Origin of the sequence: Actinocorallia aurantiaca (assembly GCF_039533685.1) — a bacterium.
GTDB lineage: Bacteria > Actinomycetota > Actinomycetes > Streptosporangiales > Streptosporangiaceae > Actinocorallia > Actinocorallia aurantiaca.
Map to the genome: position 1 here is coordinate 455,887 of NZ_BAAATZ010000029.1, position 54,279 is coordinate 510,165.

Annotated in this window: 59 protein-coding genes (1 of these 59 only partly in view); 22 read left to right on the top strand and 37 right to left on the bottom strand. The window is 71.3% G+C overall.

From position 1 onward, the window contains the following. Positions 1-79: 79 nt before the first annotated feature. From ABD327_RS30145 to ABD327_RS30180, 8 genes are all read right to left on the bottom strand, one after another. Entirely contained in the window at positions 80-604 is a 525-nt protein-coding gene (locus ABD327_RS30145) for a hypothetical protein (protein ID WP_344455406.1), read from the bottom strand. A gap of 496 nt (positions 605-1,100) precedes the next feature. Further along, positions 1,101-1,832 (bottom strand): ATP-binding cassette domain-containing protein, encoded by a 732-nt coding sequence (locus ABD327_RS30150; RefSeq protein ID WP_344455408.1) that lies wholly within the window; start codon positions 1,830-1,832, stop codon positions 1,101-1,103. After that, complete coding sequence (locus ABD327_RS30155) at positions 1,825-2,739, bottom strand: ABC transporter ATP-binding protein (protein WP_344455410.1); 915 nt, start codon at positions 2,737-2,739, stop codon at positions 1,825-1,827. The genes ABD327_RS30150 and ABD327_RS30155 overlap by 8 nt, the downstream gene beginning before the upstream one ends. Next, entirely contained in the window at positions 2,732-3,559 is an 828-nt protein-coding gene (locus ABD327_RS30160; RefSeq protein ID WP_344455412.1) for an ABC transporter permease, read from the bottom strand. The genes ABD327_RS30155 and ABD327_RS30160 overlap by 8 nt, the downstream gene beginning before the upstream one ends. Beyond that, a complete protein-coding gene (locus tag ABD327_RS30165; RefSeq protein ID WP_344455414.1) occupies positions 3,556-4,542 on the bottom strand; it encodes an ABC transporter permease in 987 nt (328 codons plus the stop codon). The genes ABD327_RS30160 and ABD327_RS30165 overlap by 4 nt, the downstream gene beginning before the upstream one ends. A gap of 2 nt (positions 4,543-4,544) precedes the next feature. Further along, on the bottom strand, positions 4,545-6,032 hold the full coding sequence (locus ABD327_RS30170) for an ABC transporter substrate-binding protein (RefSeq protein ID WP_344455416.1): 1,488 nt from the start codon (positions 6,030-6,032) through the stop codon (positions 4,545-4,547). Positions 6,033-6,534: 502 nt separating this feature from the next. Beyond that, positions 6,535-6,690: a hypothetical protein gene (locus ABD327_RS30175; RefSeq protein ID WP_344455418.1), complete on the bottom strand. Its 156-nt coding sequence runs from the start codon at positions 6,688-6,690 to the stop codon at positions 6,535-6,537. A gap of 137 nt (positions 6,691-6,827) precedes the next feature. Then, positions 6,828-7,352: a P-loop NTPase family protein gene (locus ABD327_RS30180; RefSeq protein ID WP_344455420.1), complete on the bottom strand. Its 525-nt coding sequence runs from the start codon at positions 7,350-7,352 to the stop codon at positions 6,828-6,830. Between the two features lie 72 nt (positions 7,353-7,424). Here ABD327_RS30180 and ABD327_RS30185 point away from each other — a divergent pair, with 72 nt between their 5' ends. Further along, complete coding sequence (locus ABD327_RS30185) at positions 7,425-7,643, top strand: hypothetical protein (protein WP_344455423.1); 219 nt, start codon at positions 7,425-7,427, stop codon at positions 7,641-7,643. A gap of 81 nt (positions 7,644-7,724) precedes the next feature. On the opposite strand, the gene ABD327_RS30190 is transcribed toward ABD327_RS30185, so the two are convergent. Together ABD327_RS30190 and ABD327_RS30195 are read right to left on the bottom strand one after the other, a co-directional pair. After that, positions 7,725-8,933 (bottom strand): hypothetical protein, encoded by a 1,209-nt coding sequence (locus tag ABD327_RS30190; RefSeq protein ID WP_344455425.1) that lies wholly within the window; start codon positions 8,931-8,933, stop codon positions 7,725-7,727. Between the two features lie 641 nt (positions 8,934-9,574). Beyond that, positions 9,575-10,333 carry a TetR/AcrR family transcriptional regulator gene (locus ABD327_RS30195; protein ID WP_344455427.1) on the bottom strand — a complete coding sequence of 253 codons (759 nt, stop codon included), beginning with the start codon at positions 10,331-10,333 and terminating at the stop codon, positions 9,575-9,577. 109 nt (positions 10,334-10,442) lie between these two features. On the opposite strand from ABD327_RS30195, the gene ABD327_RS30200 reads away from it, so the two are divergent. From ABD327_RS30200 to ABD327_RS30210, 3 genes are all read left to right on the top strand, one after another. Then, positions 10,443-11,381 (top strand): ATP-binding cassette domain-containing protein, encoded by a 939-nt coding sequence (locus ABD327_RS30200; protein WP_344455429.1) that lies wholly within the window; start codon positions 10,443-10,445, stop codon positions 11,379-11,381. Then, positions 11,378-12,169, top strand: coding sequence for an ABC transporter permease (locus ABD327_RS30205; RefSeq protein ID WP_344455431.1), 792 nt, complete (start codon positions 11,378-11,380; stop codon positions 12,167-12,169). The genes ABD327_RS30200 and ABD327_RS30205 overlap by 4 nt, the downstream gene beginning before the upstream one ends. 72 nt (positions 12,170-12,241) lie before the next feature. Beyond that, a complete protein-coding gene (locus tag ABD327_RS30210; RefSeq protein ID WP_344455434.1) occupies positions 12,242-12,931 on the top strand; it encodes a DUF5701 family protein in 690 nt (229 codons plus the stop codon). Between the two features lie 31 nt (positions 12,932-12,962). On the opposite strand, the gene ABD327_RS30215 is transcribed toward ABD327_RS30210, so the two are convergent. Beyond that, positions 12,963-13,766 carry a DUF3152 domain-containing protein gene (locus ABD327_RS30215; RefSeq protein WP_344455436.1) on the bottom strand — a complete coding sequence of 268 codons (804 nt, stop codon included), beginning with the start codon at positions 13,764-13,766 and terminating at the stop codon, positions 12,963-12,965. Between the two features lie 172 nt (positions 13,767-13,938). Between ABD327_RS30215 and ABD327_RS30220 the strand changes: the two genes are divergently transcribed. From ABD327_RS30220 to ABD327_RS30235, 4 genes are all read left to right on the top strand, one after another. Beyond that, complete coding sequence (locus ABD327_RS30220; protein WP_344455438.1) at positions 13,939-15,039, top strand: winged helix DNA-binding domain-containing protein; 1,101 nt, start codon at positions 13,939-13,941, stop codon at positions 15,037-15,039. Between the two features lie 118 nt (positions 15,040-15,157). Further along, positions 15,158-16,009 carry an aldo/keto reductase gene (locus tag ABD327_RS30225; protein ID WP_344455440.1) on the top strand — a complete coding sequence of 284 codons (852 nt, stop codon included), beginning with the start codon at positions 15,158-15,160 and terminating at the stop codon, positions 16,007-16,009. A 202-nt stretch (positions 16,010-16,211) separates the two neighbouring features. Beyond that, positions 16,212-17,504 carry a DNA polymerase III subunit beta family protein gene (locus ABD327_RS30230; RefSeq protein WP_344455442.1) on the top strand — a complete coding sequence of 431 codons (1,293 nt, stop codon included), beginning with the start codon at positions 16,212-16,214 and terminating at the stop codon, positions 17,502-17,504. Between the two features lie 51 nt (positions 17,505-17,555). Further along, positions 17,556-18,200, top strand: coding sequence for a hypothetical protein (locus tag ABD327_RS30235; RefSeq protein ID WP_344455444.1), 645 nt, complete (start codon positions 17,556-17,558; stop codon positions 18,198-18,200). Positions 18,201-18,254: 54 nt separating this feature from the next. Here ABD327_RS30235 and ABD327_RS30240 read toward each other — a convergent pair whose 3' ends face one another. Further along, the gene (locus ABD327_RS30240; protein WP_344455446.1) at positions 18,255-18,830 is read right to left on the bottom strand and encodes a TetR/AcrR family transcriptional regulator; all 576 of its coding nucleotides are present in this window, start codon (positions 18,828-18,830) and stop codon (positions 18,255-18,257) included. A gap of 142 nt (positions 18,831-18,972) precedes the next feature. On the opposite strand from ABD327_RS30240, the gene ABD327_RS30245 reads away from it, so the two are divergent. Both ABD327_RS30245 and ABD327_RS30250 read left to right on the top strand, forming a co-directional pair. Continuing rightward, on the top strand, positions 18,973-19,791 hold the full coding sequence (locus ABD327_RS30245) for an SDR family NAD(P)-dependent oxidoreductase (RefSeq protein WP_344455448.1): 819 nt from the start codon (positions 18,973-18,975) through the stop codon (positions 19,789-19,791). A gap of 112 nt (positions 19,792-19,903) precedes the next feature. Beyond that, positions 19,904-20,449: a DMT family transporter gene (locus tag ABD327_RS30250; protein ID WP_344455553.1), complete on the top strand. Its 546-nt coding sequence runs from the start codon at positions 19,904-19,906 to the stop codon at positions 20,447-20,449. Here the strand turns inward: ABD327_RS30250 and ABD327_RS30255 are convergent. Beyond that, on the bottom strand, positions 20,400-20,720 hold the full coding sequence (locus tag ABD327_RS30255) for an AzlD domain-containing protein (RefSeq protein WP_344455450.1): 321 nt from the start codon (positions 20,718-20,720) through the stop codon (positions 20,400-20,402). The two genes, ABD327_RS30250 and ABD327_RS30255, sit on opposite strands and share 50 nt — an antisense overlap. Further along, positions 20,717-21,535: an AzlC family ABC transporter permease gene (locus ABD327_RS30260; protein WP_344455452.1), complete on the bottom strand. Its 819-nt coding sequence runs from the start codon at positions 21,533-21,535 to the stop codon at positions 20,717-20,719. Before ABD327_RS30260 ends, ABD327_RS30255 begins: the two co-directional genes overlap by 4 nt. Before the next feature lie 78 nt (positions 21,536-21,613). On the opposite strand from ABD327_RS30260, the gene ABD327_RS30265 reads away from it, so the two are divergent. After that, positions 21,614-22,195 (top strand): helix-turn-helix domain-containing protein, encoded by a 582-nt coding sequence (locus ABD327_RS30265; protein WP_344455454.1) that lies wholly within the window; start codon positions 21,614-21,616, stop codon positions 22,193-22,195. A gap of 151 nt (positions 22,196-22,346) precedes the next feature. On the opposite strand, the gene ABD327_RS30270 is transcribed toward ABD327_RS30265, so the two are convergent. After that, on the bottom strand, positions 22,347-22,757 hold the full coding sequence (locus ABD327_RS30270) for a PaaI family thioesterase (protein ID WP_344455456.1): 411 nt from the start codon (positions 22,755-22,757) through the stop codon (positions 22,347-22,349). A gap of 67 nt (positions 22,758-22,824) precedes the next feature. Between ABD327_RS30270 and ABD327_RS30275 the strand changes: the two genes are divergently transcribed. The 3 genes from ABD327_RS30275 to ABD327_RS30285 all read left to right on the top strand — a co-directional run bounded on the left by ABD327_RS30275 (position 22,825) and on the right by ABD327_RS30285 (position 24,957). Beyond that, positions 22,825-23,250, top strand: coding sequence for a MarR family winged helix-turn-helix transcriptional regulator (locus ABD327_RS30275; RefSeq protein WP_344455458.1), 426 nt, complete (start codon positions 22,825-22,827; stop codon positions 23,248-23,250). Positions 23,251-23,332: 82 nt separating this feature from the next. Further along, positions 23,333-23,902, top strand: a complete 570-nt coding sequence (locus ABD327_RS30280) for a PASTA domain-containing protein (RefSeq protein ID WP_344455460.1) — start codon at positions 23,333-23,335, stop codon at positions 23,900-23,902. Positions 23,903-23,934: 32 nt separating this feature from the next. Further along, positions 23,935-24,957 carry a tyrosine-type recombinase/integrase gene (locus tag ABD327_RS30285; RefSeq protein ID WP_344455462.1) on the top strand — a complete coding sequence of 341 codons (1,023 nt, stop codon included), beginning with the start codon at positions 23,935-23,937 and terminating at the stop codon, positions 24,955-24,957. A gap of 41 nt (positions 24,958-24,998) precedes the next feature. Here ABD327_RS30285 and ABD327_RS30290 read toward each other — a convergent pair whose 3' ends face one another. Together ABD327_RS30290 and ABD327_RS30295 are read right to left on the bottom strand one after the other, a co-directional pair. Beyond that, entirely contained in the window at positions 24,999-25,664 is a 666-nt protein-coding gene (locus tag ABD327_RS30290) for a TMEM165/GDT1 family protein (protein ID WP_344455464.1), read from the bottom strand. Positions 25,665-25,877: 213 nt separating this feature from the next. Beyond that, positions 25,878-26,840, bottom strand: coding sequence for a DUF523 and DUF1722 domain-containing protein (locus ABD327_RS30295; protein WP_344455466.1), 963 nt, complete (start codon positions 26,838-26,840; stop codon positions 25,878-25,880). A 147-nt stretch (positions 26,841-26,987) separates the two neighbouring features. Between ABD327_RS30295 and ABD327_RS30300 the strand changes: the two genes are divergently transcribed. Next, positions 26,988-28,289, top strand: coding sequence for a cryptochrome/photolyase family protein (locus tag ABD327_RS30300; RefSeq protein WP_344455469.1), 1,302 nt, complete (start codon positions 26,988-26,990; stop codon positions 28,287-28,289). Between the two features lie 7 nt (positions 28,290-28,296). On the opposite strand, the gene ABD327_RS30305 is transcribed toward ABD327_RS30300, so the two are convergent. Further along, positions 28,297-29,277 (bottom strand): DsbA family protein, encoded by a 981-nt coding sequence (locus ABD327_RS30305; RefSeq protein WP_344455471.1) that lies wholly within the window; start codon positions 29,275-29,277, stop codon positions 28,297-28,299. 74 nt (positions 29,278-29,351) lie between these two features. On the opposite strand from ABD327_RS30305, the gene ABD327_RS30310 reads away from it, so the two are divergent. Continuing rightward, entirely contained in the window at positions 29,352-29,909 is a 558-nt protein-coding gene (locus ABD327_RS30310) for a TetR/AcrR family transcriptional regulator (RefSeq protein ID WP_344455473.1), read from the top strand. A gap of 32 nt (positions 29,910-29,941) precedes the next feature. Here the strand turns inward: ABD327_RS30310 and ABD327_RS30315 are convergent, their stop codons facing one another. Next, positions 29,942-31,144, bottom strand: a complete 1,203-nt coding sequence (locus ABD327_RS30315; protein WP_344455475.1) for an MFS transporter — start codon at positions 31,142-31,144, stop codon at positions 29,942-29,944. Positions 31,145-31,278: 134 nt separating this feature from the next. Here ABD327_RS30315 and ABD327_RS30320 point away from each other — a divergent pair, with 134 nt between their 5' ends. Then, entirely contained in the window at positions 31,279-31,749 is a 471-nt protein-coding gene (locus tag ABD327_RS30320; protein WP_344455477.1) for a MarR family winged helix-turn-helix transcriptional regulator, read from the top strand. 12 nt (positions 31,750-31,761) lie between these two features. On the opposite strand, the gene ABD327_RS30325 is transcribed toward ABD327_RS30320, so the two are convergent. From ABD327_RS30325 to ABD327_RS30340, 4 genes are all read right to left on the bottom strand, one after another. Further along, positions 31,762-32,793, bottom strand: coding sequence for a dipeptidase (locus tag ABD327_RS30325; protein ID WP_344455479.1), 1,032 nt, complete (start codon positions 32,791-32,793; stop codon positions 31,762-31,764). 119 nt (positions 32,794-32,912) lie between these two features. Beyond that, on the bottom strand, positions 32,913-34,757 hold the full coding sequence (locus tag ABD327_RS30330; protein ID WP_344455481.1) for an FtsX-like permease family protein: 1,845 nt from the start codon (positions 34,755-34,757) through the stop codon (positions 32,913-32,915). Between the two features lie 5 nt (positions 34,758-34,762). Continuing rightward, on the bottom strand, positions 34,763-35,455 hold the full coding sequence (locus ABD327_RS30335) for an ABC transporter ATP-binding protein (protein ID WP_344455554.1): 693 nt from the start codon (positions 35,453-35,455) through the stop codon (positions 34,763-34,765). A gap of 219 nt (positions 35,456-35,674) precedes the next feature. Further along, entirely contained in the window at positions 35,675-35,929 is a 255-nt protein-coding gene (locus ABD327_RS30340; RefSeq protein ID WP_344455483.1) for a hypothetical protein, read from the bottom strand. A 1,115-nt stretch (positions 35,930-37,044) separates the two neighbouring features. Between ABD327_RS30340 and ABD327_RS30345 the strand changes: the two genes are divergently transcribed. The 3 genes from ABD327_RS30345 (at position 37,045) to ABD327_RS30355 (ending at position 40,084) form a co-directional block, all read left to right on the top strand. Next, positions 37,045-37,569: an ATP-binding protein gene (locus ABD327_RS30345; RefSeq protein ID WP_344455486.1), complete on the top strand. Its 525-nt coding sequence runs from the start codon at positions 37,045-37,047 to the stop codon at positions 37,567-37,569. 584 nt (positions 37,570-38,153) lie between these two features. After that, positions 38,154-39,653, top strand: a complete 1,500-nt coding sequence (locus ABD327_RS30350) for a replication initiator (RefSeq protein WP_344455488.1) — start codon at positions 38,154-38,156, stop codon at positions 39,651-39,653. Positions 39,654-39,916: 263 nt separating this feature from the next. Further along, positions 39,917-40,084: a hypothetical protein gene (locus ABD327_RS30355; RefSeq protein WP_344455491.1), complete on the top strand. Its 168-nt coding sequence runs from the start codon at positions 39,917-39,919 to the stop codon at positions 40,082-40,084. 47 nt (positions 40,085-40,131) lie between these two features. Here the strand turns inward: ABD327_RS30355 and ABD327_RS30360 are convergent, their stop codons facing one another. The 5 genes from ABD327_RS30360 to ABD327_RS30380 all read right to left on the bottom strand — a co-directional run bounded on the left by ABD327_RS30360 (position 40,132) and on the right by ABD327_RS30380 (position 44,312). Further along, positions 40,132-41,565, bottom strand: coding sequence for a recombinase family protein (locus ABD327_RS30360; RefSeq protein ID WP_344455493.1), 1,434 nt, complete (start codon positions 41,563-41,565; stop codon positions 40,132-40,134). 53 nt (positions 41,566-41,618) lie between these two features. Further along, positions 41,619-41,792: a hypothetical protein gene (locus tag ABD327_RS30365; protein WP_344455495.1), complete on the bottom strand. Its 174-nt coding sequence runs from the start codon at positions 41,790-41,792 to the stop codon at positions 41,619-41,621. Continuing rightward, positions 41,789-42,316, bottom strand: a complete 528-nt coding sequence (locus ABD327_RS30370; RefSeq protein ID WP_344455498.1) for a PadR family transcriptional regulator — start codon at positions 42,314-42,316, stop codon at positions 41,789-41,791. The genes ABD327_RS30365 and ABD327_RS30370 overlap by 4 nt, the downstream gene beginning before the upstream one ends. Before the next feature lie 186 nt (positions 42,317-42,502). Continuing rightward, entirely contained in the window at positions 42,503-43,678 is a 1,176-nt protein-coding gene (locus ABD327_RS30375; protein WP_344455500.1) for a macrolide family glycosyltransferase, read from the bottom strand. A 271-nt stretch (positions 43,679-43,949) separates the two neighbouring features. Further along, positions 43,950-44,312: a nuclear transport factor 2-like protein gene (locus ABD327_RS30380; RefSeq protein ID WP_344455502.1), complete on the bottom strand. Its 363-nt coding sequence runs from the start codon at positions 44,310-44,312 to the stop codon at positions 43,950-43,952. A 165-nt stretch (positions 44,313-44,477) separates the two neighbouring features. Between ABD327_RS30380 and ABD327_RS30385 the strand changes: the two genes are divergently transcribed. Next, positions 44,478-44,987 (top strand): winged helix-turn-helix transcriptional regulator, encoded by a 510-nt coding sequence (locus ABD327_RS30385; RefSeq protein WP_344455504.1) that lies wholly within the window; start codon positions 44,478-44,480, stop codon positions 44,985-44,987. 28 nt (positions 44,988-45,015) lie between these two features. Here ABD327_RS30385 and ABD327_RS30390 read toward each other — a convergent pair whose 3' ends face one another. From ABD327_RS30390 to ABD327_RS30400, 3 genes are all read right to left on the bottom strand, one after another. Continuing rightward, complete coding sequence (locus ABD327_RS30390) at positions 45,016-45,921, bottom strand: aminoglycoside phosphotransferase family protein (protein ID WP_344455506.1); 906 nt, start codon at positions 45,919-45,921, stop codon at positions 45,016-45,018. A gap of 181 nt (positions 45,922-46,102) precedes the next feature. Continuing rightward, complete coding sequence (locus ABD327_RS30395; protein ID WP_344455508.1) at positions 46,103-46,942, bottom strand: MBL fold metallo-hydrolase; 840 nt, start codon at positions 46,940-46,942, stop codon at positions 46,103-46,105. Further along, the gene (locus ABD327_RS30400) at positions 46,936-47,532 is read right to left on the bottom strand and encodes a dihydrofolate reductase family protein (RefSeq protein WP_344455510.1); all 597 of its coding nucleotides are present in this window, start codon (positions 47,530-47,532) and stop codon (positions 46,936-46,938) included. Before ABD327_RS30400 ends, ABD327_RS30395 begins: the two co-directional genes overlap by 7 nt. Positions 47,533-47,605: 73 nt before the next feature. On the opposite strand from ABD327_RS30400, the gene ABD327_RS30405 reads away from it, so the two are divergent. Next, positions 47,606-48,091 carry a winged helix-turn-helix transcriptional regulator gene (locus ABD327_RS30405; protein WP_344455512.1) on the top strand — a complete coding sequence of 162 codons (486 nt, stop codon included), beginning with the start codon at positions 47,606-47,608 and terminating at the stop codon, positions 48,089-48,091. Positions 48,092-48,282: 191 nt separating this feature from the next. Here ABD327_RS30405 and ABD327_RS30410 read toward each other — a convergent pair whose 3' ends face one another. The 6 genes from ABD327_RS30410 to menD all read right to left on the bottom strand — a co-directional run. After that, positions 48,283-49,455 (bottom strand): RNA polymerase sigma factor, encoded by a 1,173-nt coding sequence (locus tag ABD327_RS30410; protein WP_344455556.1) that lies wholly within the window; start codon positions 49,453-49,455, stop codon positions 48,283-48,285. A 5-nt stretch (positions 49,456-49,460) separates the two neighbouring features. Continuing rightward, a complete protein-coding gene (locus ABD327_RS30415; protein WP_344455514.1) occupies positions 49,461-49,868 on the bottom strand; it encodes a YciI family protein in 408 nt (135 codons plus the stop codon). 349 nt (positions 49,869-50,217) lie between these two features. Beyond that, complete coding sequence (locus tag ABD327_RS30420) at positions 50,218-51,633, bottom strand: amidase (protein WP_344455516.1); 1,416 nt, start codon at positions 51,631-51,633, stop codon at positions 50,218-50,220. Then, complete coding sequence (locus ABD327_RS30425; RefSeq protein ID WP_344455518.1) at positions 51,630-52,421, bottom strand: SDR family NAD(P)-dependent oxidoreductase; 792 nt, start codon at positions 52,419-52,421, stop codon at positions 51,630-51,632. The genes ABD327_RS30420 and ABD327_RS30425 overlap by 4 nt, the downstream gene beginning before the upstream one ends. Further along, positions 52,418-53,764, bottom strand: a complete 1,347-nt coding sequence (locus ABD327_RS30430; RefSeq protein ID WP_344455520.1) for a flavin-containing monooxygenase — start codon at positions 53,762-53,764, stop codon at positions 52,418-52,420. Before ABD327_RS30430 ends, ABD327_RS30425 begins: the two co-directional genes overlap by 4 nt. Positions 53,765-53,972: 208 nt before the next feature. Next, positions 53,973-54,279: the end of a 2-succinyl-5-enolpyruvyl-6-hydroxy-3-cyclohexene-1-carboxylic-acid synthase gene (menD, locus tag ABD327_RS30435; RefSeq protein ID WP_344455522.1), read on the bottom strand. The gene runs 1,364 nt beyond the window's last position; the window shows 307 of its 1,671 coding nt (coding positions 1,365-1,671); its start codon lies off the right edge, out of view; its stop codon occupies positions 53,973-53,975.

Sequence of the window (54,279 nt, forward strand, 5' to 3'; positions counted from 1 at the left end):
CCCGCGCCGCGGCCTGGGCCGCGGCGCGGGTCACTGCTGCCAGGAGATCAGCCGGTGTCGGGCCGGCCGGATCCGCGTGTCACAGGCCGGGGCCGGTGATGGTGTAGGCGCCGCCGATGGTGGCGGTGCCCGGGCAGAACCAGTGGCTGCCCGAGGAGATCTTGTTGACGGTCACGTTGGAGAAGGTCGCCTTCAGCGAGGGGGCGCTGCCGCTGACCGCACCGCTGAGGCTGCCGCCGTAGATGCAGGTGATGCCGCCCAGGACGCCCACGTTGGCGCTCACCCTGAAGCCGGTGATGGTCGCCGAGCTGGTTCCCAGGGTGCCTCCCCACGGCAGGTTGGTCGGCGTCACCGAGATGGAGAAGGTGCCGGTGCAGCCGCCGATCGAGGCCGAGCTGACGGTCAGCGCGCCCGCGGCGGTGACCGACCCGTTCAGGGTCGAGGAGGTGCAGGTGGCGGTGCCGATGCTGGAGTTGACCGTCAGCGGGGTGGACAGGTTGGCCGTGATGGAGCCGCCGGTCCAGGCGGAGGCGGGCGTGGCGATGGTCAGGGCGGCAGTGGCGGCGGCGGCAGTGGCCAGCGCCATCGTCTTGGTACGGGACATGGGTCTCCTCCAGGAGGGGTGGGCGCGCGGGGGCCGCGCGCCGGGCGGGATGGCCGCGTGCGGCCATGGGTGGACGGCCCGGCCGTTTAGGCTGGGACCTGCGGTCCTGTCTCCGCCCATGTCGGGTGGGCGGAGACAGGACCCGTCTCGCGGGAGCCGGCCCCGGGGGGCGGGGCGGCCCTGTCACGGGACCGCGGTTCCGTCCGCGCTCTCCGTGTGCGGTACGCGGCGAGGGAACTCGGCGACTGTCGTGTTCGCGGTTGCCTGCGGGCGCGGCGGAGAGGGTCGGTGGTCTCGCGGTCGTGGCACCTTTCGAAGCCCTTCTTCGAGGGGTGGGTCAGAAGGAAAATTAGGCAGTGGTTACTGGCCAGTCAACGTTTGTAAGGAAGATGAGCATGGCCGGATCGTGACAGCTGTAACCAGTGTGAAACACCAGCCGTCACCACAGTCCCACCCGTCACACGCACCACGCGACGACCGCCTTCTGTGACGGACTTCAGGGAACCGCGTCCACCAGCCTCCGCGTGCAGGGATGCTCGGGACGCGACAGGACCCGCCCGGCCGGACCGGACTCCACCACGCGGCCCTCGCTCATCACCACGACCCGGTGCGCCAGGGCGCCCACCACCGACAGGTCATGGGAGATGAACAGATACCCCAGGCCCCGCTCCTCCTGCAGCCGCAGCAGCAGGTTGACGATCTGCGCCTGCACCGACACGTCCAGGGCCGTCACCGGCTCGTCCAGCACCAGCAGCTCGGGGGACAGCGCCAGAGCGCGGGCGATCCCCACCCGCTGGCGCTGCCCGCCCGACAACTGGTGGGGCAGCCGCCCGGCCAGGGCGGCGTCCAGCCCGACCTCGGCCATCAGACCCGCCACGTCCCCCTCGCGCCCCTGCACCCGAAGCGGCTCGCCGATGAGCCGCCGCACGCTCCACCGCGGATTCAGCGAACTCGACGGATCCTGGAAGACCAGCTGGAACCGCGACCGCAGCGGGCGCAACCGCCGCGCCGACAATCCCGCCAGCTCCACCCCGTCGAAACGCACACTGCCGGAGGTCGGCCGGGACAACCGCACCACGCAGCGCCCCAGAGTCGACTTCCCGCTGCCCGACTCGCCCACGACCGCCACGGTCTCCCCGCGCCCCACCTCCAGGCTCACCCCGGCGACGGCCTGACGCCGCCCGTAGTCCTTGCGCAGATCCCGCACCGACAGCAACGGCTCACTCATCACCGGCCACCCAACAAGCCACTCCGCCCTCCAGCGCGGGGGAGTCCACCGCGCACCGCTCCACCGCCACAGCACACCTCGGATGGAACGCGCACCCCGCGGGCCGCTCGGCGGGCTGAGGCGCGATCCCCTCGATCACGGGAAGCTGCCCCCTGCCCGCCCCCACCCTGGGCCGCGACGCCAGCAGCGCCCGCGTATAGGGGTGGCGGGGCCGCTCCACGACCTCCCGGGCGGCCCCGACCTCCACCAGCCGCCCCGAGTACATCACCCCGATCCGGTCGGCATACCGGGCCAGCAGATCCAGGTCGTGGCTGACCAGCACCGCCGCCGCCCCGCTCTCCTTCCGAGCCCGGGACAAAAGCTCCATCACCTGCGCCTGCACCGTGACGTCCAGCGCCGTCGTCGGCTCATCGGCGATCAGCAGCCGCGGATCCAGCGCCACCGCCATCGCGATCCCCACCCGCTGGCGCTGCCCGCCCGACAACTCGTGCGGGTAGGCCCGCGCCCTGTGCGCGCCCACACCCACCCGCTCCAGCAACTCCGCCGCCCGCCGGCGCGCCTCTCTCCGGCCGCCGCCGTGGATGCGCCACACCTCGGCGACCTGCGCGCCCACCCGCATCAGCGGATCCAGCGAACCCGACGAATCCTGGAAGACGAAACCGATCCGGCTGCCCCGCACCCGCTCCAACCGCTCCGCGGTCAGCTCCTCATCAGCCAGCACGACGGTACCCGCGGCGCGCTCCACGCCCGCCGGCAGCAGCCCCGCCAGGGCCAGCACCGCGGTCGTCTTGCCCGACCCCGACTCGCCCACCAGACCGAACAGCTCCCCGGCCCCGACCTCGAAGGACACGCCGTCCACCAGCCGCACACCGCCCGCGGTGACGACCAGCCCCTCCACCTCAAGCACGCCCGTCCTCCCGCACGTCGAAGACCCTCCGCAGACCCTCACCCAGCAGGTTCACCAGCAGCACCGTGACGGTCAGCGCCAGTCCCGGCCACAACGGGATCCACCACGCGCTCTCCATCAACTCCCGACCGTCGCTGAGGATGTTGCCCCACGACGGCGTCGGCGGCCGCACCCCCAGCCCCAGGAACGACAGGCCGCCCTCGATCAGGACCAGCGACCCCACCATGAACGTCCAGATCACCAGGTTCGCGCCCGCCACCGCCGGCAGCAGGTGCCGTCCCAGCACATGAGCCCGCCCACCGCCGAAACCCACCGAAGCCGCGACATAGTCCTCGCCCTTGATCTGCCGCACGATCGCCCGCGTCACCCGCGCCGACATCACCCAGCCCGCCAGCGTCAGCAGCACGATCAGCACCGCGGGGGAGGACCCCACCACCGAGATCGCCGCGATCGCCAGCACCAGGAACGGAAACGCGATCCACAGGTCACCCGCCCCCATCACCAGCCGGTCCACGATCCCGCCCGCATACCCCGCCAACAGGCCCGCGCCGATCCCGATCACGCACGCCGCGCTGCTGGCCACAAAACCCACCAGCAGCGACGCCCGCCCGCCCACCAGCACCCGGGCCAGCAGATCCCGCCCCAACTGATCGGTGCCCAGCGGATGGCCCGCCAGCGCCCCCTCCATCCAGAACGGCGGAGCCAGCCGCGCCGACAGGTCCTGCTCGAGCGGATCGGCCCCCACCAGCAGCGGCCCCACCGCCACCGCCAGCACCAGGACCACCAGCCCCGCCAGCGCCACCCGCGCCGAGGCCCTCATCCGGCCACCTCCCGCCCCACCCGCGGGTCCAGCAACCGGCCCAGCACGTCACCCAGCGCACTGACCAGCACCACGACCACCGCGACCACGAACACCGTCGCCTGGATCACCGGATAGTCCTGCTCGTTGATGGCGTTCACCAACTGCCTGCCGACCCCGTCATAGGAGTACAACTGCTCCACGATCACCGTCCCCGACAGCAGATAACCGGTATCGGTGATCACGAACGCCAGCACCGGCGGAAACGCGTTCGGCAGCGCGTGCCGCCACAACACCCGCGAGAAACTCCCGCCCTTGGCCCGCACCGTCCGGCACAGGTCCCGCTCGAGCGCCTCCAGCACACCCGCACGCGTCAGCAGCACGATCCGGGCCAGGGTGAACAGGCTGAGCGTCAGCACCGGCATCACCACGTGCAGGGGAGTGCCCGACCCGTAGGCGGGCAGCCACCCCAGCCACAACGCGAACACCAGCATCAACACCAGCCCCAGCACGAAGTTCGGGACCGCCTGCCCCAGAGCGGCGGCGGCCGAGATGACCCGCCCCACCACCCCGCCCCGCCGGGCCGCCGCCCACACCCCCAGCGGCACCCCCACCACCAGCGAAGAAACCAAGGTGAGCAGCACCAACTGCAGCGTCAAAGGCAGATGCGCCAGAACGATGCCCAAAGCCGGCTCCCCGGTATTGGACGACGACCCGAACTCCAGCCGCGCGACGTCACCGAGAAACCCCAGATACTGCTCGCGGAACGGCCGATCCAGCCCCAGCTGCTCACGCACCCGCTCCAGATCCTCGGCCGTCCCGCTCGGACCGACCATCGTGGCCGCCGGATCCCCCGACAGATGCAGCAACGCGAACAGCAACGTCAAGACACCCAGCACGGTCGCGGCCAGCCGCGCCGCCCACACCAGCAGCGTCCGCGCCACCGCCCGCCCCCAACGCCCCGCGATCGGGCGCCGGGGGAGCTTCACACCCGCCTCACCCATGCTCAGGCGGACTTCTTCGACTCGGCCATCGAAACGTTCCCCGACGGAGTCAGCTTCAGGTCCGTCTTCTTGGAATGCACGTACACCGTCTTGGGCCAGGCCAGGAACACCACCCCGACCTCCTCGTTCATCCGCCGCGCCATCTCGCGGATGGTCTCCTCCCGCTTGCCGGGATCCATCTCCTCCTGCGCGGCGGCGAACAGCTCCACGTAGGCCTTGTCCTCGAAGTGGCTCTGCACCCCCGCGGGCTGCGGACCGAACCTCGCGACGCTGGCGATGTCACGCAGGTCGAAGTAGTCGGTCTGCCAGTACAGCAGCGGCACCTTGCTCGTCTTCAGCAGCGACGTCACGAACGTCGACAGGTCCTGGATGACCACCTCGCTCTTGACCCCGACCTTCGCCAGGTACCCGGCGGTGATCTCCGCCTGCTGCTTGAACAGCGCCGTCGTCGCGATGTCCAGCCTCAGGTCGGTGCCGGCCAGCAGCGACTTGGCCTTGTCGGGGTCGTAGGCGAACCCCTGCAGGGAAGGGTCGTAGCCGGTGTAGCCCGGCTGCAGGAGCTGGCCCGCGGGAACCTCCCCGAAGCCCGACAGCCCCTCCTTGACGAACTCCTCGTTGTCGACGGCCAGGTTCAGCGCCAGCCGGATGTTCTTGTCCCGCAGCTTCGGCTCGACGTCCTGGATCATGCTGAGGATCGCGCAGGACCCGGCCGAGGTCGCCTGCACCGTGAAGGACGACAGCTGCGCCGACACCGCCGGCGGCAGCCCGAACACCCCGTCCACGTCGCCCGACCGCAGGGCGGTCGTCAGCGTCCCGGTGTCGGGGATCGCCAGGATCTGCGCCTTGGTCAGGGAGGAGGACCTGCGCCAGGACCCGGGGAAGGCCTCCAGGTCGATGCTCTCCCCGGCCTTGTAGCCCACGACCTTGAACGGCCCCGTGCCCGAGGCGGTCGACGCGGGGTTCCCGGCGAAGATCGAGGGATCGACGATGTACAGCCGGGTGAGCCGGTTGAGCAGGATCGGGTCGGGGGATTCGGTGGTCACCCGGACCGTCCCGGCGTCGACGGCCTCGACGCCCTTCAACGACCCCATCTCACTCCGGATGGAGGCGAACTCCGGCTTGTCCGACAGCAGCCGCTCCACGTTCCCCACGACGGCCTGTGCGTCGAACGCGCCTCCGTTGTGGAACTTCACCCCCTCCCGGAGGGTGAACTCGACCGTGAGCTCGTCGACCTGCCGCCAGGCCGTGGCCAGCGCGGGGGAGATCCTGCCGCCCTCGCCCAGGGTCACCAGCGGATCGTAGACCTGGGTGCAGAAGGTGCTGCCCACACTGGAGAGCGCCACCAGCGGGTCCAGGGAGTTGGTGATGGCGGTGGAGGCGAAGATCAGCTTTCCGGTCTCGGCGCCTTCCCCGTCCGGCCCGGTCGCGCAGCCGGTCGCCAGCCCCAAGGCCGCCAGGCCGCCCAGCTGCAGGATTCGTCTACGGCTCACATACACGGCTCGTCCACCTCTGTTTCCTTGCAAGAAACGCTGTTACACGTAAAGGAACGTAAGACAGCCGCCAGAAGAGCGTCAAGAGCCGCAGCCGACGCACACGCCTCGGGAACGCTTATTTCGGTCGCGTGAGCACCTTTTAACGGCCCGGTCGCATCCCGGACCCCGACCCGAAACGAAAACAACGAGGACACGCCCGACGCCGACGACGGCACCCGGAGTTCAGCCGCCCTCGAAGGCGCCGACCCGGGGGAGCGGAGTGGCAGATCGAGTACCGAGAACGTCAAGGAGACGTGCGGCGTAGGCGCGGGGACGGGTGGTGTCGCCGTTGTGGCCGCCTGGGAATTCGACGAGCTCTTCACCGAGGAGAACGGCCGGCCGCTCGGCGCAGCGGTAGTCGAAAACGGTCCGCGGGTGGTGCGGCCGACCGAAATCGACGACGCGCCCAGGCCTCATCGGCTGGGGGAGCAGCCCTGCTCGGCGTCGGGCCGGGCGAGACCTATCCCCAGCACCTCGGCGAGCAGGCGTGGACGTCGTCGGCGTACTCGGCCATCGTCACCCCGCGGCCGGGATCCTCCAGCGCGCCGCGGGAAAGGCCGCGTCGGTCGTAGGTGATGACGGCGCGGGTGCCGACCTGGAGAAGTCGGCAGAACACCTGACCCGCAATCGCTCACCCGCCTGCGCGACCGACCTTCACCCACAATCGGCACAAAAACGCCACAACGGCGATTTAAGGCTAAAACCAGACAGAATCCATCTTCTGATGGGTTTGTCTTTCATGCCCGTCCCGGCCTACCGCGAGGCCCGGGAGCAGGTCTCCAGCCACCGGGCCGCTTCGCCGGGGGAGCCGAGCCGCACCACGTCCAGTCCCGGATGCCGGGCGATCCGCTCGAGCGTCTTGGCCCTCTTGGCGTCATACTGGCTCCACGCCCACCGGATGGGATGGTCGGCCTGAAGCCAGTGCCGGAACGTCTCGCGGTTGCCGTTCCACAACTCGCGCCGGGTCAGCGCCCGCACCGCCGAGCGCCGCACGACGCGCCGCATCACCGTCGGACGCGGCAGGTCCAGCCAGACGACGGTGTCGGCCCTGCTCCACAGCAGGTCGCCCAGCGCGGAGTGGTACTGGTCCTCGGTCACCCAGCGCGGGCCCGAGGAGAACGCCTCGACGTCGGCTTCGAACCGTTCGCGCTTCCGCCAGCCGGGGCCGTGGTGCAGGGCGTCGAGTTCGTGGTGGGGAAGGTGCAGCAGGGCCTGCAGCCGGCGCGCCAGGGTGGTCTTGCCGGAACCGGAGATTCCGCTGATGAGGATGCGTTCCACCTGAGCGAGGATCTCACGGAGCGAGGCGGCCGGGCACGGCTGTCCGTCGCGGTCCGGATTTAGGGTGGGGGCATGGGGGAGATCCTTGTCGGCACCGCGTCCTGGACGGACAGGAGTGCGTTGTGGCCGCTGTACGAGGCGGGCAAGCTGGGGGCGCTGCTGTTCCAGTTCCCGCCGTGGTTCACCGCGATGACGCACGTGGTCTTCAACAACTGCTGCGGCGACCACGCGCAGCGCAACGCCGAGCGGATGGCGGCGCTGCTGGGCGTCGAGGCGGCAGTGGAGCCGTAGAGCGGCGGTCGTCGCGGCCGTGTGCTCTGCCCGGTGGTCCGCGGCGGCTCTCGCGGGCGCCGCGGACCACCGGATGCGTTGTCAGGGCAGCGGTGCGGTGGTCTTGACGGTGATGGTCTGGTCGGTCTCGGTGGAGGCCAGTCCCTGCCCGTCGCCGTAGGCCAGTACCTGTCCGCCGGGCAGGGTGTGGAAGTGCAGGAGGCCGGTGGCGTCGGGGAGCTGGGTCCAGGTGGTGCCCTCGAGGTAGGAGCGTCCTTGGGTGGTGACGGCCCAGACCCGTCCTGAGTCGTCGGCGTGCAGGTCTGTGGGCAGTTGCGCGTAGTACGGGCCGACCGACCCGGGTTCGAAGCGGTCCCAGTCCGTGCCGTTCCAGTGGTAGACCGAGCTCTGGTCGGGGCCTGCGGGATGGGGCGGGACGGTGGCGAACCACGGGCCGTCGGCGTCCGTGTAGTAGTTCGAGGTGCTGCTGTGCATGTAGGGAGGGGTGTAGTCGGCGGGTTTGGCGACGGCCTGCCAGGCGGTGCCGTCCCAGCGGTAGGGGGCGTCGGGGCGGAAGCTCCAGAAGCCGTGCTCGCGGGTGGCCAGGTGCAGTCCGTCGGTCAGGGCGGCGGGCAGTGCGGCGAAGCCGGAGCCGTCCCATTTCCTGAGTTTCCCGTCCGCCTGGAGGTAGACGCCTGGTTCGGGGCCGGCCAGGGCGAAGGCGGGCTTGTCGGCGTCGAACGAGGCCCAGGTGCCGTTCGGGCGGCGGTGGTGGACCCTGCCTTGTTCGTACAGGAAGGCGTGCTGGCCGTGGACGAGGACGTCGGTGCAGGAGCCGGCCAGGGGGATCGCGATTCTGGTCAGCTCGGCGCCGTCCCAGCGGGCGGCGTAGGCGTCGATGTGGCCCGAGTTCCAGAGGTGGCCGCAGAACCACACGTGGTCGGGGGCGGAGGAGTCGATGGCGTTGATGATGCCTTCGCCCGGCAGGCCGGGGGGTGAGTGGCTGGTCCAGCCGGTGCCTCCGGTCCAGCGTTGGAGCATGGGCTTGGGTTTGACCAGGGTGTGGAGGGCTCTCGGGGGCGGGGGCCCTCCGCCGGGAGGGTTCGGGGGCTGGGGGCCGCGGACGCTCAGCCGCCCCTGGTAGCCGCTGATCCAGGCTTCGGTGGCGCTGGTCGGCTCCACGTCCGTGACGCCTCGTTCCGGGCCCCAGGTGGCGCGCGGCGGGATGTCCCGCCAGGGGCCCAGGTCGGCGGCTGCGGCTGGTGCGGTCGGGAGCAGGAGCGCAGCGGCGGCCAGTGCTCCGGCTGCCAAAGATTTTCTCCACATACGGGGCACTCTGGCTGGGGCGCCGTTCTAAATCATGGGAGTTTCTCACCAAGTCAGCTGGTGTTTTCGTCCATTCGACCAGTCGGGGCCGTGGGCGTGGGGTTTTCCGCCTCTCCCCTACTTTGGTTGATAATGTACATTATGTTAAGTAAGACCGGTTCAGGGCGATAAGTGGCCATCACCGTCCTGCCCCGTCACACCTTCGCGGCGCGTCGTCGAACGCGGACCGCTCCCCTGGGCCGGACATCGCGGATCCCGGAGGCGCACGGGCCGGGGCGCGTCCTCCCGCTGCGGGCCGGAGCGCGCGGAGCCGTGTCCCTTAAAAGTGGCAGATGTCCGCTATCCGGAAATTTCTTAGGTAAACATCGGTTAAGCAGGGGTAATGACTGACTGAAAGCTTCGAGTGACAAGTGGTTGTCACAACCTGTTCACGAGGTCATGACCGCCACGCAACGCTCGCGGCCAAAACTGTGCAAGGGAACACTTCCGCCCCTTCGGTGATCGGGAATGGTGGAAACCGCGATACGCGGCCGCTTACCGCATCGAGCAGGCATCTCGGGGGTCCCGCGCTCCTCGCGCGGGCCCCCGGAGTTCCTCTCCCCCGGTGTAAGGGGCGCTTCTTTCGGTCAGAGTTCGTCGAGGTGGCGTTCGATTCCGTCCAGGAGGCGGTCGAGTCCGTAGTCGAAGGCGGCGTCGGTGAATTCCTCGAAGGCCCCGGCCTCCCAGATGGCGTACAGGTGCGGGAAGCGTTCCCGGGTGACGAGCCCGATCAGGTGCGGGGTGGCCTCGGCCCACCATCGCTCGTAGTCGTCGTGGTCGGTGAAGCCGCCGTCGAGGTCGGCGCTGGTGAGGCCGGCGCCACTCCCCTGGCAGGCGCCGCGCACGTAGGCGTCGACGCTGTCCGCGATGGCGGCCTGGTGGGCGGCGGGCAGGCCGAGGGGTGCGAGGGCGGCGTAGACGGCGTCGGCGCGGGTGGTGCTGTTGGGGCTCATCAGCATCAGGCCGGGGGTGGCGACGGACAGCGTCCAGGGATGGTCCTGGTGGAGTCGGCGGCCGAGGTGGGCGTAGTGGCGCAGGGCCTGTCGCCAGGTGGCGCCCTCGGGTGGCGGCGGGGTGGGGCCGACGGCGCGGTCGTACATCAGGTGGACCAGTTCGGTGCGTCCGGGCACGTAGGTGTAGAGGGACATGGTGCCGATGCCGAGGCGTTCGGCGACGCGGCGCATGGACAGGGCGTCGAGTCCTTCGGCGTCGGCGAGTTCGGTGCCGGCGCGGATGATCTGTTCGAGGGTGACCTTGGGTCTGGGGCCGCGGGCGGGCGCGGGTGCGGGGGTGCCCCACAGGAGCGCCAGGACGCGGCCGGGGTCGGGCCGTTTGCGTTCGGCCATGTGGCGTACCTCACACTTTCTTCGTAGGCTGTACGGAATTAACTCCGTATGCCGTACGGTTCTCCCTGCCAACAACTCCGTACACCATACCGAATAAGGGAGGGCGCGTATGGAGATCCAAGCACGGCGGCTCACCAAGGCCTTCGGGGGCACCCGGGCCCTGGACGGCTTCGACCTGGAGGTCCCGGCCGGCACCGTCCACGGACTGCTCGGCCCCAACGGGGCGGGCAAGACCACCGCGGTGCGGGTGCTGACCACACTGCTGCGCCCCGACGGCGGCACCGCCCGCGTCGCCGGCCACGACGTCGCGGCCGAACCCGCGGCGGTCAGGGCCGCGATCGGGCTGCTGGGCCAGCACGCCGCCCTGGACGAGGTCCTGTCGGGACGGCAGAACCTCGAGCTGTTCGGCCGCCTGCACCACCTGGGCGCCCGCGCGGCCCGCCTGCGCGCCGCCGAGCTGCTGGAGCGCTTCGGCCTGGCCGAGGCCGGCTCCCGTCCGGTGTCGGGGTACTCGGGCGGGATGCGCCGCCGCCTGGACCTGGCCGTGTGCCTGATCCGCTCCCCCAGGGTGCTGTTCCTGGACGAGCCGACCACGGGCCTGGACCCGCGGGCGCGCGCCGAGGTGTGGGCGTCGGTGCGCTCCCTGGTGGAGGAGGGCGCGACGGTCCTGCTCACCACCCAGTACCTGGAGGAGGCCGACCGGCTGGCCGACCGCATCGGCGTCGTGGACGGGGGCAGGGTCGTCGCCGAGGGCACCTGCGGCGAGTTGAAGGACCTGGTGGGCGGGGACCGCCTGGACCTCGTGGTGCGCGACTCCCCCGACCTGGAGCGGGCGATGCGGGCGGTGGCCGCGGTCACCGGCACCTCCCCCGCCCTGGACCGGGACTCCCGTCGTCTGGGCGTCCCGGTCTCCGACCGGATCGGCGCGCTGACTGGGGTGCTGCGCGCCCTGGAGGACGCCGGGATCGGCGTCGAGGACGTCGCGGTCCGCCGCCCCACCCTGGACGAGGTCTTCCTGCACCTGACGGACGTGAAGGAGAAGGCGTGACGAGTATCGAATGGGTGGCGGCCGACGGGTGGACGCTCACCCGCAGGGCGCTGCTGCACTGGGCGCGCCAACCCGCCCAGGTCGTCGTCGGGCTGCTGTTCCCGGTGCTGATGGTGGTGATGTTCGGGTACCTGTTCGGCGGCGGGATGCAGGTGCCGGGCGGCGGCGACTACCGGGAGTTCCTGCTGCCGGGCATGTTCGCGATGACGATGGTGTTCGGCCTCGAGGGCACGTTCGCGGCGGTGGCGTCGGACGCGGCCAAGGGCGTGACCGACAGGTTCCGGACGCTGCCGATGGCGCCGGGCGCGGTCGTCGTCGGGCGCGCCGCGGCGGACATGCTGAACTCGGCGCTGGGCCTGCTGGTGATGATGGGGTGCGGTCTGCTGGTGGGCTGGCGCTGGCACGAGGGCTTCGCGCGGGTGGCGGCGGCGGTGGCGCTGCTGCTGTGGCTGCGTTTCGCGTTCCTGTGGATCGGCATCTACCTGGGGGTGCGGTTCGCCCGGCCCGAGGCGGTGGTGGCGGTGCAGATCCTGGTGTGGCCGGTGGGGTTCCTGTCCAACGCCTTCGCCTCGCCTTCGGACATGCCCGGCTGGCTCGCCGTCCTGTCGGAGGCCAACCCGATGTCGGCGACCATCACCGCCACCCGTGACCTGTTCGGCAATCCGGGTGTCGTCTCCGGTTCCTGGACGGCGGGCCACGGACTGTGGGCGGCCGTGCTGTGGCCGCTGGTGCTCACCGCGGTGTTCCTGCCGTTGTCCGTGCGCCGCTACCAGCGGCTGGGCGGCTGACGGCTCCCCCGTGCCCCCGGTCTCCGGGGGCACGGGCTCTGTATGCGGACCGTATTCGAGGAGAGAAGGAGCATGGTTTTGAAGGAGAATCCCGGTGAGGTCCGCGGCCCCGGTGGAGGGTTCGACGCGGGCGCCGAGTTCGACCGCCAGGTGGAGGGCCTCGTCGAGCTGGGGTATCCGGCTGCGGCGGGCCTGGGCGTGCAGGAGTTCCGTTCGCTCGTCGACCCGCTGCGCGCCGTCGCGGAGGATCGCGGAGCCGGGGAATGCTTCCCCGAGGCGGGCCGGGTGCCCTTCCTCCTGGTGGTGACCCGGCAGATGGTCCCGATCGAGCGGACGATGGAGCTCACCGCCGTGCACGGCAAGAAGAAGCCCGGATTCGTCGACCGCTCCTTCGAACCCGGCTCCCTCGAGCGGTTCGTCCCCGTCAAGGAGGCGGTACTCCCCCACCAGGACGCCTACCTGCTCCTGGACGTCGAACGCGGGGAGGAGTTCTGCGGCGTCGTGCCGGGTGACGCGATGGCCGTCATCGCCGAGAGGGGACGTACTCCCCTGACCGTCGAGGAGGGCGTCGCGCTGCTCACCCACTTCCCTCAGACGCTGGTCAAGAACAAGTGCTTCTCCCTGGGCGGTTCACGCTGCGGCGACCGCCGCGTCCCGGCGCTGTGGATCAGCGCGGGCGCTCCGAAGCTCGGCTGGTGCTGGGAGGGCAACCCGCACACGTGGCTGGGCATGGCCTCCGCCGGAGGCCGCGGCGCGCGGTAGGGCCCCGCCGCTGGGATCCGTAGCCGACGCTCTATCGCTCGGCTCCCGCGACCAGGGTGCGCAGCGTCCCGGCGAGGGCGCTGTGCGAAGGGTCGATCCGGGGAATCACGTGACGGCGCGGCCACGGATTGGGCACGCACCCGTACAGGGAGATGCTCTGCTGGACCATGACGGGGGCGGGGCGTCCCGGGGCGGGGCAGGTGCGGTGGCCGTGGCCGAGGGCGTGGCCGACCTCGTGGTTGATGAGGTATTCGCGGTAGGTGGCCAGGTCGCCTCCGTAGGAGGCGGCGCCGCGGGCCCAGCGGGCGGCGTTGATGACGGCTCGGCTGCCCTCCCAGCACGACAGGCGCAGCCCGACGTCCAGGGGGCGGCAGCGGTCGCGGGCGTGGGCGGGGCTGGTGAGGGAGACGCGCAGGTCGGCGGGTTCGCGGTCCACGCGCAGGAAGCCGGTGGGCCAGCCGCGCGGGTCGGTGAGGATGCGGTGGACGTCGCGGGCGAACTCCCCGGTGGTGAAGGGCAGTCCTTTCTCGACTTCGACGAGGTAGCGGGTGGTGAGGTGGCGGTGGTGGCGGGGCGCGTCGGTTCCGGGGGCCAGGAGGTAGCGGCCCGAGGCGCGGACGGGGACGGTCCGGGGCGCGGGCTGCAGGCGCCCGTTGACGACCAGCGGCCTGGCGGGCCGTTTCCCGGCGGCGGAGGGCTTGGGGGCGGGCAGCGGTTTCGGGACGGGCGCGGCGCGGGTGATGAGGGCGAGGGTGACGGCCGAGGTCAGCACGACGGCCAGCGCGGTGCCGGCGTGGTGCCGTGTGCGGGAGGGGGTCCGTCTGTGTGAGCCCATATCCGTACGGTAACCGCTCCATCTCCGTGGGTGATGAAAGGTTGGTGTTTATGGACCGTCTCCTGGTGTTCGGTGAGTGGGGGGCGGCGGTCCGCGGAAGAGGGGAAGTGTCAGGGGCGAGGGGTAGCGTTACCGCGGACGGGGCGGGTTCGCGGAGGCAGGGGTGAGGTTCATGGGAGAGGTGCTGAGTGCTCGCGCGCTCGGGAGGGCGACGCTGGCGCGGCAGCTGCTGCTGGAGCGCGCCGAGGTGGGCGTGGCGGAGGCGGTGGCGCGTATCGGCGGGCTGCAGGCGCAGACGCCGCATTCGTGGTATTTCGCGTTGTGGTCGCGGGTGTCGGGCTTCGATCCGCAGGACGCCGCGGGGCTGCTGGAGAAGCGGGAGCTGGTGCGCGTCGCGCTGATGCGCGGGACGATCCACCTGGTGACGGCCGACGACTGCCTGGCCTGGCGTCCCCTGCACGACGACTTCATCTTCCGCGTCACCCGCAGCGCGTTCGGCCGACATTGGAAGAACGTCGACCTGGACGCGGTCGCCGAGGCGGGCCGGGAGCTGCTGGAGGCCGGGGCGCTGACGTTCGCCGATCTCGGCCGCGAGCTGCACGCCCGCTTCCCCGACGGCACCCCTCAGGCGCTCTCCCAGCTGGTGCGCGCCAGGCTTCCGCTGGTGCAGGTGCCGCCGCGCGGCCTGTGGGGCCGCAGCGGCCCGGTCGCCCACACCACCGCCGAGCACTGGCTGGGCTCCCCCCTGGCGTCCGAGCCGTCGCTGGAGGACTTCATCGCCCGTTATCTGGCGGCGTTCGGGCCCGCCACCGCCAAGGACGTGCAGGCCCACTGCGGTCTGACCCGCCTGCGCGAGGTCCTGGACCGGATGGGGCTGCGCACCTTCCGCACCGAGGACGGCCAGACCCTCTACGACCTGCCCGACGCCCCTCGCCCGCCGGAGGACGTCCCGGCGCCCGTCCGCTTCCTGCCCGACTTCGACAACCTGTTCATCTCCTTCGCCGACCGTTCGCGCACCGGTGTGCTGGACCCGGCGCAGACCGCCCGCGCCTGGCCGCCGCACGGCCACATCCCCGGCACCGTCCTGGTCGACGGCACCGTCGGCGCCACCTGGTCGCCCTCCCGGGCCCGCGGCACCGCCGGCCTGACCATCACGCCCTTCTCTCCCCTGCCCGCGCACGCCCGCGACGCCATCGCCGACGAGGCCGCGTCCCTGCTCCGTCTCCTGGCCCCCGGCGACACCCACGACCTGGTCTTCACCGACCCCTGGTGAGGTCTCCCGGCCAGGGCCGGTACCCGTCCGTGCCGTAAGAAAAGTCGCAGGAAATCCGGAAGATCGTGAAATGCTCGCCGGAACGGGAGCTGGTTCCGTGATGCGAGGGGGCGGGTCGATGACGGCGGGAACGTTTCACATCGGGGGCGAGCGTGCCGTGGGGAGGCTCGGGTTCGGGGCGATGCACCTGCGCCCGGAGTCCCCGGCCGAGCGCGAGTCCTGCGTCGCGGTGGCGCGGCGCGCCGTCGAGCTGGGGGTGACGCTGATCGACACCGCGCACCTGTACGGGTGGGGCGCCAACGAGGAGCTGCTGGCAGAGGCCCTGTACCCGTATCCGCAGGAGCTGCTCGTCGCGACGAAGGTCGGGGTGGCGCCGCCGGCGGACGGGCGCGAGGCGGACCTGTGCGGGCGGCCGGAGTTCCTGCGCGAGCAGGTCGAGGAGGGCCTGCGCCGGTTGCGGGTGGACCGGCTGGAGCTGCTCCAGCTGCACCGCGTCGACCCGAAGGTGCCGCTGGCCGACCAGGTGGGGACGCTGGCCGAGCTCCGGGCCGAAGGCAAGATCGTGCACATCGGCCTGTCGGAGGTCACCGTCGCCCAGCTGGAGGAGGCGCGCGGGATCGTCGAGGTGGCCAGCGTGCAGAACCGCTACAACGTGCTCGACCGCGAGTACGAGGACGTGCTGGAGGCGTGCGAGGCCGCGGGGATCGCCTTCCTGCCCTGGCGGCCCGTCAACCCGGCCGCCTCCCTGGGCGCGCGGGAGGTCGCCGCCGTCGCCGCCGAGGCGGGCGCCGCGCCGGCGCAGGTCGCGCTGGCCTGGCTGCTGGCCCGCTCCCCCGTCGTGCTCCCCATCCCCGGCACCACCAGGATCGCCCACCTGGAGCAGAACGTCGCCGCGGCCGACCTGCGCCTGAGCGACGAGCAGTACGCCCGCCTCGACCGGCTGGCCGCCGCCCGCCCGGCGAGCACCTGACGGCGGAGCGGCCGGTGTGGGCGCCGGGAGACGATCCGGCGGAGGAGTAGGCGCGTACGGCCTCTGCCGGGTCGGCGAAGGCGTCCAAGCACTCGACGAGCGCCGCCACGTCTTCGAGTGACCGGTCCACCCCGTGCGCGATGGCGGGCGGCTGCCGGGCCGGTTTGACCTTCAAGCTGGTCGAACGCCCACAATCACGTCCATGGACGACGGCGATGGGCTGATGAGCATCGGGGTGTTCGCGCGGCGGGTGGGACTGGCGCCGAGCGCGCTGCGGTTCTACGGCGACTGCGGGCTGCTGCGCCCGGCTCGCGTGGACGAGGTGACGGGCTACCGGTACTACGCGCCGGAGCAGGAGGACCGTGCGGTGCTGGTGCGGCGGCTGCGGGACGCGGGAATGCCGCTGCCCGAGGCCTCGGTGGTGCTCGACGGCTCGAAGGAGGAGGCGCGGGCCGTCCTGGAGCGGCATGCGCGCAGGACCCGGGAGTCGGCGAAGGCCGCCCGGACGGTGATCGAGGAGCTCCTGCGCGGCCTCGCGCACGGGCGGGACACGGCGGTCGCGCGCATAGGCGGAGCCGAGCTGGCGGGCGCCGTCCGGCAGGTCGCGGCGGCGGTGGCGGGCGGGGAGACCCGGGAGGAGTTCCCCGTGCTGGGCTGCGTCCTGCTGGAGGTCGGCGGACAGGAGGTGCGCCTGGTCGCCACGGACCGCTACCGCCTGTCCGTGCGCACGCTGCGGGCCCGTTCGGCCTCCGGCGGCACGCTCCGGACACCGGTCCCCGTAGAGGAGATGCACAGGGCCGCCTCCTGGGCGCTCCCCCTGGACGAACTCGAGATCGAGACGGACGGACGGGACGTGTGGCTGCTCGACACCTCCGAACGGCCCGATCCCCCGGGACCGCCCGGCTCTCCCGCGCTGTCCGGCTCCCCCGCACCGCATGGCGCCTGCGGCTCTCGCGGGGTCCGCGGGCCGGACGGCGTCTCGGAACAGCGTGACGGCTCGGGGTGGCTTGACGGCTCTGCGGGGATCGGCGGTCTCGGGCCTGGGGATGCCTCCGGCCGGTATGGCGCCGCGTCCGGACCGTGTGGCGGTTCCGGGCGGTGGAAGCTGCGCACCGCCGAGGGGACGTTTCCCTCCTACCAGATGATCCTGGACGGGCTGCCGCCTGTCCGGCACCGCGTCATCGTCGCCCGTGCGGCGCTGGTCGCCGTACTCGGCGAACAGGGTGCGCAGGGCCCGTTCCCGCTGAGCACCGGCGGGGGCGGACTGGCGGTCGGCGGGCCGGGACCGGCCGGGACCGAGCTGCCCGCCGTGTGCACGGGGCCGCCTCTGCGGATCGCCTTCGACCCGGCGGTCCTGCTGCCCGCGCTTGAGGCGAGCGTGGGGCCTGACGTGCTGCTGGAGGTCTCCTCCCCCGACGCGCCCGTCGTGGTCCGCTCCGCCGACCAGGGCAGCTTCACCACCCTGGTCATGCCCGTCCTGTCCCCTTCCGCCTGATCCGTCCCGCAGCCCGGCTCCTCAGTCGGGAACGAAACCGAAAGTCAGAGTATGAATCCCGATAACCCCGTCGTCGTACTGTGCTCCCAGGGCATGCAGGCCGAGGCCGAAGGCCGTGACGCCGACGCGCGCGCCCTCTTCCTGCGTGCGTGGGAGAGCGCCTCGGACGACTACGAGGCCTGCGTCGCCGCCCACTACCTCGCCCGCCACCAGCCGACTCCCCACGACACCCTGCACTGGAACCGGGAGTGCCTGGAGCGTGCGGACCGGGTGGGCGACGACCGCGTCAAGGGCTTCTACGCCTCCCTGCACCTGAACATGGCCAGAGCCCATCGGGATCTCGGCTCCCCCGGCCCGGCGCGCGAGCACTTCGGCCTGGCCGCGGCCCGCCTGCGTGACGTCCCCGAGGGCCAGTACGCCGACTGGATCCGCCTGGCGGCCGCCGAGGGCCTGCGCTCCACCGGCGGCCTCGCCCCTCATCCCGCCGACGGCCCGCTGGCCTCCCTGCTGGACCGCCTGTGCGAGCTCCGCGACCTCAGGTCCCTGGCCCTGATCCTGCCCGCTCACCTCGGTGACCTGGGCACGCCCGATGACGGGCTCCGCCTGACCACGGCCCTGCACATGCTCCACGCTTCCCGCGCCCTCCCCGCCCCTGAGCAGGAGCTCCTCCGCCGGGCCGTCACCGCCTCCACCTGACCCCAATCTCGGGCAGGAGATGCCCCTCGCGGTCGTGGCCACCGGAATCCCGGCTCAGGCGCGCGGGCCGGCGCCGTGCAGCAGGGTGTCGATGATGCGGGCGGCGAGGGCGTCCGGGTCGGCGCCGTCCGCGTTGCCGTGCAGGGACTCCCCGATGAGCGCGTAGTAGACCCGGCGCACCCAGTCGAGGTCGGCCGCTTGGTCGATGAGCTTGTCGGCCTGGGCCCGCTTCAGCACGGCGATGCAGCGGCGGTTGATGTCCTGCTGGAGGACGGCGGCCTCGCTGTCGGGGCCTGCCGGCAGTCCCAGGGCGAACGTCCAGGCGCTCTTGACCTGGAGCACATTGGCCGTGATCCGGTGCATCGCCACCAGCGGCGGCGCGGTGTCCGGCCTGCCGTCGTCCACCGCCTGGGCCAGCTGGCGGGCCGCGGACGACGCCAGCGCCTCGATCAGCGCCTGCCGGTTGGCGAAGCGCCGGTGGATCGTCGTCCGGGCCACTCCCGCGGCCGCGGCGATCTGCTCCATGGAGGCGCCGGGATCTTCGGCGAGCACCCGCTCGGCCGCCTCCAGGACCGCGCGCACGCTGCGCTCCGCGTCCGCTCTCAACGGCCGTGCCGCTGTCTCGCCCATCATGCCTCCTGCTTAGACCATCTATCCAGGAAAACAATACTCCCTGGATGCAAAGTCAGCTCTAATTGCATCATGACTGTTGCATTTTCTTGAGGTACTAGTACTCTCTCCTCCCAGTTGCCATCGTCTGAAGGAGAAACTCGTGCACAGCACCGCCCTCATCACCGGAGCGTCGTCCGGCCTCGGTGCGGAGTTCGCCGCGCAGCTCGCCGCCCAGGGGCACGATCTGATCCTGGTGGCGCGGTCCGGCGACCGGCTCGCCGCCCTCGCCGAGCGCCTGATCGCCGAGCACGGCGTCCGCGCCCATGTGCTGGTCCAGGACCTCGCCGAGCCGGACGCGGCCCGCCGCGTCGCCGACCGGCTGGCCTCCCGCGGCCTGAGCGTCGATCTGCTGGTCAACAACGCGGGCTTCGGCACCTGCGGCCGCTTCGAGGAGATATCCGGGGCCCGCGACCACGACCAGCTGATGGTCAACGTCGTCGCGCTCGTCGACCTCACCCACGAACTGCTGCCCGGCATGCTGGAGCGCGGCCGCGGCTCGGTCGTCAACGTCGCGTCCAACGCCGGCTTCCAGCCCTCCCCGTACTTCGCCGTCTACGGTGCGTCCAAGGCCTTCGTGCTGAACTTCGGGCTCGCCCTGCGCCAGGAGTACCGCAAGCGCGGCATCCGCGTGCTCACCCTGTGCCCCGGTCCGGTCGAGACCGCCTTCTTCGACGTCATCGGCACCCGCCGGGCGGCCGTGACCGGCTCCATGACCACCCCGGAGCCCGTCGTACGGGCCGCTCTGCGCGCGCTGGAGCGCGACCGCGGCTACGTCACCCCCGGACTCGGCAACACCCTGGCCGCACACCTGACGCCCCGCCGCCCCCGGACCGTGGTCGCCGCCATCGCCGAACGCATCACCCGCAAGGTCCTGACCCCGTCGGCCGACGCCTCGGCGATGCGGGAGCGCACCGCATGAGATCCTTTCCAGCCCCCCTCGCCGCGGCCTCGGCAGCCTCGCCCTGGACGGCACGGCCGCCCTGCGGCTGCCCACATCCGGCGAAGCGGCCGCCTTCGGCTACCTCGGTGCGATCGTCACCGCGGCCGCCTTCTTCCTCTGGTACGACGCGCTGCGCCGCCTCGGCGCCGACCGTGCGGGCCTCTTCGCCGGCCTCGTACCCGTAGGCGCGCTGCTCGCCACCGTCGCGCTCGGCCTCGGCCAGGCGGGCCCCGCCGATGTCACCGGTGCGCTGCTCGTCGCGGCAGGCGTCGTCCTCGGCCTCCGGCGGCCGGGCCGCGACGGCCGAGGAGCACACCGTCCCCAACAAACAGTCGGCGAGCCGACGGCTGGGGGGGGTCACGGCCGGCACCGCAGAATGCCTGATGGGCGATTTGGATATGCGCTGAAGGGGCCACCGGTGCACCCGCACACCTCGGCTGGTACGGCAAACGCTCGTACGCCCGGGATTCCCGGGCGTACGAGCGTCACGCACGTCGGGTACGGGTCTCCTCCAGCACCGCACGCCCGGCTACGGCCAACAGCGTCAGGGGCGGAGGCGGTTCTGGGAGCGACGCGCGGGTGGAGGGTCAGGGAATGCCGCACAGGCGCAGGAGGGCGGTGGTGGCGGCCGCGGTGAGGACGACGACGGGGAAGGGGGCGCGGCGCAGGGCCAGCGCGGCGGCGGCGAGGACTCCGGCGGGGCGGGACCATCCGGCGAAGTCCTGGTTCTCGGTGAGGGCGGAGGTGGCCACGAGCGCCAGGAGGAGGACGGTGGTGGCCGCGGCCAGGGGGCGTGTGAGCCTGTCGGCGGGGCCGAGGCGTTCGTGCAGGAGGGGGCCGGCCAGGCGGAAGGCGTAGGTTCCGGCGGCCAGCAGGAGGATCGCGGTCATCGGCAGTGTCGCGGTCATGGTGCTGCCTCCGGGGGTGTGCGGATGTGCGCGTCGTCTTGTTCGTCGTGCCGTTGGCCGGTGTGTTCCCGGTGCTCCTCGGGGCGGTGTTCCGTTCCGGTGGGCGCCTTGGCCGAAGGATCGTCGGAGTCGTGGTGGCGGGTGGTGCGGGTGAGGATCAGGAAGGGGACGAGCGCCAGGAGGGACAGCAGGACGGGGGCGCCGGGGGGCAGGAAGGGGGTGGCGGCCACGGCGATGAGGGCGCCGAGCAGGGCGGTGCGGCGGGTGGGGCGGTCGGCCAGGGCGGGCAGGAGCAGGGCCAGGAGGACGGCGGGGAAGGCCGCGTCCAGGCCGAGGGCGTTGACGTCGCCGATGGCGTGGGCGGCCAGGGCGCCCAGCGCGACGGAGGCGTTCCATACGACGAACAGGGCCGTCCCGCACAGCCAGTAGGTCGCGCGGCGGCGGGCGGGGTCTTCGTGGCGCAGGGTGAAGGCGATGGTCTCGTCGGTCATGAGGTGGGAGCCCAGGAGGCGGGCCCAGCGGGGGCCGGACAGGACGTCGGCGACGGCCAGCCCGAAGGGCAGGTGGCGGGCGTTGAGGATCAGGCCGGTGGTGACGGCGGCCAGCGGCGCGCCTCCGGCGAGGGCGACGCCGATGGCGGCGAACTGGGCTCCTCCGGCGAACACCAGCAGGGACATGGCGACCGGTACCCACAGGGGCAGGCCGCCGGAGACGGCGAGGGCGCCGAAGGACGCGCCGACCAGGGCGTCGGCGACGCAGACCAGGGCGATGTCGCGGAGGGTCGCCCGACCGGGTGTTCGCCAGAACGAACTCATGTCCACTAGGATGAACACCAGAGCCGGGTTCGTCAAATCGAACGAAAGGACTTCTGGAGCGAACATGGAGCGAACACCGTGACGCACAGCCCCGCGAACGCCGCCCCCTCCCCCGCCGGGGTCATCCAGACGATCGCCTCGGCCGTCCGCCGCGAGCGCGAACGCGCCGGGCTGACCCTCACCGAGCTGGCCCGCCGCGCCGGCCTGGCCAAGTCCACGCTCTCCCAGCTGGAGTCGGGCTCGGGCAATCCCAGCGTGGAGACGCTGTGGGCGCTGGGCATGGCGCTCGGGGTGCCCTTCAGCCGCCTGGTGGAGCCGGACGCCCCCCGCACCCGTCTCATCCGCGCCGGGCAGGGCCCCGCCACCCGTTCCCAGGAGTCGGACTACACCGCCGCCCTGCTCGCCTCCTGCCCGCCCGGCGCGCGCCGCGACCTCTACCGCATCACCGCCGAGCCGGGCCCGCCCCTGGACTCCCGCCCCCACCAGGCGGGCACCGTCGAGCACGTCGTCCTCAGCACCGGCCGCGCCCTGGCGGGCCCCGCGGAGTCCCCCGTGGAGCTCCACCCGGGCGACTACCTCACCTACCCCGGCGACGCCCCCCACACCTTCGCCGCGCTCTCTCCCGGCACCACCGCGGTCTTCGCGATGGAGCACCCCTGAACGGAGCGAGAGCACGAACGCCGGCGCGCCCCCCTGCCGGTCAGTGGATCGACGCAGCCGCCCAGTAGCGGCCCCCGCGTGCTCCGCCTGCTTCTGGCGCGCATCCTGCGCAGGTGCGTCCGCGTGAGGCGGCAGGGCCCGCGCGGGCCGGTCAGGTGATGGCGATGGTGCCCTGGGCGACCGCGCACAGGGTCTGGGAGCCTTCGGCGTCGATGGTGGACAGGTCGCAGCGGCAGACCACGCGGGTGCGGCCGGCGCGCACCACCCGGGCGTGGGCGCGCAGGGTGCGGCCGTCGGCGGGGCGCAGGTAGTCGATGGTGAACCCGGAGGTGATGACTCCGGCTCCCGCGACGGCCCCGGCGGCGAAGGTCAGGGCGTTGTCCGCGGCGTAGCCGAGCACGCCGCCGTGCAGGACGCCGTTCTGCTGGCGCAACTCGTCCTGGATGTCCAGTTCCAGGGTCGCCTGACCGTCGCCGAACGCGGTGATGCGGGCGCCGAGCAGCACGCTGAAGGGCTGGGCGGCCAGGACCTTCTGGGCGAACGCGAGATCGGGAATGTCCATGTCACATCCTCACTTCATATGTGAAGTGAGGATGGCCTCCCCCGGCCGCGTCTGTCAACATCGACCCATGCCCGAACCCGACCAGCGCCTCTTCTTCCTGCTCCAGCGCGCCGCCCACCGGCTGCGCCTGGACGCCGACCGCCGCTGCCTGGCCGTGGCCGGGATCACCACCGCCCAGCTCGGCGCGCTGTTCGCGGTCCGCGACCGGCCGGGCGTCACCCAGCGGCAGCTCGCGGGCGTCCTGGGCCTGCGCGAGTCGGCGGTCACCTCCCTCGTCGCCCGCCTGGCCGCCGCCGGCCTCCTCACCCGCGGCGCCCACCCCAGCGAGCACCGGGCGGTGGTGCTGGAGCTGTCGGACGGCGGCCTGGCCGCCCTGCGCGCCGCCCAGCCGGAGATCGACCGCTTCAACGCCGAACTGCGGGCCGTCCTGGGCGACGAGGACTTCACCCGGACGCTCGCGGCCCTGCGCACTCTCGCCTACGACGACGCCTGAAGTTCCATCCCACCTCATCACCGACATTTCGTCTCTAGGGCCCCGGTTGTGGCCCTAAGATCTTGCGCCGGGGGTGGTTTCCGTGGGAGCACACGCACGTCGGCGTCCCGTCACCGCGAAGGCCGCGGGGGCGGCCGCCGTCCTGGCCGCGGCCGGGCTTTCGGTGGTGCTGCTGGGCACCGACGGCGACTCCGAGGCGCCCGCGGACGCCGGCGAGATCCGCACCCTGGCGCCCGCGACGGTGTCGGTCTCCCCCGACGACGGCCACGGCGACCCGACGCAGCCGGAGATCTCCGCAAAACCGGTCACGGCGGTTCCCAAGCCGACCGTCACCACGGCGAGCCCCACGCCCACCCGCAGCAAGACGGCCCCTCCGGCCGCCCCGAGCGCGGCGCCCACGACGAACGAGCCCGCCGCCCCTGTCGTCCCCGGCGTGGTGGGACTGACCGTCGAGCAGGCCGCGGTGACGCTCGCGGCCGCCGGTTACGGCCACGAGGTGGTCTGCCAGGACGGCTTCCCCACCGGCCGGGTCGCCTCCCAGCAGCCGGCGGCCGGGCAGCAGTGGTCCCGGGGCGGGCGGGTTGCCCTGTTCGTCCCGCAAGGGCGCTGCCGGTCCGACCGGCCCGGCCGCCCCTGGGACGACGACGACTGACCCGCCGCCCTCCGGTCGGTTACATTCCCTTCATGCGCCCCACCCGGCTCGTTCCCCTGACCGTCGAGAACTCCACCGGCCGCTACGCCGACCTCATCCGGGCCAAGACCGGCACCGGACAGCTGTCGCCGGGCACCGCCGAGATCTACGTCCGCGACGTCCTGACGTTCTGCGAGATGGCGGGACCGCACCGCGTGCTGGACGAGCTGACGGGCGAGGACATCGACGAGGTCCTGCTGGCCTTCGCCCGCAAACCCGACGGGCGGCGCCGCGTCCCCGCCGCCGCCTCCGCGCCGCAGAGCGCCGCCTCCCAGTCGCGTTTCCGCCGCTCCCTGACGGTGTTCTTCCGCCACGCGGTCCTGTCGGGGTGGGTGCAGCTCGACCCGATGCCGGCCGCCACCGTCCGCGCCCGCGAGCGCGGCGGGCTGCGCACCGAGCGCCGCGCCCTGACCCGCGAGCAGGCGGGCGGCCTCATCACCGCGGCCCGCTCCCTGGCCGACGACCCTCCGGACGCCGCCCGCCGCGACGACCAGCGCACCGAGCTGCGCGACGCCCTCGTGGTGGTCATGCTCGCCACGCTCGGCCCCCGCGTCTCGGAGCTGGTCGGCGCGGACCTGGAGCACTTCTTCACCAGCGACGGCGTCCGCTACTGGCGGGTCCTGGGCAAGGGCGGCCGCACCCGCGACCTGCCGCTTCCCCCGCCCGTCGCCGCGCTCCTGGACGCCTACACCGCCGAGGGCCGCCCCCGCCTGGACCGCGGCCGCGAGGGCCGCGCGCTGCTGCTGTCCTGGCGGGGGCGGCGCCTGGCGCGCGGCGACGTCCAGCCCGTCATCGACCGCGTCCTGCGCCGGGTCGCCCCCGCCGACCGCCGCGCCGTCACCCCTCACGGCCTGCGCCACACCACCGCCACCCACCTGCTGGCCGCGGCCACCGACCTGGACGCCGTGCGCCGCGTCCTGGGCCATTCCGACCTGTCGACCCTCACCCGCTACCGCGACGCCCTGCCCGGCGAGCTGGAGGCCGCCATGCGCGTCCACCCCCTCCTGCCGCCCTGACCCGCGAGCGGACGGGCCCGCGGAGCGCCCGCCGAAGGCGCTCAGCCGGTGAAGGCCTCGATGAGGGACCACACGGCCAGGCCCGCCATGCACAGCCCGCCGAGCCGCTGGACGGTCTTCAACGGCACGCGCCGGACGATGAGCCGGCCGGCCAGCAGGGCCAGCGCGGAGACGGACATGAGGGCGGCGGCCGAGCCGATCGCGGTGGGCAGCAGCCCGTTGGACGCGGAGAGGTTGGCGGTGGTGATCTGGGTGAGGTCGCCCCATTCGCTGATGAACACGGCGGTGAACGCGGTGGAGAAGACGGGCCAGAAGCCGGTCAGGGCCCTGACGCCGCCCTCCTCGCCGTCCTCGTCCCCGCCGCGCAGCAGCATGAACGCGCCGAAGGCGAAGAGCGAGGCGGAGACGAGCTTGACCGCCGTGTTGGGCAGCAGGCCGATCAGCCCGCCGACGCCCACCGCGATGGCGACGTGCACGAGGAACGCGGTGGAGGCGCCCAGCCACACGTACAGGGGGCGCATGCGGGTGCCCATGGCCAGGGACGCGAACATCGTCTTGTCGGGGAGCTCGGCGAGGAAGATCAGCCCGAAGGCCGTGAGGATCGCCAGGGGGTCGAGGGACATGCCGGTCGGCTTTCTGCTCGGAGCCGGGCCCCGCAGGTCCACGAAGTCGCCCGTTTCACGGATGAGGACCGCTCGGCCCGGCATGACGGACCGGCACCGCGCCGGGAGGCGCGGCACCGTTCATGCCTTGGCCGAAGGTCTCGTCCATCGCGCCCCTTGTTCAGGGCCGCGACCCGGCGACCGGGACATCCGAGGACGTCCAGTATGTCGATCAGCCGGCGGGGTGGGACTACTCCCCTTCGCTGCCTGCCAGGGTAGCCGATGATCCCGCCTGGACGGGCCTCCGGGGGCGTCCCCTCACAGGCGGTGCCGAAGGCCCAGCTCCTGCGGATAGGGGTCCAGGTAGGTCTGGCCGACCACGTACGGCAGCTCCTCGCCCAGGGCGTGGTGGCGCAGCAGCGCCACCGGCAGGCTCAGCGGCACCCGCCCCGCCTCGAACTCGCCGATCGTCTCCACCAGGTCGTGGCGGCGCGGCCCGTTCAGGCGGGCGGTCAGCAGGCTGAACACGTGCTGCAGGGCGTTGACGTGGCGGCCCCGGGAGGGGCGGACGCCCAGCGCCCGCGTGAACACCCGCCGGTAGGCCAGTGCGGTCTCCTCCCGGGGCGCGGTGCCCGCCCGCGCCACGATCCGGCCGCTCTCCCGGTAGGCCTCCGGTTCGTGCGCCATGATCTGCAGCTTGTGCCGGCTGTGGAAGGCCACCAGGTCGCCCGCGCGCCACCCGCCGGCCAGCAGTTCCCGCAGCCGGGCGTGCGCGAAGATCCGCTCCACGAAGTGCTCGCGCAGCACCGGGTCGTTCAGCCGCCCCTCCTCCTCCACCGGGAGGTCGGGTCGGGCGTCCGTCAGCGCCGCGGCGAACGCGCCCCGCCCCCGGTGGTCGACGGGCTGGCCGTCGGTGCGCTCCCCGGGCAGGCCGGCGCTGTAGCGCGGCACGCCGAACAGCCCGCACGAGGGCGAGCGGGCCTTGAACACGAACCCGTCCAGCTCCTCCCACGAAGGCGCCGTCCGTCCGGTCAGCTCGGCGACCGCTCCCGAGTGGTCGGCGGTGCCGTCCTTGGCGGCCAGTCTCCCGTCGCTGAGCAGCCGCACCATCGGCCGCGGCGCCCCCAGCCCGATCTCCATCTCGGGGCAGACCGGCTCCCAGGACACGTACCGGGCGAGTTCGTCGGTGAGGAACCGGCACCTGCTGTGCCCGCCGTTGTAGCGCACGGGACTGCCCAGCAGGCACCCCGAGACCCCCACCCGCGGCCGGACGACGTCCATGGCTCCCCCCTTCCAGCCTTCATAGCCCCCGTCCGGGGCGCATCTCCACCAACGGAACCCCAAAACGAGCGCATCCCTCCGGTAGGGCGACCCGGACGGGAAATACCTTGGGAGAGCCAAGGGGGGCGCCGTCTGAACACCTCGATCATGCTCTTCACCCGCGACCTGCGGGTCCACGACAACCCCGCGCTGCACGCCGCCGTGGCCGACGGCGATCACGTGGTCCCGGTGTTCGTGTGGGACGAGGCGATCCTGGCCGGGCCGATGGCGGTGCCCAACCGGCTGCGCTTTTTGTCCGAGAGCCTCGAAGACCTGCGCCGTACCCTGCGCTCCCTGGGCGGCGACCTGATCGTGCGGCGAGGCGAGGTCGCCGCCGTGGCGGGCGAGATCGCCGCCCGCACCGGGGCCCGCTCCCTCTTCATAGCCGACGACCACTCCGATCACGCCCGCCGCCGCCTCGCCGCGCTGCGCGAGCTGCCCCTGCGGGTCACGGCCACGCCCGGCCTGACCGTCGTGCCCCCCGGGGACCTCACCCCCTCCTCGGGCGGCGCCCTCTACCGGGTCTTCACCCCTTACTGGCGGGCCTGGAGCGCCGTGCCGCGCGATCCGCTCCTGCCGCCGCCCGAACGGATCACCCTTCCTCCTGGCCTGGAGGCCGACACGCCGCCGGACCCTCCTACCTCAGGTCACTCCCCGGCTCTGCTGCCCGGCGGGGAGGACGAAGGGCGCCGCCGGCTCGCCGCCTGGGTCTCCGGCGGGCTCGCCGACTACGACGACGAACGCAACGAACTCGCCCGCGACGGCACCTCCCGCCTCAGCGCCCACCTGCGCTTCGGCACCCTCTCGCCCCGGGAGGTCCTGCACGCCACCTCCGCCTGCGAGCCCTTCACCCGCCAGCTCGCCTGGCGCGACTTCCACTACCAGCTCGCCGCCGCCTTCCCCGACCTGAGCTGGCGCGACTACCGGCCCGGCAGGGTCGACTTCCGCGACGACCCCGACGCGCTGGAGGCGTGGTGCGGCGCCGAGACCGGCGTTCCCATCATCGACGCCGCCCAGCGCCAGCTCCACCACGAGGGGTTCATGCACAACCGCGCCCGCATGATCACCGCGTCGTTCCTCACCCGCGTCCTGCGCGTGGACTGGCGCCACGGCTACCGCCACTTCCGCGACTGGCTGGCCGACGGCGACATCCCCAACAACGCGGCCAACTGGCAGCGCCTGGCCGGCACCGGCAACGACCCGCGCCCCCGCACCCTCAGCCCCCTGCGCCAGGCCGCCCGCTTCGACCCCGACGGCTCCTACGTGCACCGCTGGCTGCCCGAGCTGGAGGCGCTGGAGGGCCTGGCCGCCCACCGGCCGTGGAAGGCCGAGCCCTCACTGCGCCGCACCCTGCGCTACCCCGCGCCGCTCATCGACCCCGACGAGCCGGTGCGGCGCCGCAGCCGGTGAGCGGGCTTCAGCGGGCGTACTCCGGCGTCATCGCACGCGCCAGCGCCAGGTGCGTCGCGGCCTCCTCCTCCCGTCCGCCGCGCTGCAGGGTGCGGCCGAGCAGGTAGCGGGTGTAGGAGTCGTCCGGCGCCTGGGCCACCAGCTCCCGCAGGGCCTTCTCGGCCCGGCCCAGCTGGGCCGAGGCGTAGTAGGCGCGGGCCGCGAGCATTCGCACGCCCCGGTCCCGGCCGTGGCCCTCCAGCAGCGGGCGCAGCAGCACCAGGGCGCCCAGCGGGTCGCGCCGCTCCAGCAGCGACTCGGCGTGCCGAAGCCGCTCGACCTCCTCGGGCACCGCCCGGTGCTCCCGGCGCGCGGCGTGGCGGACGAACTCCGCGACCGTCTCGGCGGGCTGGGCTCCGGCCAGGGCCTGCCCCCGCACCACGAGCGTCGGCGAGGTCGCGACCCCCATGGCCTTGCCGGTGAGCACCAGCTCCCGCACCAGGCCGTCGGCGGCTCCCTCGGCCAGCAGCCGCTCCCCGGCGGCGAACCCCGCGCCGCGCGCGACGCTCCCCAGGACGCCGGGAGAGCCGATGTCGAGCGCGTCGACGAAGTGGGCCCGAAGAACCCCCTCGACGACGGCGTCCTGCAGCCGCGGCCCGCCCTCGGCCAGGGCCAGGGCGATCAGCCGGTGGGCGTCGTGGGGGTCGGCCCGCCACGCCGCGCCCCACCGCGGCCCCAGGCCTTCTTCCGCGGCGATGCGCGCCACCCGGTCGCGGTTGCCCTCCGGGGACAGGCCTGGCGCGCAGGCGGCCAGCGCCTCTCCGGCCGCGGGGTCGGCCAGGGCTTCTTGCAGGGGGACGGCCTGGGCGGGGGCGGTCGGGTCGATCCGGTAGGGGCGCCACACCACCTCGGCCTGCTCCCCGAGCCCGTTCGCGAGGGCTCGCTCCAGGCGCCGCTTGCCGATGTAGGCCCAGGGGCAGACCACGTCCGCCCAGATCTCGATACGCATGCCCGCACATTAAGCGACAACCGTCGTTTAAGCAACATGTGTTGTTTAAGCGACGGTCGTCGTATAGTTCTGCCGTGAACCCCGACGACCCGCGCGCACAACGCACCCGCGCCCGCCTGCGCGCCGCGATCCTCCACCTGGCCGCCCGCCACGACCCCGCCGCCCTCACCATGGCCGCCGTCGCCCGCCAGGCCGAGGTCAACCGCGCCACCGTCTACCAGCACTACCCCGACCTGGAGGCCCTCCTCACCGACGCGATGGAGGACGCCGTCACCCACCTCGCCCGCGCCGCCGCCTCCTGCCCCCTGGACGCCCCCCGCGACCACGCGCCCCCGCCCCTGCTCGACCTGTTCGGCCACGTCGCCGCCAACGCCCCCCTCTACCGGCGCATGCTCGGCACCCAGGGCAGCGCCCGCTTCGTCACCCGCATCCGCCACGGCGTCACCGCCGCCCTCGCCGAGCGCTTCGCCCAGGGCCACCGCCCGCCCGGCCACACCGACGTGCCCGCCGACCTCCACGCCGCCTACCTCGCCGGAGCCCTCACCGGCGTCATCGCCCACTGGCTCACCGAACGCCCCGCCGACTCCCCGCAGGAGGCGGCCCTGTCCTTCTGGCGCCTCTTCCGCCCCTGACCCACCGGCGCCCGGACGGCGCCGCCGGGGATTCAGCGGGCGGCCGGGACCCGTGCCGCGGCGGAGGCCGCAGGGGTCCGCGCCGCCCGGGTGCGCTTGTCGAGACGGGCGGCGAGGAGGGCCAGCAGCAGGGCGGCGCCGGACAGGAGGGCGCCGACCGGGTTCGGGGAGGTGTAGCCGAGGCCTCCGGCGATGACGAGGCCGCCGAGCCAGGCGGCGAGCGCGTTGCCGAGGTTGAAGGCGCCGATGTTGGCGGCCGAGGCCAGCGTCGGGGCCGCGGACGCCTGGTCCAGCACCCGCTTCTGCAGCGGGGGCACGGTCGCGAATCCGAGGGCGCCGATCAGGGTCAGGGTGATCGCCGCGAACACCTTGTCGTGGGCGGTCGCGGTGAAGACCAGCAGCGTCAGGGACAGGGCGCCCAGCGAGGCGAACAGCAGGGGCATCAGCGCGCGGTCGGCGAACTTCCCGCCGAGCAGGTTGCCCAGGAACATGCCGATCCCGAAGAGCACGAGCAGCCAGGTGACGGCGGCCTCGGAGTAGCCGGCGACCTCGGTCATCATCGGCGAGATGTAGGTGATGGCCGCGAACACGCCGCCGTAGCCGAGCACCGTCATCGCCATCGCGAGCCAGACCTGCGCGTTCTTGAACGCGGCGAACTCCGTGCGCACGCTCTGCGAGGCCGGAGGCCGGCCCGTGTCCGGCACCAGCCTCGCCACGCCCAGGAGCGCGACGACGCCGAGGGCGGCCACGAGGGCGAAGGTGGCACGCCAGCCGAACACCTGGCCGATGTAGGTGCCTCCCGGGACGCCGACGATGTTCGCCACCGTCAGGCCCGTGAACATCAGCGAGATCGCCGACGCCTTCTTGCGGGGCGCGACCAGGGCGGCCGCGACCACGGAACCGATGCCGAAGAACGCGCCGTGCGCCAGCGAGGCGACGACCCGCCCGGTCATCATCACCCCGAAACCGGGAGCCGCGGCGGAGAGCGCGTTGCCGGCGATGAACAGGCCCATGAGGAGCATGAGCATCTTCTTGCGGGACGTCCTCGTCCCCGCGACCGTCAGCAGCGGGGCGCCGAACACCACGCCCAGGGCGTAACCGGTGACGAGCCGGCCGGCCGTGGGGATCGAGACCCCGAAGTCGCCCGCGACCTGGGGCAGCACACCCATGATCACGAATTCGGTGGTGCCGATCCCGAAGGCTCCGACGGCCAGGGCCAAGAGCGCGAGAGGCATGGGAATGCCCTTCCAAGTGATTGCAGGAGGCTTTTACAAGCGCCGACAATACTTGCAGACGCTCTATAAATGCAAGCGCGGTATGTTGGATCCGCCATCGCACACCGACCGCGGCCGCAGACGAAGGAGGCTCCGTGACCACGACGGTCCCCGAACTCGCCCAGGGCTGGTGCGCCCTGTCCCTCCTGCACGGCCGGATCGAGACGCGCCTCGAACGAGCCCTGCAGGCCGCGCACGACCTGAGCGTGCGCGAGTACACCCTGCTCGACGTCCTCAGCCGCCAGCATTCCGGAGAAGGCGGGCACCTGCAGATGAAGCAGGTCGCCGACGCCGTCGTCCTCAGCCAGAGCGCCACGACCCGCCTGGTCACCCGGCTCGAGGATCGCGGCCTGCTGTCCCGCTACCTGTGCCCCACCGACCGCCGCGGCATCTACACCGACGTCTCCGACGACGGCCTCTCGCTCCTTCGCCGGGCCCGCCCCACCCACGACGACGCCCTGCGCGAAGCCTTGGACGAAGCGGCCCGCGACCCTCGGCTCCACCGCCTGGTCCAGGCCGTGGAGGAACTGAACGGCTCCCCGCCCGCCCGCACGCCGCAGGTATGAGCACGGAGCCGCTCAGGCGAGGCGGGTGGTGAGCAGCCGGTGGAGGTTTCCGCCGAGGATCTTGCGGATGTCGGGTTCGGGGAGGCCGCGGGCGAGGAGTTCGCCGGTGAGCAGGGGCAGGCCCGAGGGGCCGGCCAGGCCGGGGAGGGTGGCCATGACGTCGAAGTCGACGGATCCCGCGGGGTCTTCGCAGCAGGGCGGGGTGAGGTCGGTGTAGACCTCGTGGATGAAGTCCGGGCCGAGGCCGACGTGGTCGACGCCCGCCACCGACGCGATGTGCTCGATGTGGTCGGCCAGCCGGGCGAGGGTGTAGCCGGACGGGTCGGCGTCCAGGAAGCCCGGCAGGAAGTTCACGCAGACCACTCCGCCGGAGGCCGCGACGCCCCGGATCTGGTCGTCGGTCAGGTTGCGGTGGTGGTCGCGCAGGGCGCGGGCGCTGGAATGGGTGGCGATCACCGGCCGGGACGCGAGTTCGAGGACGTGCTCCACCCCGCTGGCGCCCAGGTGGGAGATGTCCAGCAGGATGCCGAGCCGCTCCATCTCGGCCACGGCCTGCACGCCCGCGGCGGTCAGGCGGCTCGCGGTGGCGTCCTCGCCGCTGCCGTCGGCGAGCGGGGTGCGTCCCCAGTGCGCCAGTGAGGCGATGCGGACGCCGAGCCGGTGCACGGTGGCGAGGAGTTCGATGTTCGCGTCCAGGCCGGGCATGCTCTCCAGCGCCAGGACCAGCGCGATCCTCCCCTCGGCCAGTGCCGCGTCGATCTGCGGCCCGTCGAGGCACAGCCGGACGTCGGCGGCGTTGCCCTCGGCGATCGCGTGCGCGCACTCGATCATCCGGAGCGTCTCGCGCAGCGCCCCCTCGGGCCTGAACTGGTCGTCGATGAACACCGGAAGCACCTGGAGGTCGACTCCGCCCGCGCGGAGCTGCGGCAGCCACCGCTCCCTGAAGAACGACGCCCACCGTGCGGGAGGGCGGGCCACCACCGCCATCAGCAGGTCGTTGTGCGCGTCGGCCACCACCGCGTTCCCATGCAAGTCAGCAGGCATGGCCCGCACTGTAACCCGGCGGTGTGCTGAGCCCCTCCCAGGGCTCCGGTCGGTCGAGAGCGAAACCGCGGCATCCGGGAAGCAAGAGGCCGTCTGGTGCGCGCAGGCCATCCGGGGCATCAGGCGGGTTCGGCTTGGAGCGTCTCGGTCACGGGGCGGCGGCCTCCGAGGAGGGCGGGGACCGCGGTGAGCGCCGCCACCACGAGCACGGTCGCCGGCACCAGGGCGAGCAGCTGCCACAGCGGGGGAAGCGTGGCTCTGCCGCTGTCGCCGCCGGTGACCGCGTTTATCGCGTGGAACAGTGCGAATCCTCCCGGGAAGGCGCCCGCGACGGCGCCGGCGAGCGCGGGGAGCACCTGGGCGGCCGCCAGCGCCGCGCCCGCTTCACCGGGGGTCGCGCCGAGGGCGCGCGCCAGCGCGGAGGAACGCCGGTTGTCGAGCACCGTCGCCCAGGTGATGAAGACGGCGTTGACCGCCGCCAGGCAGAACAGCGTGACCATCACGACGAGGAGCACCCGGCGCAGCGGCTCCGCCTGGGCATCGCCGTATCCGCCGGCGGGCGGCCCGGCGGTGAGGAAGGCATCGAGGACCAGCGCGACGTAGACCCCGCTGACCGTGACCGCGATGCTGGCCACGTTCAGCATCGCGCGGCGCGGCCGGCGGGCCGTGATGCGCAGGGCGAGGAGCAGCGGTACGGGCAGCCGCGCCGAGACCGCGATGAGCCATCCGGTGCGGCGGGGCGGGCGCGCCGAGTCGGCCAGCGCGACGACGGTGCTGGAGCGGGCGGCGCGCACGGCCGGGACAACGGTCGCGGCCGCCGCGATTCCGAGTGCGGCGGCGCTCACCAAGCCGATCGTGGACGGGGTCATCGACGGCGTGCCCGCGCTGCCGATGAGGCCGGCTCCGGACGCGGTGAGCAGCGGGGCGGCCAGCGCTCCGACCGCCAGCCCGGCCGCGGCCGCGATGACGGCCACGAGGACGTACTCCGCGAGGAGCACGGCGGCGACCAGGCCCGGTGCGCCGCCGGCCGCCTTGAGGAGTCCGACGCGTCTGGTCTGCCCGGCCATCCGGCCGCCGACCAGCACCGAGACGCTGGCCACGGCGAGCAGCCCGAGCAGCCAGGCTCCCATCCGCAGAAGGATCTGGGCGTCTTCGGCCGGCTCGGTGGCGTCTTCACGGATGGTCTCCCATGACTCCAGGCGCGGAGCGTCCAGGCTCTTCGAGAGGTGGGCTCCGACGAACGCCCGTGCCTCATCCGGGTGGGCCAGCTTCAGGTTCATCACATGGGCCAGGGAGCCGGGGTCCGAAGTGAGGCTCCGCGCGTCCGCCCGGGTGAGCCAGACCAGGCCGGGAGTCTGCAGCAGGCCCGGAGGGAGCCTGGACAGCTCCTCGGGAGTCGCACCGCTCGCGCAACCGACGGCGACGATGCAGGACGCCTGCGGGTAGGGCGCCACGGCGGCGGTGACCGCGACACCGACGACCTCGAACGCCCGGCCGCCCAGGGTGACCGGATCGCCGACGCGCAGACCGAGCGCCTCGGCGAAGGCGGCCTCGACCACCACACCGCCCTCGCTGACCCAGCCGCCCCGCGTCAGCTCGGGCTGGTCGACCGACGCGGGCGCGGCGTCACGCCCCACCGCCTGCACATCCGACGTGCGGCCGGACGCCTGGAGTTTCGCCGGAGCGACCGGGTACGGGCCGCTGTGGTCGATGACGCCGGGAGCACCGGCCAGTTCCTCGAGGCCGGAAAGCCCGGCGGGCCGGTCCGCAACGGCGACCACGTCAGGGCCGCTGGTCGCCTCCCGGGTGCTCTGGTACGGGTCGTCGGCCGCGTCGCGCAGAACGAGCCCGAGTGTCAGCGTCGTGGTGGCCGCCATGATGGCCAGCAGCAGAAGCGCGGCCTCGACGGGACGCCTCCGGAGGTCGCGCACGGCGAGGCGGCCTATGAGCAGGATCCGGCCCATCGCCCTCAGTCCTCCAGTCCGGCGAGCGCCCCGAGCCGCCCGGTGGTTCCGCCGGTCAGCCTGGTCTCGTCCACGAACGCGCCGTCGCGCATCGAGATCAACCGGTCCGCGGTCGCCGCGATCCGCGCGTCGTGAGTGACGATGACCAGCGTCTGACCGGACTCGTGCAGGCCATCGAAGAGCCGCAGGACGTCCAGGGTGGCGGCGCTGTCCAGATTCCCGGTCGGCTCGTCGGCGAGGACGACCGACGGTTCGTTGCTCAACGCCCGGGCGACCGCGACCCGCTGCCGCTGGCCGCCGGACAGCGCGGAGGGCGGGAAACGCGCCCGATGGTCGAGCCCGACCCGCTCCAGCAGCTCCTGCGCACGCCGCCTGGCCGCCCGCGGCGAGCGGCCCGCCAGCAACGCCGGCAGCTCGACGTTCTCCACGGCGGTGAGCTCCTCCATCAGGTGGAAGGACTGGAAGACGAAACCGACGGCGGTCCGCCGCATCCGGGCCAGAGCCCTCTCCCCGATGTCGTCGATCCGACGGCCGTTCAGCCACACCTCTCCGCCCGACGGCCGGTCCAGCCCCCCGAGCAGGTGCAGCAGCGTGGACTTACCGGATATCGGATTGTGACCATCCGCCGGTGGGCCACTGCCGGGGCTCGAGTGCGTTGGCCTTACGGGGGCGAGACAGATCGGGGAGGGTGGACGGATCCGGACTTGGGTGGGGCAGCAAGGCCGCTAGCATCCGGCGAACGGGCAGGTCTCCGCCATGAGCGAAGCTCACCCGTAGGGCGCGAAGCGTGGCGGTGCCCCGCTGCCCGTAAGCCCGAGGGAGTGGCCTTGCGCGGGGTTCCCGCCCAAGTCTGGATCCGGCCGCCCGGCTGTCCGTGCGGCGGGTTGTTGGCGCTTCGTATGTTGGCTGCGTCTTGATTAGACGGCAGGAGGTGGGTCCTGCGGGGGCTGCTGGCTTCCGATAAATTGGGAAGGGTCGGGTTCGCGACGCTTGTTCAGAACCAAGAGAATCTTGGCGAGCTTGTCCATAATCCGTGGACGGTCGGCTGGATGCGTGCCGTTGAGCGCCAACTCAGCGATCTTCATGTCGCGACGGTGGTTCAAGTACAACCGTGCATACATCAGCAGGAAGGCCAGGAAGGTTCCCGAACTGATTATCTGCCAAATTTCCACTGTTACCCCTGCTTGCCTGTCTGGCCGAGCAGGGCGGGTGCGCGTCAGCTCGACCAGGGTTTGCCTGGTTGAACTGAGCACCGCCGCCCGGAACAGTGGAGACTCAGGGATCGCCTCCCCTTGGGAAGGCGTCTGGTTCTTCCTCTCTGTAGGACCCTAGCAGCAAGCAGCAGCCTGTTACCGATCAGCGCTTCCGGGGCACTGACGTTATGTAACTTGACGAAATTGCACAGAACTAGGCGTCATGAGACCCACCTACACGCTTAAGCGCCATTCAGACGGGCCTCGTAAACTATACCGCTAACCCCTTCGAGGGGGAGGTTTGTTTGGTTTTTCCGTCCCTCGAAGGGATGATTCCTTGCTGGGTAGACCAGTCCGCTCCAGCATGATCCCCTTCTCTTCTCGACTCGGGGCGGCAGTGCATGAGCATCAGAGGATCGGCGCTACCTGGACGCGTGGGCAGGAGACTCAAACTGGCATGAACCTTGCCACCTTGGGATGCGGCCGCTCGGTCGCAGACGCGTTCCTGGGGGAGCTGATCCCTGTGCGCCCGCTCGGCAGAGGGTGGGAACCGCAGCAAAGCGGTGGCCCGGCCAGCTGTACCACGCGCCCGGCGCTTGCGCCGGGCGCGTGAGTGCAGCGATGAGCCGGGACCGCCGCGACAGCGGCGGTCCCTCTTGATCCTGTAGGGGAAAGCCTCACACAGAACCGAAACGACCCGCGCTAACCCGCGTCTTGTTCGGGCGGACGTGCCCAGCGATGTGCCGTAGCCGTGGGGATGCCGGTCAGTTCGGAAATCTGCCTGTAGCTGAGGCCGCTGTCTGCCAAAGCTGCGAGTACGGCAGCCCCTGCCTGCGTGTTGATGTGGCGACGCCGCCATGCCTCAACAGCAGCCGAAACAAGATCTTCTCGGGAATCGCCGGAATGACCTTCCGGCAGCAATTAGGTTAGTGCTTCTTCGAGGTCCACTTGCACCCCCCTGTCTCATTGTGAGACAGTCCTCGTGTCTCATAGTGAGACACTACATGATCCCCAGAAACAAAACGGACAAAGCGGCCCCGGTAAGTGCTGCGAACACGAACCGGGACCTTGATCAGACGATGGAGGTCTGACCCGTGTTCAATGGTAGGGGCATCGGAGAAACTGTTCATCCGGCAAGAACGGACCAGCAGGGCAGCAGCCTGAGCGCGGAACGTGACTTCATCGCGGAACCGGTAGAGGTGCGGGCGGGGCGGGTCTGGCTACGGGAGGTGCTTCCTGCGTCCTGCCTGGTGCGTGACGACTGCCTGATGGTCCTGTCTGAGCTGATGGGCAACGCTGCGGAGCACGGGAGCGGACACCTGCTGAGGGTGCGGGTGGAGCACGATGCGGGGCGCGTCTGGGGCGTGCTGGTGGAGCACGACTTCCCCGATGAGACGGCGGTGCCACGTGTGGAGTTGAGCGCGCTGCTTGAGGCGGGGCGGCTGCTGAGTGCGCCGACCATCTATCGGCCGAAGGTGGCAGAGCTTCGGGAGCGCGGACGGGGCCTGCTGCTGGTCGGGGATCTGTGTACCGCGTGGGAGGCAGAACGGATCCTGGGGTGCCTGGTCATCCGCTGGTGGCTGGATGGCTGCCGGTGCGAGGAGGGCGGGCCGTGCTGAGGCTGAGCCGCGAACACCAGGACGCCGCGTACCGGGGTGCGTCGATGGCGGAAAAGCGGTTCCCTGGGGTCATCGTGTGGTGGGGGGTTCGTACCGGGCTGTGGCTGGCGTTGGTGCCTACCGGTCAGGGTCGGATGCTCGTGGAAGCGTCAAGCCTGGATGGGCTGGCGGGGCTGCTCCAGCGTTGGGAGGCGTCGCGGTGACGGGCTCGATCAGGAGGGTGATGGTGCGCGGCCGGCGTGCCTATGCCCTGTCCGCCTGGGAAGACGTGATGGAGCGGGCATAGGCGGGCCTGCTGCGTCACCCACGGCAGCACCCTCAGCCACGGATGCAGTCACTTGCGGGTGCGTCGGGGTTGGGGGTGTTGTGCTGTCTGCGGTACCGGGGGTGTGTGCGCTCGGGCGCTGTCTGGGGATTGGCGAAAAAATTCCGGGCCGGTAGTTGAATTCTTCGCACCGTGGGGTATATAGACGTAGTTGCGCTTTTGGCGCGGGTATGTGAGCACGTGGACCACCAGTAGGACCAGAACGCGGACGACCTGCTTTCTCAGTTCCTGTCGGCTGGCGGTTTCCAGGTGGTGATACATGGCGCATGCCCCTTCCTCCCCCTCCTTCTCTTCTGTTCTTCCCGGTGCGTTGTCGGGCTCGTTGACTCGGCGGTTGAGTGAGGGCTACCGGGCGTGGTCTGGCCAGGTGGAGCGTTCGGGTTACTGCGTGCGGCCGGTGCGGTTGCGTGGCTCTGCTCAGTCGGTGGATGCCTCCACGGGTGAGGTTCTCGGTTCGTTCTCCACGGATGGCAACCCTGATGGGGTGCTGCTGGTGGCGTGTGGGGATCGCCGTAGCGCGGTGTGTCCTCCGTGTGCTGAGCGGTACCGGGCCGATACCTGGCATGTGGTGGCTTCGGGGTTGCGGGGCAGAGAGTTGGCTGGGGAGGGTCCGCGTGCTGCCGCCTCAGCTCACCTTCCGGCCTCGGTGGGGGATCATCCGTGTTTGTTCGTGACACTGACGGCTCCCTCGTTCGGGCGGGTGCACACCCTCGGCAGGGACGGCACCTGTCGGCCTCGCTCCTCGCGTCCGGTCTGCGAGCACGGGATGGCGGCCTACTGCAACGCCCGCCACTCCTCGGACGACAAGCGGCTCGGCAATGCGCTTTGCGTGGAGTGCTACGACTGCACCGGACACGTCCTGTGGCACACGGCCGCGCCTGAGTTGTGGCGGCGGTTCACCATCGAGTTGCTGCGCTCCTTCTCTCGGCTGTCTCTGGAGCGGACAGGGGTGCATCGGACCGTGCGGGCGCTCCGGGAAGAGCTGCGGGCCTCGTATGTGAAGGTGGCCGAATGGCAGCGGCGGGGCGCGGTCCACTTTCACGCCGTCGTCCGCCTGGACGGCATCGACCCCGACGACCCTGAGACGGTAACGGCTCCCCCTGCGTGGGTGGATGCGGACCTCCTAGCGGCGTGCGTGCGGGATGCCGCCTCGCGGGTACGGGTCGCGCTGCCCGTGCCAGATGGCGTCGAACGTATCGCGCGGTGGGGCGGGCAGATCGACGTCAGGCCGATCACGGACCCGCGCCGGACGGCGGCGTATGTGGCCAAGTACGCCACGAAGACGGCCTCCGATGTCCTTCCGGGCCTGCCGGTACGCCGCTTCGACACCTTCGCCTTGGACCGGATGCGTAAGCGCGGGACCTCGTGGCATCTGCTGATGCTCGCTGGAACTTGCCTACGGCTGGCCGATGCGGAGGGCTGTGAAGATCTGCGGCTGGCTGAGCGGGTCCACACTTTGGGTTTCCCCGGTCACTTCGCGACCAAGTCACGCCGCTACTCCGTCACCCTGGGCGCGCTGCGGGCGGTGCGGCGGGCCTGGCGGGCAGCCCAGCGCACCGGGGACGTGTGGGGGCAAGACGGCGCGGTCGTGGTCGGGGACTGGCGGCTGGTTGGTGTCGGCCACGCCAAACCGGGTGATGCGCTCCTGGCCGAACAGCTCGCCCGTGAGGAGGCGGTCTATCGGGAGGCGGTCAAGTACCACGACGTGGTGCAGGTGCGAGTGGTCGACGACGGTGAAGCGGCGGGGGTGGCTGCTTGAGTCCTGCCGTGACCGGCGCTGATGGCCCTGGCCGATCGGGTGAGGGTGCGCCTTCGGTCGAAGGCCGCGAAGCGTCTATTCCTGGCCGGGCCGCCTGCGGCCCCAAAAAAAGCGCCGCGGAGCGACCTTCCAAGTCCTGGCCGGGCCGCCTGCGGCCCCAAAAAAAGCGCCGCGGAGCGACCTTCCAAGGGCGGCGGGCGGGAATTTGTGGGATGGCAACCCCTCAAAAACGATCTTGGTCCGTGCTCGCGGGCGGTGATGCCGTGACTGAGGCGGAAAGCCTGTCGGACGGCGGTGCCGTGGTCGAGTCCGAGGATGAGCGGCGGGAGCGGGAGCAAGACGAGCGGCTGCGGGAGGTGATCGGCCGGTTGGCTCCGCTGAGTCAGGAGCGGCGGGACCGGTTGGCGCTGCTGTTCCGGGGTGCTGCGTGACATGGTCTGGCCCCGCCGGTGGGTGTGTCGGCGGGGCCGTTTGCGGGCTACCGGGGGTCGGTGAAGTCCACGCGGTCAAGGGGATCGGAGATGCGGCGTCCGCGTCCGACGGGCTTGACCGTGATCGTCATCAGTTCCCTGAGCACGGTGCGCTTCTCGCCCAGAGACAGCTTGTCCCACAGCGCGCCGGGGTCGGCTGCTCCGACGAACTGAGCAAGCGGGGAAAGCTCCTGGTGGGCGTCAAGCTGGGATTCCAACGCGCTGATCTTCGTGCGGCGCTTCTCGGTACCCCTGAGGTACTGCGCTCGGGTGATGCGGTCGTTGTCGTAGTCGTCGTCAAGGTGTTCCAACCGCTGGCGGTGCACGGCCAACTCGGCGTGAAGCTCGGCGACGCTGGGGCCTTCCGGGGGCTGCGGAATCAGGGTGGCCAAATCCTCGCGGGACAACCGCATGACGGCGGCCTTGTTCACCAGCGGGTCAAGCTCGTCGGCCCTCATCGCCGAGTGGCCACTGCCTGGGCCTATGCAGCGGTAGTAGAAGACCTTCTTGTCCTGGCGGCTCTTGCCGATGCAGCGCATCCCCTCGCCGCAGTGGCACCGGTAGAGACCGCTGCCCAACCATCGGGGGGCCGGTCCGGGGGTGGTCTTGCGCTCCGGGTCGGTGAGCTTCGCGACCACCGCGCGCCACACGTCTTCGGGGATGATCGGCTCCCATGGAGCCTTGCCCACGATGTGATCATCGGTGTAGCCGCGTCCGTTGCCTCGGTGCTTGTCTCCCCCGATGGGACGGTGCACCATGAATCCCGCGTTGCGGGGCCTGAGCAGGATGTCCCTGACGGCGGGGGGCTGCCACCGGTTGCCGCTGGCGGTCGGCACGTCGCGTTCTATGAGGTCCCGCGTGATGCTGCGCAGCGGGACACCGGACAACAGCGCGTAGGACCAGCGGGCGATCTCCTGGGCCTCCTGGGGACGGATGGTGACTCCGTCGGCCTCGAATCCGTACGGGCGGCGGCCTCCCCCGTAGATCCCTTGGCGGGCCTGGCGGGCTCGGGCCGCGCTGACCCTCTCGGCGCGGTGCTCGGACTCGTACCGGGCGATCGTGCACAACTGGCGGGCGATCATCCGCCCGGACGGGGTGCTGAGGTCGATGGGTCCGGCCTTGACGGTCTGGGTCTGCACGTTGTGCGGCTCCACGGCCTGGATGTAGTCCTCAAGCTCGGTGTTGCTGCGGTGCAAGCGGTCGGTGTGCCAGCACAGGACCGCATCCGCCTTGCCCTCCCTCAACGCGGCGAGCATCTGAAGGTAGGCGGGGCGGGGCCTGCCGGAGTACGCCGAAAGATCGTTGTCCACGTACACGAACACGACCTCGTAGCCGAACCGCTCGGCCAGCTCCCGGCACTGCAGCTCCTGCTCGGCCACCCCCAGACCAGCGCCCATCTTGTCCCGAGAGATACGTACGTAGACCACCGCGCGCTTCGTCATCGTGCCTCCGTCGTCCCTACCTGCTGATACCTCCATTCTTCCCCAAAGAAGTGTCAAAATCCCATGTCCGGGTTACCGCAGCCACTGGGCCCCATCACCGCCACCGTCTCCCCCGCGCCGATGTCGAGATCGACCCCGTCGACGGCGCGCACCGACCCCTCCCCCTCGCCGTGCTCCTTGCGCAGCCCGCGGGCGCGGAGCACGGACGTTCCGACGGCGTCACTCATGAGCCATTCCTCCGCTGGGTCCAGTTCTTCTCACAGGCCTCGAGCCATCGCAGGTCCGCCTGGAGCCGGAGCACGATGCCCTCCAGCAGCAGAGCCGCGTTCGAGCCGTCCGGCTCGGCCATGGCGGCGCGCTGGGCGTCCCGCAGCCGGCGCAGCAGCTCGCGGCGCTGGGTGTCGACGATGGCGACCGGGTCGGCCAGCCCGCCCGACGCGGCCGCGATCAGCTTGAGGTGGAACTCCGCGAGGTCGGGCCTCGGCCAGCTCACCTCGGCGATCCACTCGGCGACTCGCCGCTGGCCGTCGGGGGTGAGCGCGTACACCTTGCGCTCCGACCGGTCACCGCCCTCTGCGGACCTTTCGACCGCCAGCAGCCCGGCCTTCTCCAGCCGGGTCAGCGTGACGTAGATGTGCCCGGCGTTCATCGCCTCACCGAGAGGGCCGAGCGCGTCACGCAGCCGCGCACGCAGCTGGTACCCGTGCGAGGGCTCCTTGGCCAGCATCGCCAGCACCACTTCCTGCTGCATGACCCCCCTAGCTAACCGTTAGCCCATATAACGGTTATCCCTTGTGGGATGTCAAGCCGAACGGACGGCCTACCCGGCGCAAAGCACATCAAGGACCTGCGGAGGCGGGGGAAGCCCGCGCCACAGCCTCCGGCGCGAGTCCGTCCCGGGACGGCGGCGACACCCTCCCGGGACGGACGGACCGGATCAGCCCAGCGAGGACTCGATCACGTCGGCGGCACGGCGGGCACCGCCCTCGGCGCGGGACCGGGCACGCAACTCCGACGCACGGCGCCCCACCTCCGGGTCGGACGTCAGCTCCAGCAGCGCCGAACGCAGCGCCTCCGGCGACGCCTCCTCGGTGTCGATCCGGCGCGCCACGCCCAGCTCCACCAGGCGGTCGGCGTTCATGAACTGGTCCACCGCCTGCGGAACGGCGATCATCGGCGTCCCGGTGAGCAGGCCCTCACCGCTGCCGCCCATCCCCGCGTGCGTCACGAACGCGTCCGCCTGCTCCAGGATCGCCAGCTGCGGCACCCACGAATGCACCTCGACATTCGCCGGGATCACTCCCAGCTCTCCCGGATCGGTGTGCTTGCCGACCTGCAGCACCACATGCCAGCCCGGCAGATCCCCGAAAGCCGCCAGGCAGCGCCGGTAGAACTCCGGCTGGCGCGTGTACGCCGACCCCAGCGACACCAGCAGGACCTTCTCCGCCCCCGTCGGACGCGTCCAGCCTCCCTGCTCGGCCCGATCCCCCGGGCAAGGGCCCACGAACGTCACCGCGCCGGTGTCCACCCGCTCCAGGTTCGGCTGCATCGCGCTGGGAACCAGCGCCACCGCCCGCGCCGGCGTGCTCATGAACTCGTCCACGTCCGTCGTGGACGCGCCGCACTCCGCCAGCCACCGCGCGAACTTCGCCCGGAATGCATCTGCCCCGGGCAGCCCCCACAGCTGTGCCCCGACCTCCTCGCGGTAGCCCTTCCAGGCCACGATCGCCGGAGACAGCTGCACGACCGGACGCCCCTGCGACTCGGCCAGCGCCCGCGCCGCGTACGCCCCGATGTCGTACAGGTACACATCAGCGGGATCCGCGTCGTACACGGCCCGCAACTGCGGCAGCATCTGAATCGCGTCGTCGAGGAAGACGTCCATCGCCTCGATGGCGCCCTCCGGCCAGTCGTGGTCGGCCACCGGCAGCGTCGAGGCGCAGGGCACGAGCTCCGCCCCCGTCGAGGCGACCAGCCCGGCGGCGGCCGGGTCGTTGGCGTACGTCACCCGGTGGCCGCGCGCCACCAGCTCCCGGATGACCTCCAGGCTCGGCAGCACGTGACTGACCGCGGGAATGCCGACCATCGCGATATGCGCACGTCGAGAAGACATGAAGAACCCACTTCACAGATCTATGGAATGAAGGACGTCGAGAACCGGCGCACCCACCTCGGCGGAGACCACACGCCGCAGGACACGCCGGACCACGGGGCGCTCACGCCCCGCCGGAATCAGCCGTACATCAAGATCTGCATACTCCGGACCCTACCCACCCCCGCGAGCGGCGTGCAAGCGAATAACCCCGGCCCGCGAACGATGACGGGCAGGGCCCGGAGCCGGTCGCGATGCTTCCGGAGCGCCCCCTACCTGCTGTCCTGCGCCGTCACGCGGCCTCGATGACAAGGCGCTCGATGAGGCCGCCGCGGAGGGTGAACTCGTAGCGCAGGTCGACGACGCCTCCGGGGAAGTCTCCTTCGAGGTGGTGCAGAGCGACGTAGCGGGTCGCGTCGATCTGCTGGGCTCCGGTGAGCTCGACGGTGTAGGTGAACTCGGCGGCGGCCCTGTCCAGCCACCGCTCGATCGCCGCGGTGCCCTGATGGGCATTGCCGTCGTCGATCACCGTGGCATCCCCGGTGAACGAGCCGGCCGCGGCGGCGGTCTCGTGGGCGCGGTGCGCCTTCAGGTAGCGGTCGATCACCTCGGGCAGCGCGTTCGGGGCGATGGTCTGCGGCCGGCTCTGAGACATGACGATCCTTGCGGTAGTGGTTTCAGACGGTGGGGACGGTGCCGCCGTCGATAGCCGAGGGGGATGCCGTTCCCGGGAGCGGGCACGCGAGATGCCGACCCCTAGTTACTGCTAAAATGGAAGCTACTAACTTCGACTTTAGCAGTAACCGGGGGGATGGCCGCCATGGCGAGTCGCATCAGACTGGAAGACCGGGAATGCCCGCTGTCCACCACGGTGCAGCACGTCGGCGAATGGTGGACGCTGCTGATCCTCCACGACGCCTTCGACGGCTACACCCGCTTCGACCAGTTCCAGGAGAGCCTGGGCATCTCCTCCAGCATGCTCACCACCCGCCTGAAGACCCTCGTGACCGACGGCCTGCTGGAGCGCCGGCCCTACCAGACGAACCCCGTCCGCCACGAATACGTCCTGACCGACCTGGGACGCTCCCTGCGCCCGGTCATCGTGGCCCTGGCCGCATGGGGCAACTCCCGCCTCGCACCCGAGGAACGCGCCATGATCCTCATCGACGCGGACAGCGGCGAAGAAGTCGATCCCGCGATCGTCGACGCCAAGACCGGCCACCGACTCGACGACAGCGACAAGTACGTCTTCACCGCAGGCCCGGCCGCCGGCCCGGCCATGCGCGACCGCTACGCGACACGACCCCCCGCCCCGGCACGGGACGAGTGAGGCAGGCGGACCTGACGCCGCCCCGCCCTCACAGACTCAAGAGGAAACGGGTATGCGGGTCATCCCTCCGCGCACAGAGTCTGGGAACCGCCAACAGAACGGCCAGGGCACGACACCAGGCCAGCACACGCTCCGGAGACAGGGAAGGAACCGTTTCCGCCAACTCCTCGATCCGCCGCCGGAGTTCTCCCGTGCCGACGGCATCCTCCAGAACCCAGTCCAGCACATCGAAATCGGGATCCCCCCAGGACGGGCGCGGGTCGATCGCCACCAGACGGGACGCGGGCCCCGACAGCACGTTGGCGGAATGGAGATCACCGTGGACCAGGGACACAGGCCCGCCGTCCGCCAGCTGCAGGGCCGCTTCCCTGGACCGGAAGAGCACCGCCGGAGACACCCGATCACCCAGACCGGAAGCCTCCAGCCTGCGGACGGTCAGATCGAAGAGGAAACCGACACGGTGCGACAACGGACGCAGCAGCGAGTCCGGCGCCCGGACGGGAGGCGGGTCGCGCAGGTCCCGGAGCATCACGGCGACCTGGGACGGACTCCAGGCCAGGCCCCGTGCGGGAACCCCCGGGGTCACGGCCTCCAGCAGCAGGGCCCCCGCAGCCGCGTCCCACGCCCGCAGCGCGACCACCGACCGGCGACCCGCCCAGACGCCCAGCGCCTCGGCCTCCTCCCGTGCGATCACGGGATCGGGAGTGAGCTTCAACCACACCACCGTTCCATCGTCCCGCCGCAGACAGCGGAACGCCCGCGAGGTCCCTCCCCCACCCGATCCCGTGATCTCCAGGTTCCAGCGGGCCGCGAGCACCTCCACCAGAGCGGGCAGCTCCTCACACCAGGACAGCGCCTCCGAACCGAACCGGACGAGTAGCCGCTCCCGCTCCCCCTCCGTCACGAAGACCGCTTTCCCCTCCCGAAAGACCATCCTCGTATTCTGGGGCCCCAGTAAGGTCTCCGTCAGCGTCGTCTACAAGACCCTCGCAGACGCCCGGCTCGCCGTTATAGAGGGCAACCTCGCTGACCAGCCCGACCACCCTGGAGAGCATCGTGCCGCCGTCCCGGATCCCGGCCGGCGGCCCGCGCGCACTGGCCGGGTCGCACACCGATCACCAGCGAGGCGTCCCGTCGCGCTCGCTTCTTTCGGCGAGGCGTTGGAGTTGTCCTTCGTGCACGTCGCTCACCCACTCCCAGCCGGGCTTGGCCGACGGGCCGACTCGCGGGTCGGCGGGGCCTCGGCCGTTTCGCAACGCGAGTACATAAGCCCGATCCTGGTCGATCCGTGCCTGTACCTGGTCGGATCCGCAGACGGAACCGTGGCCCGGGACGACGGCATCAACGCCGCCCGCCACGCCCTCGAGCAACCGTAGCGCGGTGAGGTAGTCCTCGATCGGGTCCGCGGCGCCGTCCAGGTCCAGCATCGGAACCAAGACATCGGAAAGCATGTCGCCGGCGACGAGAACCCCGCGTTCCTCGATCAACAGCGCCGCATGGCCCGGAGCATGCGCTTGATGCTCGATGATCCGGACCTCGGGGCCGTCCCAGGGAATCTGCGCGGTTTCGGCGGGCAGGCCGGTGATGAGGCCGAGTAGGTCCAGCGGCACCTGCCCGGCGATTTCCGTCTCGAGCAGGTGGTCGGCGATGCGGGCCTTCGCGCCTGCGTCCGACAGCTGGTCTCGGACAGCGGCCGCGCAGCGCGCCGTGCCGTAACGGGGCGCCTCACCGAGCCGGGCATGCCAGAGCAGGTGATCCCAATCGGGATGCGTGGAAAACCCTGCCACAACGGGCTGACCCAACTCGGCCAGGTCGTTCGCGAGGCAGGCGATCTCGGCGCCGGTCACCCCGGGGTCGATGAGCAGCACACCGGCCCGGCCCCGCACCACAACGGCGTTGCTCTGCACGAACTCGCTCTCGTGGACCAGCACACCCTCGGCGACCCGCCTCAGCACGAGCTCGCCTCCTTTGCATCCCGGATGGCGTAGCGACACATCGTGACGCCCTGCTCGAACGACCGCTGCTCCAGCAGGTCGAGATCGATCGGCAGGTCGTAGTCGTCGAACAGCGGCCTGCCGAAACCGAGGATCGAGGGATGGGTGAAGAGCAGCAGCTCGTCGAGAAGCCCGGCCCGGAGCAGCTGCGTGGCGAGCGCCGCGCCGCCCACACTGATGCTGCCGTCGGTCTCGGCCCGCAGGGCGGCGAGTTGCCCGATCGCGTCGTCTCCGCCGATGATCCGGGTGTTGTGATCGGCACTGCGGCGCGTGCGGGAGACGAGCACCTTGGGCTTGGCGGTCCAGATCTCGCCGTGCTCACGCATGACATCCGGCAGCGACGCGTCCTCGCGCGCCCGTGGCCAGCACTCCTCCATGACCTCGTAGTAGACCCGGCCCTGGACCATGAGCGCGAGCGCATGCGCCTGCGCGTTGGCCTCGCGGTGCAGTTCCTCGTCGATGCGCAGCCACTCGCCTGCGCCGTTGTCCCCCGGAACCTGCTCGATCCGCAGGTCAAGGGACACCTGCATCGAATAAACGAAGCGTCCCATCAGCTCCCCTTCCCCTAGTGCTTGCATTTTGCAACTACTATAGGGGGAGCGAAATGTCCGTCAAGGAGGAATCGTGGAACCACGGTCCGGGTGTCCGATCAACGCCGCCATCGAGGTGCTCGGAGATCGCTGGTCGCTGCTCGTACTGCGCGACGTCATCTTCAGCGACCGACGCTACTTCCGCGCACTGCTCACCGGGTCGACCGAGGGCATCGCCTCGAACATCCTCGCCGACCGCCTCAAGCGACTCCTCGATGCGGGGATCCTCACCCGCGGCACCGCGGTTCGCGGACAGCGCGCACGCTTCAGCCTCACCGAAGCCGGCATCCAGACCCTTCCTATCATCCATGCGCTCGGCAACTGGGGCCTCGACTGGAGCTCCGGCAGCAACGAGTTCCGAAGCCGACAGCAGCTCATGCGTGATGAGGGCCCGGCGTTCATCGAGGAACTCATGGACGAACTCCGCGTCCGCCACCTCGGCGCCACCCCTAAGCCGCACGACGGTCCAGGCCCGTTCGAGCGCCTCGCCGCGGCCGCCGAACAAGAAGACATCGATTAACGACGATGGAACGGCTCCCGCCCTGACCTCCTCAGCTCCGGCAGCCTGCCGTCACCGCGCCCAAGACGTCGCCATGGGACAGACGCACCGCTGCCCGATGCCGACGGACGGGCTGTCCAGAGAACTGATCATCCAGGCCGCGGCCGACCTCCTGCACGACGGCGGCGAGAGCGCGCTGACGCTGCGCGCACTCACCGTTCGCCGGGGGCGTCGCGGGCCCGGCCGCGCAGCCGCACATTGAGGCGTGCGGCCTGTCGGGTCAGATGGTCGCGTTCGGGAAGGTTGGGGGCCGCTCGGGCGGCTTCGGCGTAGAGCCGTGCCGCAGCGGACAGGTCACCGGCGCGCTCGTGGAGATAAGCCGCGGCAGCGGTGTGGCGCGGCAGCGCGGAATCGAGCTCCGCCAGGGCGGCGAGGCCGGCGTGCGGGCCGTCGGCCTCGCCGAGCGCGACGGCCCGGTTGAGACGGGCCACCGGACTACCGGTGAGGCGCACGAGTTCGTCGTACCACTCGACGATCTGCACCCAGTCGGTCTCCTCGACCTTATGGGCGTCGGCGTGGAGTGCCGCGATGGCGGCCTGAGCCTGGAACTCGCCCAGGCGGTCGCGGGCGAGAGCCGCCTGGAGCACATCGACGCCCTCAGCGATCATGCGGGTGTTCCACAGGCCGCGGTCCTGCTCGGCGAGGGGCACGAGCCTGCCGTCGGAGCCGGTGCGCGCCGGGCGCCGTGCGTGGTGCAGCAGCATGAGCGCGAGCAGGCCCGCGACCTCCTCGTGGCGGGTCCTGGCAGCCAGCTGGCGAGTGAGGCGAATCGCCTCGCCGGCGAGGTCGACATCCCCCGAATAACCCTCGTTGAAGACCAGATAGAGCACCCGCAACACCGTGGCGACGTCGCCGGGCTGATTGAACCGGACACCCGAGACGGTCCGCTTCGCCCTGCTGATCCGCTGGGCCATGGTCGCCTCCGGCACGAGGTAGGCCCGCGCGATCTGACGCGTGGTCAATCCGCCGACCGCGCGCAACGTGAGCGCGACGGCCGAGACCGGGGTCAGGGACGGGTGGGCGCACAGAAAGTAGAGCTGGAGCGTGTCGTCCACCACCTCCCCCGGACCGGGCGGAGGCTCCTCCTCGACGCGTTCCTCGCGATGCCGTCGAGAGGCGTCGGCACGGGCGGCGTCAAGGAACTTGCGCCAGGCCACAGTGACCAGCCAGCCCTTGGCGTCCCGCGGCAGGTCGTCCGGCCACACGCACACCGCCTCGATCAGAGCGTCTTGCACGGCATCCTCGGCCGCCGCGAAGTCCGCTCCGCGGCGGACGAGGATCCCGATCACGGCGGGGGCGAGGGTCCGCAGCAGAGCCTCGTCCACCGTGCTCACTCCGTGATGGTCGGGGCCGCCGTCAGGAACGGGCGCAACTCAAGCCATTCGTGGATCGGCTCCCCGCCCGCACCCGGAGCGGCGGACAGCTCGGCGGCAAGTTCGAGCGCCCGCTCGTAGGTCTCGACGTCGATCACCATCCATCCGGCGATCAGGTCCTTGGTCTCCGCGAACGGCCCGTCGGTGACCGGCGGATGCCCTTCGCCGCCTGAGCGGACGAACGTGCCCTCCGGGGAGAGCGCCTGGCTGTCGACGAACTCGCCCGTGCTCTCGAGCCGGGCGGCGAAGTCCTCCATGTACTGCACATGGGCGGAGATCTCCTCCGGCGTCCACTGGCCCATCGGCACGTCGTTGTCCGATGTCGGCGCGCCCCGGTAGTGCTTGAGCAGCAGGTACTTGGCCATCGTCTTCTCCTTCTCCCTGTGGCCCTTGTGGCCGTGTTCACTTCGGGGACGGAGCCGCGCCCGGATTCTCGACATTCCCCGCGACTTTCCCGGCGGGTTTCTTCGCGCCGCCGCGCCGGCTCCTCGACCGTGCCGGGCAGAGTCGTCTCGAACCATGCCGTCACACAGCGAAATCCCCCGACCCGGCCGACCCGAATCGGAAGCGGAACTCGCCGACAAGCCACGTGGCGTCGTTGATTGTTGAGTCTTTAGTCCTTATTGGAAGGTTTGAGTAGGTGCAACCTACCCCGGGCCTTTACATAGTAAGGCAAGGGGAGGGCAACACGGAGAAGACCACGAACCGTGACGGTCACACTGAGTGGATCTTCGGGAACGGGCTGATCTCCTCCAGCTCGTATGCCAGTTCCAGCAACGTCCGCTCGCCACCGCGTGCGGCCGAGAGCTGGACCGAACCCGGCAACCCGTTGGAGAAGAGCCCGTGCGGCACGGAGATCCCCGGCCCTCCCCCGATGTTGTTGATCGGAGTGAACCCCACGTAGTCGACGAGTTTGGCGAAGGTCTCCTCGAACGGCCGGTCGGGAGCCATCTCCCCCAGCAGGGGCGCCGGATGCGACAGCACCGGGCTCATCAGCACGTCCAGGTCGGTGAAATGCGCGTCGTACAGTGCCGTCGCACCCCGCAACCGCCGCACGGCCGGCACGAGCTCCAGCGGCCCCCGCCGGACCAGACCCGCCAGCCCCTTGGTGAACGGATCCAGATCACGGGGGCGGAAGGAACGCCCATATCCCGCTTTGGACGAAGCCGACAGCAGGACCGCGAACAGAGCCCAGTACAGCTTGAAGTCCTCCACGAACCGGGCGTCGAGATCCAGCCGCACCTCGCGGATCTCATGGCCGAGCTCCGCCAGCGCCTTGACCGCCGAGTCCAGCACCGCGCCGGTCTCCTGGTGCACCGGACGGCCCAGCACGTCGTACCGCACCACGCCGATCCGCAGCCGCCCCTCCCCCGGCCCCTCCACCAGCCCGACCGGGCTCAGATCCCTATTGGGGCGGAACTTCTCAGCGGCCGCCAGGTAGCGCGCCGTGTCGCGAACCGTCCGGCTCAGCACCCCCTCCGACACCAGGTTCACCGGCAGGCTCCGCGCCCCCGGCGGATCCAGCAGCCGGCAGCGCGTCATCTTCAACCCCACCAGCCCGTTCACCGCGGCCGGAATGCGAATCGACCCGCCGCCGTCGTTCCCGTGCGCGATCGGCACCGCCCCCGAGGCCACCAGCGCCCCCGCGCCGCCCGAAGACGCACCCGCCGAATACGCGGTGTTCCACGGGTTGCGCGTCGGAGGACGCCCCGCGTACTCGGTGCTGGCCGTCAACCCGAACTCCGGCATCGTCGACTTGCCCAGCAGCACGAACCCCTGCGCCAGGAACTGGTCGGCGGGCGGGCTGTTCCGCTTCGCCGGGCGCGGATCGAACGCCGCCGACCCGTGGCACGTCGGCAGGCCCACGACATCGGTGTTGTCCTTCACGAACGACGGCACACCCGAGAACACCCCGGCCCGTGCGTGGCGCGCCCCCCACAGGGCCTTGTCGAAGCACTCCGCCTGCACCGCGTTGAGCTGCTCGTCGACCTTTTCCACCCGCGTGATGGCCGCCGCGACGACCTCCTCACGGCCCACCTCGCCCGACCGGATCCTCCCGGCCAGTCCCACCGCGTCCAGGTCACCGAGCGCGTCATCGGTGAAGGAGTGAACGGTCCGTCCAGTACTCATGAGATTCCATACCTCCGCTGATACCTCTTCAAGGCGGGCCGCGCGGCCCTCTCCAGAACCGGACGCGCCCGACGGACGAGCCCGGGAGCGAGCATCGCGGCCTTCACCAGCCAGCCGTCCGACGCCGGCAGGTTCGTCTCCAGCCGAGGTCTGTCCAACCGGCCCACGACCGCCTCCGCGACCGTCCCCGGCTGCATCGGCCGCCCCAGGAAGTTCAACGGCGAACCGCCCGTCGCCGCCTCGTGCCGCAGCATCGGGGTGTCGACCGCGGCGGGGTTGACGATGCTGATCCGGATCCCCGTCTCCTTCTCCCGCATGGCCAGTCCCAGCAGGAACCCCCGCAGGCCGAACTTCGACGCGCTGTAACCGGGGCTCTGCGCCAGCGGAAGCAGCGCCCCCAGCGACACCACGGAGATCACCTGCCCCCTCGCCTCCCGCAGAAGCGGGAACAACGCCCTGGTCAGCAGCATGGGAGCCTGAAGGTTGAGCTGCTGCTCCCGCAGAAGCTCCTGCGCGGACGCCTCCTCGAACGGCGTCGTCACCACGATCCCGGCGTTGTTCACCAGAACGTCGCAGCGCCCCGCACCCTCCCGGACGGCGGCCGCGACCAGCTCATACGACGCCGGATCGGTCAGATCGCACCGCACCGGCGTCACCTGGGCGGGCAACCGCTTCAACCCCTCCTCGTCCACGTCGACCGCGAAGACGTGAAGCCCCCGCTCGACCAGCCTGAGACAGACCGCCGCGCCGATCGCCCCCGCCGCCCCCGTGACCACCGCGACCTTCACCGGGCCGCCCCTTCCGCCAGGAGGCCGTCGAACATGCCGGGGGTGAGCTCCTGCCAGCCCATCCGGCCGCACACCCGCGCCAGATACGCGCGGAACGTCTTGGCGTCCACGTACGAGCGGTGCCGCGCCGAGTCGACGAAGCGGATGCCGCCGCTCAGCTCCGCCCGGTCCCGGGCGATCATCTCCTCGAAGCGGGCCGCGCGCCCGGGGTCGTGCTCCTGGTCGTGGAGGTGGTGCGCGACCAGGTTGCTGACGTGGTCGAACAGCGTGTAGGCGCTGGAGTTCGTCTCCACGTAACCGACACCGAAGAGATTGCGGTGCTCCCGGTTGAAGGCCGTCAGGTACAGCTCCGGCCGCCCGTCCCGCCACCGGAAGTACTTCTCCGAGACATACGGGATCTCCCAGTCGTACCCGGTGGCGTACAGCACCAGGTCGATCTCCTCGCTCGTGCCGTCGGTGAAGCACACCTTCGTCCCGTCGAACCGCGCGACATCGGCCTTGACCACCGCGTCGCCGTGCCGCAGGTGGTCGACGAGCCGGTCGTTGAGCAGCGGATGCGACTCGAACAGCCGGTGGTCCGGCTTCGGCAGGCCCAGCCGGGTCAGGTCGCCCTGCAGCAGCCGCAGCAGCGCCTTGAACACCGGCTGCTCGAGCTTCAGCGGCAACTGCGGGCCGCTCTCGGCGAACTCGTCGGTCGGGATCCCGAAGATGTGCTTGGGGATGACGTGATAGCCGCGCCGGACGCTGACGAACGCGGCGTCGGCGCCTGCGGCCGCGTCGCACGCGATGTCGGCGCCCGAGTTGCCCAGGCCGACGACGAGGACCCGCTTGCCGCGGAACTCGGCCGGGTCCCGGTAGGTCACCGAATGCCGGATCTCACCGGCGAACTCCCCCTCGTGGTGCGGAAGGCGGGGCGTCCAGGTGACGCCCGTCGCGCACACCACCGCCCGGTACGGGAGCCTGGTCCCGTTGCCGAGTTCGACCGTCCAGCCGTCGCCGTCCTGCTCCACACCCGTGACGGCCGTACCGAAGCGGATGTGCTCGCGCAGGCCGTACGCGTCGGCGAACCGGCGGGTGTAGTCGAGGATCCGCCGGTGTCCGGGATAGTCCGGGTAGGACTCCGGCATGGGGAAGCCGAAGAAGCCCGACGTCTTCCGGGACGAGATGAAGTGCGCCGACTCGTACATCGGGGTCCCCGGGTTGTCGAGGTCCCAGATGCCTCCGACATCGGTGTGGCGCTCGTACTGGTCGTAGGCGACGCCCAGCCTTCTCAGCGCCCGCCCCGCCGACAGTCCGGCGGGGCCCGCGCCGATGACGCACACCCGATCAGCGGTCCCGGTCATCGGGCTCCTTTCCTCTGCCCGCATTGAACCGGTTCGCCACGGTTCGCGGAAGAGCGGGGCCCCGATAGGGGAAACCACCGACTGCTTCTGGTTGTTGAGTCTTCAGTCCTTTGTGAACAGGTGAAATGGGCGCGACCCGCCCGGGGCCTTTACAAAGTAAGTTAAGACCCGGGCACGGGAGAAGAAGCCGCAGGCTGCGGTGATCCTCCTACAGAGCGCTCTTGACCGCCTCGTGCGCCGCCTGGCGCATCCGGACGTGCAGCGCCGCGTTCAGCTCCCGGTCCGTCCGCGCCTCGATGATCCGCAGGCCCTCGCCGGCCAGCGCCCGCCCCAGCCCCGACGCCGACTCCAGCCGCTTGTACGGGATCCCGTGCGCCGCCGCGATGTGCGCCAGCTCCACCTGGTGCGGCGTGCCGAAGACCCGCTCGAACGGGCCCCGCATCGACGCCTGCGGCAGCAGGGAGAAGATCCCCCCGCCGTCGTTGTTGACCACTACCAGCGCCAGGTCCGGCAGC

Bases quoted from the DNA above. Each gene is read 5' to 3' on its own strand.
- ABD327_RS30225 (WP_344455440.1), top strand. From the start codon at position 15,158: ATGACGGCGGGAACGTTTCACATCGGGGGCGAGCGTGCCGTGGGGAGG.
- ABD327_RS30275 (WP_344455458.1), top strand. From the start codon at position 22,825: ATGCCCGAACCCGACCAGCGCCTCTTCTTCCTGCTCCAGCGCGCCGCC.
- ABD327_RS30230 (WP_344455442.1), top strand. From the start codon at position 16,212: ATGGACGACGGCGATGGGCTGATGAGCATCGGGGTGTTCGCGCGGCGG.
- ABD327_RS30370 (WP_344455498.1), bottom strand. From the start codon at position 42,316: ATGCAGCAGGAAGTGGTGCTGGCGATGCTGGCCAAGGAGCCCTCGCAC.
- ABD327_RS30380 (WP_344455502.1), bottom strand. From the start codon at position 44,312: ATGTCTCAGAGCCGGCCGCAGACCATCGCCCCGAACGCGCTGCCCGAG.
- ABD327_RS30200 (WP_344455429.1), top strand. From the start codon at position 10,443: ATGGAGATCCAAGCACGGCGGCTCACCAAGGCCTTCGGGGGCACCCGG.
- ABD327_RS30220 (WP_344455438.1), top strand. From the start codon at position 13,939: ATGGGAGAGGTGCTGAGTGCTCGCGCGCTCGGGAGGGCGACGCTGGCG.
- ABD327_RS30300 (WP_344455469.1), top strand. From the start codon at position 26,988: ATGCTCTTCACCCGCGACCTGCGGGTCCACGACAACCCCGCGCTGCAC.
- ABD327_RS30350 (WP_344455488.1), top strand. From the start codon at position 38,154: ATGGCGCATGCCCCTTCCTCCCCCTCCTTCTCTTCTGTTCTTCCCGGT.
- ABD327_RS30145 (WP_344455406.1), bottom strand. From the start codon at position 604: ATGTCCCGTACCAAGACGATGGCGCTGGCCACTGCCGCCGCCGCCACT.
- ABD327_RS30420 (WP_344455516.1), bottom strand. From the start codon at position 51,633: ATGAGTACTGGACGGACCGTTCACTCCTTCACCGATGACGCGCTCGGT.
- ABD327_RS30390 (WP_344455506.1), bottom strand. From the start codon at position 45,921: ATGGTCTTTCGGGAGGGGAAAGCGGTCTTCGTGACGGAGGGGGAGCGG.
- ABD327_RS30195 (WP_344455427.1), bottom strand. From the start codon at position 10,333: ATGGCCGAACGCAAACGGCCCGACCCCGGCCGCGTCCTGGCGCTCCTG.
- ABD327_RS30365 (WP_344455495.1), bottom strand. From the start codon at position 41,792: ATGAGTGACGCCGTCGGAACGTCCGTGCTCCGCGCCCGCGGGCTGCGC.
- ABD327_RS30430 (WP_344455520.1), bottom strand. From the start codon at position 53,764: ATGACCGGGACCGCTGATCGGGTGTGCGTCATCGGCGCGGGCCCCGCC.
- ABD327_RS30240 (WP_344455446.1), bottom strand. From the start codon at position 18,830: ATGGGCGAGACAGCGGCACGGCCGTTGAGAGCGGACGCGGAGCGCAGC.
- ABD327_RS30385 (WP_344455504.1), top strand. From the start codon at position 44,478: ATGGCGAGTCGCATCAGACTGGAAGACCGGGAATGCCCGCTGTCCACC.
- ABD327_RS30160 (WP_344455412.1), bottom strand. From the start codon at position 3,559: ATGAGGGCCTCGGCGCGGGTGGCGCTGGCGGGGCTGGTGGTCCTGGTG.
- ABD327_RS30315 (WP_344455475.1), bottom strand. From the start codon at position 31,144: ATGCCTCTCGCGCTCTTGGCCCTGGCCGTCGGAGCCTTCGGGATCGGC.
- ABD327_RS30305 (WP_344455471.1), bottom strand. From the start codon at position 29,277: ATGCGTATCGAGATCTGGGCGGACGTGGTCTGCCCCTGGGCCTACATC.
- ABD327_RS30375 (WP_344455500.1), bottom strand. From the start codon at position 43,678: ATGTCTTCTCGACGTGCGCATATCGCGATGGTCGGCATTCCCGCGGTC.
- ABD327_RS30285 (WP_344455462.1), top strand. From the start codon at position 23,935: ATGCGCCCCACCCGGCTCGTTCCCCTGACCGTCGAGAACTCCACCGGC.
- ABD327_RS30295 (WP_344455466.1), bottom strand. From the start codon at position 26,840: ATGGACGTCGTCCGGCCGCGGGTGGGGGTCTCGGGGTGCCTGCTGGGC.
- ABD327_RS30165 (WP_344455414.1), bottom strand. From the start codon at position 4,542: ATGGGTGAGGCGGGTGTGAAGCTCCCCCGGCGCCCGATCGCGGGGCGT.
- ABD327_RS30415 (WP_344455514.1), bottom strand. From the start codon at position 49,868: ATGGCCAAGTACCTGCTGCTCAAGCACTACCGGGGCGCGCCGACATCG.
- ABD327_RS30360 (WP_344455493.1), bottom strand. From the start codon at position 41,565: ATGACGAAGCGCGCGGTGGTCTACGTACGTATCTCTCGGGACAAGATG.
- ABD327_RS30400 (WP_344455510.1), bottom strand. From the start codon at position 47,532: ATGGGACGCTTCGTTTATTCGATGCAGGTGTCCCTTGACCTGCGGATC.
- ABD327_RS30325 (WP_344455479.1), bottom strand. From the start codon at position 32,793: ATGCCTGCTGACTTGCATGGGAACGCGGTGGTGGCCGACGCGCACAAC.
- ABD327_RS30260 (WP_344455452.1), bottom strand. From the start codon at position 21,535: ATGAGTTCGTTCTGGCGAACACCCGGTCGGGCGACCCTCCGCGACATC.
- ABD327_RS30150 (WP_344455408.1), bottom strand. From the start codon at position 1,832: ATGAGTGAGCCGTTGCTGTCGGTGCGGGATCTGCGCAAGGACTACGGG.
- ABD327_RS30270 (WP_344455456.1), bottom strand. From the start codon at position 22,757: ATGGACATTCCCGATCTCGCGTTCGCCCAGAAGGTCCTGGCCGCCCAG.
- ABD327_RS30290 (WP_344455464.1), bottom strand. From the start codon at position 25,664: ATGCCGGGCCGAGCGGTCCTCATCCGTGAAACGGGCGACTTCGTGGAC.
- ABD327_RS30235 (WP_344455444.1), top strand. From the start codon at position 17,556: ATGAATCCCGATAACCCCGTCGTCGTACTGTGCTCCCAGGGCATGCAG.
- ABD327_RS30255 (WP_344455450.1), bottom strand. From the start codon at position 20,720: ATGACCGCGACACTGCCGATGACCGCGATCCTCCTGCTGGCCGCCGGA.
- ABD327_RS30330 (WP_344455481.1), bottom strand. From the start codon at position 34,757: ATGGGCCGGATCCTGCTCATAGGCCGCCTCGCCGTGCGCGACCTCCGG.
- ABD327_RS30210 (WP_344455434.1), top strand. From the start codon at position 12,242: ATGGTTTTGAAGGAGAATCCCGGTGAGGTCCGCGGCCCCGGTGGAGGG.
- ABD327_RS30185 (WP_344455423.1), top strand. From the start codon at position 7,425: ATGGGGGAGATCCTTGTCGGCACCGCGTCCTGGACGGACAGGAGTGCG.
- ABD327_RS30215 (WP_344455436.1), bottom strand. From the start codon at position 13,766: ATGGGCTCACACAGACGGACCCCCTCCCGCACACGGCACCACGCCGGC.